Annotated in this window: 44 protein-coding genes (1 of these 44 running past the window's edge); 19 read left to right on the top strand and 25 right to left on the bottom strand. The window is 70.0% G+C overall.

Annotated elements, in window-relative coordinates:
* Positions 1-191, top strand: the 3' portion of a protein-coding gene (locus ACFWMR_RS09060; protein ID WP_378378018.1) for a Gfo/Idh/MocA family protein. Its footprint begins 1207 nt before the window's first position; the window shows 191 of its 1398 coding nt (coding positions 1208-1398); its start codon lies off the left edge, out of view; it ends in the stop codon at positions 189-191.
* Positions 192-227: 36 nt separating this feature from the next.
* Here ACFWMR_RS09060 and ACFWMR_RS09055 read toward each other — a convergent pair whose 3' ends face one another.
* Entirely contained in the window at positions 228-1022 is a 795-nt protein-coding gene (locus ACFWMR_RS09055; RefSeq protein ID WP_378378017.1) for an adenylate/guanylate cyclase domain-containing protein, read from the bottom strand.
* Positions 1023-1249: 227 nt separating this feature from the next.
* Here ACFWMR_RS09055 and ACFWMR_RS09050 point away from each other — a divergent pair, with 227 nt between their 5' ends.
* Both ACFWMR_RS09050 and ACFWMR_RS09045 read left to right on the top strand, forming a co-directional pair.
* Positions 1250-1846: a DUF6801 domain-containing protein gene (locus tag ACFWMR_RS09050; RefSeq protein ID WP_378378016.1), complete on the top strand. Its 597-nt coding sequence runs from the start codon at positions 1250-1252 to the stop codon at positions 1844-1846.
* Between the two features lie 82 nt (positions 1847-1928).
* Positions 1929-2744: a hydrolase gene (locus ACFWMR_RS09045; protein ID WP_378378015.1), complete on the top strand. Its 816-nt coding sequence runs from the start codon at positions 1929-1931 to the stop codon at positions 2742-2744.
* On the opposite strand, the gene ACFWMR_RS09040 is transcribed toward ACFWMR_RS09045, so the two are convergent.
* From ACFWMR_RS09040 to ACFWMR_RS09010, 7 genes are read right to left on the bottom strand one after another with little or no spacing between them, the layout of a single operon-like run.
* Entirely contained in the window at positions 2737-4050 is a 1314-nt protein-coding gene (locus ACFWMR_RS09040; RefSeq protein ID WP_378378014.1) for an MFS transporter, read from the bottom strand. The two genes, ACFWMR_RS09045 and ACFWMR_RS09040, sit on opposite strands and share 8 nt — an antisense overlap.
* A 20-nt stretch (positions 4051-4070) precedes the next feature.
* Positions 4071-4931: a DUF3592 domain-containing protein gene (locus ACFWMR_RS09035; RefSeq protein ID WP_378279727.1), complete on the bottom strand. Its 861-nt coding sequence runs from the start codon at positions 4929-4931 to the stop codon at positions 4071-4073.
* Between the two features lie 8 nt (positions 4932-4939).
* The gene (locus ACFWMR_RS09030) at positions 4940-5467 is read right to left on the bottom strand and encodes a hypothetical protein (RefSeq protein ID WP_378279725.1); all 528 of its coding nucleotides are present in this window, start codon (positions 5465-5467) and stop codon (positions 4940-4942) included.
* Positions 5468-5525: 58 nt separating this feature from the next.
* On the bottom strand, positions 5526-8558 hold the full coding sequence (locus tag ACFWMR_RS09025; RefSeq protein ID WP_378378013.1) for a hypothetical protein: 3033 nt from the start codon (positions 8556-8558) through the stop codon (positions 5526-5528).
* A 1-nt stretch (position 8559) separates the two neighbouring features.
* Positions 8560-9615 (bottom strand): hypothetical protein, encoded by a 1056-nt coding sequence (locus tag ACFWMR_RS09020; RefSeq protein WP_378378012.1) that lies wholly within the window; start codon positions 9613-9615, stop codon positions 8560-8562.
* Positions 9612-10925: a hypothetical protein gene (locus tag ACFWMR_RS09015; RefSeq protein WP_378378011.1), complete on the bottom strand. Its 1314-nt coding sequence runs from the start codon at positions 10923-10925 to the stop codon at positions 9612-9614. The genes ACFWMR_RS09020 and ACFWMR_RS09015 overlap by 4 nt, the downstream gene beginning before the upstream one ends.
* A 28-nt stretch (positions 10926-10953) precedes the next feature.
* The gene (locus tag ACFWMR_RS09010; RefSeq protein ID WP_378378010.1) at positions 10954-11775 is read right to left on the bottom strand and encodes an SMI1/KNR4 family protein; all 822 of its coding nucleotides are present in this window, start codon (positions 11773-11775) and stop codon (positions 10954-10956) included.
* A 134-nt stretch (positions 11776-11909) separates the two neighbouring features.
* Between ACFWMR_RS09010 and ACFWMR_RS09005 the strand changes: the two genes are divergently transcribed.
* The 4 genes from ACFWMR_RS09005 to ACFWMR_RS08990 all read left to right on the top strand — a co-directional run bounded on the left by ACFWMR_RS09005 (position 11910) and on the right by ACFWMR_RS08990 (position 19032).
* Positions 11910-13622 carry an ABC transporter ATP-binding protein gene (locus ACFWMR_RS09005; RefSeq protein WP_378378009.1) on the top strand — a complete coding sequence of 571 codons (1713 nt, stop codon included), beginning with the start codon at positions 11910-11912 and terminating at the stop codon, positions 13620-13622.
* Complete coding sequence (locus ACFWMR_RS09000; protein ID WP_378378008.1) at positions 13619-15367, top strand: ABC transporter ATP-binding protein; 1749 nt, start codon at positions 13619-13621, stop codon at positions 15365-15367. Before ACFWMR_RS09005 ends, ACFWMR_RS09000 begins: the two co-directional genes overlap by 4 nt.
* Before the next feature lie 4 nt (positions 15368-15371).
* Positions 15372-15926 carry a TetR/AcrR family transcriptional regulator gene (locus tag ACFWMR_RS08995; RefSeq protein WP_378378007.1) on the top strand — a complete coding sequence of 185 codons (555 nt, stop codon included), beginning with the start codon at positions 15372-15374 and terminating at the stop codon, positions 15924-15926.
* Between the two features lie 121 nt (positions 15927-16047).
* Positions 16048-19032: a family 16 glycoside hydrolase gene (locus tag ACFWMR_RS08990; RefSeq protein WP_378378006.1), complete on the top strand. Its 2985-nt coding sequence runs from the start codon at positions 16048-16050 to the stop codon at positions 19030-19032.
* A gap of 56 nt (positions 19033-19088) precedes the next feature.
* On the opposite strand, the gene ACFWMR_RS08985 is transcribed toward ACFWMR_RS08990, so the two are convergent.
* The 4 genes from ACFWMR_RS08985 to ACFWMR_RS08970 form a co-directional block, all read right to left on the bottom strand.
* On the bottom strand, positions 19089-20882 hold the full coding sequence (locus ACFWMR_RS08985; RefSeq protein ID WP_378378005.1) for an MSCRAMM family protein: 1794 nt from the start codon (positions 20880-20882) through the stop codon (positions 19089-19091).
* 108 nt (positions 20883-20990) lie between these two features.
* Complete coding sequence (locus tag ACFWMR_RS08980; protein WP_244199639.1) at positions 20991-21428, bottom strand: MarR family winged helix-turn-helix transcriptional regulator; 438 nt, start codon at positions 21426-21428, stop codon at positions 20991-20993.
* A gap of 24 nt (positions 21429-21452) precedes the next feature.
* Positions 21453-22220, bottom strand: a complete 768-nt coding sequence (locus tag ACFWMR_RS08975) for an EI24 domain-containing protein (RefSeq protein ID WP_093933845.1) — start codon at positions 22218-22220, stop codon at positions 21453-21455.
* 23 nt (positions 22221-22243) lie between these two features.
* Positions 22244-23587, bottom strand: coding sequence for an FAD-binding protein (locus tag ACFWMR_RS08970; RefSeq protein ID WP_378378004.1), 1344 nt, complete (start codon positions 23585-23587; stop codon positions 22244-22246).
* Between the two features lie 80 nt (positions 23588-23667).
* Here ACFWMR_RS08970 and ACFWMR_RS08965 point away from each other — a divergent pair, with 80 nt between their 5' ends.
* Positions 23668-24855: an MFS transporter gene (locus ACFWMR_RS08965; protein WP_378378003.1), complete on the top strand. Its 1188-nt coding sequence runs from the start codon at positions 23668-23670 to the stop codon at positions 24853-24855.
* Complete coding sequence (locus tag ACFWMR_RS08960) at positions 24852-25268, top strand: Dabb family protein (protein WP_093933846.1); 417 nt, start codon at positions 24852-24854, stop codon at positions 25266-25268. The genes ACFWMR_RS08965 and ACFWMR_RS08960 overlap by 4 nt, the downstream gene beginning before the upstream one ends.
* A gap of 6 nt (positions 25269-25274) precedes the next feature.
* Here ACFWMR_RS08960 and ACFWMR_RS08955 read toward each other — a convergent pair whose 3' ends face one another.
* The 3 genes from ACFWMR_RS08955 to ACFWMR_RS08945 form a co-directional block, all read right to left on the bottom strand.
* Positions 25275-26135 (bottom strand): endonuclease/exonuclease/phosphatase family protein, encoded by an 861-nt coding sequence (locus tag ACFWMR_RS08955; protein WP_378378002.1) that lies wholly within the window; start codon positions 26133-26135, stop codon positions 25275-25277.
* 81 nt (positions 26136-26216) lie between these two features.
* Positions 26217-27227, bottom strand: a complete 1011-nt coding sequence (locus tag ACFWMR_RS08950) for a hypothetical protein (RefSeq protein WP_378378001.1) — start codon at positions 27225-27227, stop codon at positions 26217-26219.
* 30 nt (positions 27228-27257) lie between these two features.
* The gene (locus ACFWMR_RS08945; protein ID WP_378378000.1) at positions 27258-28106 is read right to left on the bottom strand and encodes a hypothetical protein; all 849 of its coding nucleotides are present in this window, start codon (positions 28104-28106) and stop codon (positions 27258-27260) included.
* 119 nt (positions 28107-28225) lie between these two features.
* Here ACFWMR_RS08945 and ACFWMR_RS08940 point away from each other — a divergent pair, with 119 nt between their 5' ends.
* The 3 genes from ACFWMR_RS08940 (at position 28226) to ACFWMR_RS08930 (ending at position 31311) form a co-directional block, all read left to right on the top strand.
* Positions 28226-28798: a TetR/AcrR family transcriptional regulator gene (locus ACFWMR_RS08940; RefSeq protein ID WP_093933874.1), complete on the top strand. Its 573-nt coding sequence runs from the start codon at positions 28226-28228 to the stop codon at positions 28796-28798.
* A gap of 8 nt (positions 28799-28806) precedes the next feature.
* The gene (locus ACFWMR_RS08935; RefSeq protein ID WP_378377999.1) at positions 28807-29958 is read left to right on the top strand and encodes a GDSL-type esterase/lipase family protein; all 1152 of its coding nucleotides are present in this window, start codon (positions 28807-28809) and stop codon (positions 29956-29958) included.
* 258 nt (positions 29959-30216) lie between these two features.
* Complete coding sequence (locus ACFWMR_RS08930; RefSeq protein ID WP_378377998.1) at positions 30217-31311, top strand: S1 family peptidase; 1095 nt, start codon at positions 30217-30219, stop codon at positions 31309-31311.
* Positions 31312-31334: 23 nt separating this feature from the next.
* Here the strand turns inward: ACFWMR_RS08930 and ACFWMR_RS08925 are convergent, their stop codons facing one another.
* Positions 31335-32237, bottom strand: coding sequence for a LysR family transcriptional regulator (locus ACFWMR_RS08925; protein WP_378377997.1), 903 nt, complete (start codon positions 32235-32237; stop codon positions 31335-31337).
* An 80-nt stretch (positions 32238-32317) separates the two neighbouring features.
* Between ACFWMR_RS08925 and ACFWMR_RS08920 the strand changes: the two genes are divergently transcribed.
* A complete protein-coding gene (locus tag ACFWMR_RS08920) occupies positions 32318-32725 on the top strand; it encodes a hypothetical protein (protein WP_378377996.1) in 408 nt (135 codons plus the stop codon).
* Positions 32722-34290: a multicopper oxidase family protein gene (locus tag ACFWMR_RS08915; protein ID WP_378276262.1), complete on the top strand. Its 1569-nt coding sequence runs from the start codon at positions 32722-32724 to the stop codon at positions 34288-34290. Before ACFWMR_RS08920 ends, ACFWMR_RS08915 begins: the two co-directional genes overlap by 4 nt.
* A gap of 139 nt (positions 34291-34429) precedes the next feature.
* Here ACFWMR_RS08915 and ACFWMR_RS08910 read toward each other — a convergent pair whose 3' ends face one another.
* From ACFWMR_RS08910 to ACFWMR_RS08900, 3 genes are read right to left on the bottom strand one after another with little or no spacing between them, the layout of a single operon-like run.
* A complete protein-coding gene (locus ACFWMR_RS08910) occupies positions 34430-35173 on the bottom strand; it encodes a fumarylacetoacetate hydrolase family protein (protein WP_378377995.1) in 744 nt (247 codons plus the stop codon).
* Position 35174: 1 nt separating this feature from the next.
* Positions 35175-38090, bottom strand: coding sequence for an FAD-binding and (Fe-S)-binding domain-containing protein (locus tag ACFWMR_RS08905; RefSeq protein ID WP_378377994.1), 2916 nt, complete (start codon positions 38088-38090; stop codon positions 35175-35177).
* A gap of 10 nt (positions 38091-38100) precedes the next feature.
* Entirely contained in the window at positions 38101-39267 is a 1167-nt protein-coding gene (locus ACFWMR_RS08900) for a pyridoxal-phosphate-dependent aminotransferase family protein (protein ID WP_378377993.1), read from the bottom strand.
* 157 nt (positions 39268-39424) lie between these two features.
* On the opposite strand from ACFWMR_RS08900, the gene ACFWMR_RS08895 reads away from it, so the two are divergent.
* Entirely contained in the window at positions 39425-40765 is a 1341-nt protein-coding gene (locus ACFWMR_RS08895) for an SLC13 family permease (protein ID WP_378377992.1), read from the top strand.
* Between the two features lie 51 nt (positions 40766-40816).
* On the opposite strand, the gene ACFWMR_RS08890 is transcribed toward ACFWMR_RS08895, so the two are convergent.
* Positions 40817-41563, bottom strand: coding sequence for a GntR family transcriptional regulator (locus tag ACFWMR_RS08890; RefSeq protein WP_378377991.1), 747 nt, complete (start codon positions 41561-41563; stop codon positions 40817-40819).
* 113 nt (positions 41564-41676) lie between these two features.
* Between ACFWMR_RS08890 and ACFWMR_RS08885 the strand changes: the two genes are divergently transcribed.
* Genes ACFWMR_RS08885 through ACFWMR_RS08875 form a run of 3 tightly spaced genes read left to right on the top strand, consistent with a single transcriptional unit; the run spans position 41677 to position 43623 of the window.
* A complete protein-coding gene (locus ACFWMR_RS08885) occupies positions 41677-42030 on the top strand; it encodes a RidA family protein (protein WP_093933855.1) in 354 nt (117 codons plus the stop codon).
* Positions 42023-42667, top strand: a complete 645-nt coding sequence (locus tag ACFWMR_RS08880) for a helix-turn-helix transcriptional regulator (RefSeq protein ID WP_378276268.1) — start codon at positions 42023-42025, stop codon at positions 42665-42667. Before ACFWMR_RS08885 ends, ACFWMR_RS08880 begins: the two co-directional genes overlap by 8 nt.
* Positions 42664-43623 carry a pyridoxal-phosphate dependent enzyme gene (locus ACFWMR_RS08875; protein ID WP_378276269.1) on the top strand — a complete coding sequence of 320 codons (960 nt, stop codon included), beginning with the start codon at positions 42664-42666 and terminating at the stop codon, positions 43621-43623. The genes ACFWMR_RS08880 and ACFWMR_RS08875 overlap by 4 nt, the downstream gene beginning before the upstream one ends.
* A gap of 90 nt (positions 43624-43713) precedes the next feature.
* Here ACFWMR_RS08875 and ACFWMR_RS08870 read toward each other — a convergent pair whose 3' ends face one another.
* From ACFWMR_RS08870 to ACFWMR_RS08850, 5 genes are all read right to left on the bottom strand, one after another.
* On the bottom strand, positions 43714-44691 hold the full coding sequence (locus ACFWMR_RS08870; RefSeq protein WP_378377990.1) for an alpha/beta hydrolase: 978 nt from the start codon (positions 44689-44691) through the stop codon (positions 43714-43716).
* 13 nt (positions 44692-44704) lie between these two features.
* Complete coding sequence (locus ACFWMR_RS08865) at positions 44705-46288, bottom strand: acyl-CoA carboxylase subunit beta (RefSeq protein ID WP_093933859.1); 1584 nt, start codon at positions 46286-46288, stop codon at positions 44705-44707.
* Positions 46285-52683, bottom strand: coding sequence for an SDR family NAD(P)-dependent oxidoreductase (locus ACFWMR_RS08860; RefSeq protein ID WP_378377989.1), 6399 nt, complete (start codon positions 52681-52683; stop codon positions 46285-46287). The genes ACFWMR_RS08865 and ACFWMR_RS08860 overlap by 4 nt, the downstream gene beginning before the upstream one ends.
* Positions 52680-54440, bottom strand: coding sequence for a fatty acyl-AMP ligase (locus tag ACFWMR_RS08855; protein ID WP_378377988.1), 1761 nt, complete (start codon positions 54438-54440; stop codon positions 52680-52682). Before ACFWMR_RS08855 ends, ACFWMR_RS08860 begins: the two co-directional genes overlap by 4 nt.
* 170 nt (positions 54441-54610) lie before the next feature.
* Positions 54611-56017 (bottom strand): MFS transporter, encoded by a 1407-nt coding sequence (locus ACFWMR_RS08850; protein ID WP_378377987.1) that lies wholly within the window; start codon positions 56015-56017, stop codon positions 54611-54613.
* Positions 56018-56210: 193 nt separating this feature from the next.
* Here ACFWMR_RS08850 and ACFWMR_RS08845 point away from each other — a divergent pair, with 193 nt between their 5' ends.
* Complete coding sequence (locus tag ACFWMR_RS08845; RefSeq protein WP_167406085.1) at positions 56211-57431, top strand: helix-turn-helix domain-containing protein; 1221 nt, start codon at positions 56211-56213, stop codon at positions 57429-57431.
* Positions 57432-57671: the final 240 nt, after the last annotated feature.

Genomic DNA, 57671 nt, shown 5'->3' with positions numbered 1-57671 from the left:
AGCAGATGCGCGCCGGGCTGGTGCCGGACATCGACGTCTACGACTCCGCGGCCTGGTGCTCCCCCGTGCCGTTGAGCGTGGTCTCGCTGGCCCGCGGCGGGAAGCCGGTGTCGATGCCGGACTTCACGCGCGGCGGCTGGTCGAAGCCCCGGGCCGGTCTCGACTCACAGCCTTCGGAGATGCCCGGCTAGGCCACGGCGACGGCCGGCCGGTCCGAAGAGGACCGGTCAGCCGTCGGCCGTGTAGCGGGGAACGACCCGGAACACCCGGAGGTCCCTCGGCGTCCCCTTGGCCCGGAAGTTCCGGCGCGGGCGCACGGTGAAGGCGTCCCGGTCGAGTTGTTCGACGACGCTGGCGCTGGCCAGCACCTCGTCGCCGTCCGCTGCGGCCATGATCCTGGCCGCGATGTTCACGTCGACGCCGAGATAGTCGTTGCCGACCCGCTGCGGATTCCCTCGATGAAGGCCCGCGCGCAGATGCGGAAGGTAGCCCTCGGCCTTGATCACGCTCACGGCGGAACAGGTCTCGTAGGCGGCGTTCACCGCCTCGTCCGGGTCGGCGAACACGGCCATCACGCCGTCGCCGAGTCCTTTGACGATGCTGCCGCGGTGCCCGGTGACCACCGACTCGGTCACCTTCGAGACCGAACGCAGCAGCTCCAGGACGCGTTCGTCACCGGCGCGCAGCGCCCAGGTCGAGAAGCCGACGAGGTCGGTGAACAGCACCGTGATGCCGTCCGCGGACATCGGCCGGGTGCCGGACCGGCGGACGGCCTGCCAGGCCTGGACCGCGGCCAGCCCCAGCTCACGGGTGGCGCTGGGCCTGTCGGCTCCGGCCTCGGTGAGCAGCCGCGCGAGCCTGTCGGACGAACGGCCCGTCGCGGGCGCCAGCGGGTCGTTCTCCCCCGGGACGAGCCCCCGGAGGAACCGCGCGCCGCGCACCAGCTCGCCACGCTGGTCCGTCGCGCGCAGGAACCGGCGGGTCCGGAGGTGCCACGGCTCGGGTCGGTCGGTCACGGTCAAGACCCTAGTCGTTCGCCACCCGGGCCGGGCACCTGTCACCCCGGTGACAAGAAAGCGGCAGGCATTTCCCCTTTCCGCCTTCGCGTGACAATTCACGAAAGCTCTATTCCACCTACGCGTGACAAGATCGACGCGTAAAGAAAAAGCGATGGTTCTTTCCCTTTCCTCGTTGGTGACTTTCCACCTAGATTCGGCGTCGAGCCCATTCAACGACGAAAGGACCTGACATGACGGAAACCCTGGTGCGAAAGGGTGTTCGCCGGTTCTGCGCCGCCGGGATCGCGGCCGCGGTCGCCGGAACCGTGATGCTCACCGCGGCCGGAACCGCGGCCGCCGTCGAAAAGAACCTCACGTACAAGGGCGGCTTCCCCATCATCGGCGACCAGCAGGTGGCGGTGGTCGTGAAGGCGGAGATCCCGGCGACCGCCCAGGCCGGAACGCCGATTTCGGTGCCGTTCACCCTCGACGTCGATTCCGGCCAGGCGGCCGGCGACGGGCTCCGGCTGGTCGGCGCGAAGAAGCTCTCCGGCACGATCAGCTCGAAGGTGAACGTCGCGCTCGGCGACCAGAAGGTGGCCATCCCCATCGAGCTGCCGATCCCGGACACCGAGGTGCCCGCCGAAGGGTCGCTGAAGTTCACCGCGTCGGGCAAGGTCGACTTCACCATCCCGGCCGGGACCCCCGCCGGTGAGGCGACCAGCAGCGTGGACGCCGCGGCGACCTCGCACATCGTCACCGACAGTTCGCTCGGCGAGTTCGACGTGCAGCTCACGCTCGACCCGCCCGACCAGGACGCCGTCCTCGGCAAGACGACCGTCAGCTGAACCCCCGTCTTCCCCCGGCTCGGCGAGCCGGGGGAAGACGCGTCTTGACCTCCAGCGCACTGGAGGTAACAAGCTGTCGATCATGTGGATCTGCGACAGGTGCGGTATCGAACATCCGGCGAGCCCGGAACCTCCCCGATGCGTCCTCGACCGGGGTGAGGTCGGCATCGAGGAAGCCGGTGACCTCGGCGCGCACACCGGACGCTGGTGGACGCACGAGGAACTGATCTCCGCGCCGCACAAGACACTGCACCGCGATCACGGCCGCGGCCTGCACAGCGTCAAACGGGAGCCGCATTTCGCGATCGGGCACTGGTCGTTCGTCGCGGTGACCCCGGCCGGGGCCCTGTTGTGGGATCCGCCGTCCTGGTCGGACACCGAAGTGCTCGACGTCGTGCGCGGTCTCGGCGACGTCACCGCGATCGCCACCAGCCATCCGCACATGTTCGGCGCGCAGCTGAGCTGGAGCCGCGCGCTGGGCGGGGTCCCGGTGCTGGTCAACGAACGCAATCGCGAATGGCTGCCCGCACCCGATCCGGCGTTCGAGTTCTGGGACGAGCACGCCGAACCCTTGCCGGGACTCGAACTCGTGCGGCTCGGCGGGCATATGCGCGGCAGCGCCGTGGCCAGGACGCCGGACGGCAGCATCCTGGCGGGCGACACGATCACCGGCGGGCTCGCGCCGGACTGGGTGTCGTTCCAGCGCAACTTCCCCAAGCACATCCCGATGTCCGCGGCCGTGGTCCGCCGCATCGTCGACCGGCTGGACGACTTCCCCTACGACCGGCTCTACACCCTCGGCGGCGACACCATCGACAAGGACGCCCGCGCGGTGGTGCGCCGAAGCGCCGAGACCCACATCCGGTGGGTCAGCGGCGACTTCGACCATCTCACTTGACGGCGTTCTTCTCCTTGCGGCGGAAGAACAACGCGATGACGCCGGCCATCGCCATGAAGAACGCGACGGACCACATGCCGGGACGGAAGCTGCCGGTCAGTCCTTGCAGCCAGCCCACGAGATAGGGGCCGACGAAACCCGAAAGGTTGCCGAACGAGTTGATCAGGCCGATGCCGGCGGCGGCGCCGACGCCGGTGAGGAACGCGTTGGGCAGCTGCCAGAACACCGGGACGGCGGTGAAGACGCCGACCGCGCAGAGGGTCACCGCGGCCATCACCAGGAACGGCGATCCCATGTACAGCGCGGCCGCGATCGAGACCGCGCCGACGAACGCGGCGATGGCGACGTGCCCGGCGCGTTCGCCGGTGCGGTCCGAATGCCGGGCCCACAGCACCATGGCGACGGCGGCGATCGCATACGGAACCGCCGTGATCAGCCCGATCTCGACGATGCTGTAAGTGGTCTGGAACTGCTGCTGGAAGCCCTTGATCACCTGCGGGAGGAAGAACGCGAGGACGTAGAGGCCGAAGATGATTCCGAAGTAGACGGCGCTCAGCGCGAGTACGCGCGGGTCGGTCAGCGCCGATCGCGTGCTCACCTCGTGGGCGACCGTGGCGGTGTCTTCCGAGTCCAGGGTCGACTGCAACGCCGTGCGCTGCCCCGGCGACAGCCACTTCGCGTCCTTCGGCTTGTTCGGCAGCAGGAAGAACACCGCGACACCGAGCAGGATCGAAGGCACGCCTTCGGCGAAGAACATGAAGCGCCAGCCCGCGTCGAAACCGAGGACGCCCTCGCCGTTCTGGATGAGCAGAGCGGAGATCGGGCTGCCGAGGACCGAGGAGAGCGGCACCGCGAGGAAGAACAGCGCGACGATCTTGGCCCGCACCTTCCGCGGGAACCAGTAGGTCAGGTACAGGATGATGCCGGGGAAGAACCCGGCCTCGGCGATCCCGAGCAGCACCCGGACGATGTAGAAGCTGACCTCGCCCTGGATGAACGCGGTGGCCGAGGCGACGATGCCCCAGGTGACCATGATCCGCGCGATCCAGATCCGGGCGCCGACCTTGTGCAGAATGACGTTGCTGGGCACCTCGAAGAAGAAGTACCCGACGAAGAACAGGCCGGCGCCGAGCCCGTAGGCGGCCGAACTGATGCCGAGATCGGCGTTCATGGTGAGCGCCGCGAACCCGACGTTGACCCGGTCGAGATAGTTGAGCAGATAAAGCAGCCCGAGGAACGGGACCAGCCGGATCATCGCTTTACGGACCGCTTGCGCGGTGGACACCTCTGCCGTCTGTTCGTCCATCCGCGGGAGTGTAGAGGGGGTCAGAACAGTGGTGGCAGGAAGGCACCGAGGTTGCCACCGGCGGCCCGATCAGCGGGATCGGGATCCACTTGGACCACGTCGGGGTCGCGCGGGTCGTAGGTGACCTTCACCGTCGAACCGCGGGCCGGGGCCTGCAGCGGCGCGGTGATCATCGTCGCGACGACCGTCCGCTCCCCTGTTTCCGTGGGGAACCGGACCTGCACGGTGAACCGCGGATTCCCCATCACCCAGACGTTCGTGAACTCGACGCCGACGACCTGCCCCATCACCTGGACGCCGGTCTGGGCCAGCGCCTGCGCGCGGTCGTCCGCCTCCGCCTTGCTGACGAACGCCCGCCCCAGCACCATGATCATGACCAGCGCGGTCACCCCGGCCACCGCGGGCACGAGATACGGCTCGTAGTAGACGATCCAGTCGACGTCGGTCCACGGTTCCGCCGCGCCGTCACCGAACGGCAGCCGCTTCCCCACCGATTCGGGCGGTGTCCACGACGGAATCGCGACGCCGCTGCCCAGCGCGATGCCGAGCGACGCGGCCAGGCTGCTCGCCCGGAAGCCGACGCCCATCCCGCGCAGCGACATCCCACCGCTCCACAGCATCGCGAACCCGAGCGACGAAGCGATCGTGATCGCGACGCTGAAGAGCAGGACGAGGGAAACCGCCGGGCCCGCGTCGGCCCCCCACGCGTCGACGCGGTTCAGCGACATCAACCGGAAGCCGTCCAGCAGCCCGAGCGCGCCCGACCAGCCGGTGACCGCCCAGGCGAGCGTCGTCGGCACGCCGAGCAGCCACATGCGCAGGCCGGGGCGGCGGGCCTGCCGGGGGTTCTCCGGCAGGCCGAACTCGAAGGACCCGAACATGACCGCCCCTAACCGATCGGCCCGAACACGGCGACCTTCGCCGGGTCGGCGGGGTCGACGCGGGCCTCGTGGCGGGTGCCGGGCGCGTACTGCTGGATCGTCGCCAGCGGCGTGATCAGCGAGGTCACCGTCCGGTAGGTGGTGCCGTCGGCGCGGGTGACCTCGAGCGTCGCGGTGTACTGCGCCTGTCCGGCGATCTTCCGGCCGGTCGGCTCCAGCCCGCGGATCACCAGGGTCGCGGGCTCGCAGGTGTCGTAGAGCCGGCGCAGCTCGGTTCCGTAGGCCTGGAGTTCCTGCTGCTGGCGCAGCTGCTCGTCCATCGGCAGCGCCATGAACTCCGCCATGTCCGGATCGGCGTTGAGGCCCCGGAAGGCCTGCGCGGCCAGCTGCGGCGTCGGCAGCTGCGGGGTGATGTCGTGCCCCTGCGCGGCGGCGGCCTGCCGGAACTGCTCGGCGTGCCGCTGGAAGTCCTGCTGCCCGCGCGCCATGCCCTGCTGCGTCGCGTCGTTGATCTTGTCGCGGATCTTCTTGAACATCGGGTGCCGCCTTTCGCCGTGTCGTTCTCGCTGGACACAGCTTCAGCGGGCCGCTCTGCTACCGAACCCAGGTTTTCGCGTCGTCGGTCGCGTCGAGGCAGGTCAGGGGCGCCCAGAACACCGGCGAGTTCGCCAGTTCCGGCTTCTCGCGCCAGCGGGCGAGCCGGGAACGCTGCCACGCGCACAGCTCGCCGACCGGATCCTCACCGGCGAGCGCGGTGTCGACGGCGATGACCAGTTCGGACATCGGATCCGAACCGGGCACGGCGGCCGACGTCGGCAGCGCCCAGACCGTGGCGGCGACCAGCCCCGCTCCGGCCGCGACGGCGGCGAGCAGTACACCGAACGGTTCGGCCAGGCCGAAATCGCCCGCGCTGGCGCAGCCGATCAGCGCCACCCGCGCGGGCATGGCGTCCACTTCGGACAGTGCGAGGTCGGCGGCGGTGAACGGCCGGTGCGGTCCGATCGGCTGGGCCGTGCCGGGGAGGTCGGCCGAACAGGACAGGTGCAGCGCGGTCTGCGCGCCGTACTCGTCGCGCACGCGGCTGACGTGTCCCACGAACACCAGCCGGGAGCAGGGCCGCGACAGGAGTTCGGCGAGCAGGGCCCGGTCGGTGTCGGTGCGGCGGACCAGGTCGAGCCCCCGGGCGACGGCGGGCAGGACCGGGCCGTCGGCGAGCCTCGCGTCCAGATGACGGATCAGCGGCGACGTCGCGTCCTGCTTGCCGAGGACGGAACCCAGCTCCCCGAAGGCGCTCTGTCCGGGGATTCGCGGGTCGAGCAGGTAGACCGGCGGGCCGTCCGCGCCGGGCGGACGACGCGGGATCGCGGCCGGGGCGAGCAGAGAGACGTCGGCGACGTCGAGGACGCGCTCGTCGCCGTCGAAACAGGTGCCGATCTCGTCGAGTTCGAGTACGTGATCGGCCCGCCGGTCGGGCAGCGCCAGCAGTCCCCACGGGACACCGGCGAGGCTGGGCGACGGCTGGATCCGCAGGAGCGGGCGGTTCCCGTCGGCGGCGGCACGACGGAGCGCCTCGACCAGGTCGGCGGGCAGGAGATTGAGGGCGAGGACGCGGGCCAGGCGTTGCTCACCGGCGAAGCCGCCGAACGCGTCTTCGCCCAGCGAGCGCCGGACGGCGTCGGCCACGCTCTCGCCCTCGTGCGGTGTCGGGGAGGCGGCGTCCAGGAACTGACGGGCGGTCCCGACCAGCGCGAAGTCGATCGGATGCGTGTGGACGGTGTCGAGGTCCCCGGTGGTCCGCCAGCTGAGGAACGTGTGCCCGGCGTCGGCGAAACGCAGGATGAAGGTCTCCCTCCCCGACCGGGCGGCGGGCCACGTCTCGACGGTTCCGGCGGCGAGCCGCGGCAGGCGATACCGCTCGGTGGCGAGGCGGTGCCAGCGGTCCAGCTCCATCGGCGAGGACGGAGACCAGCGCAGGGCGGGCGGCGGGGCGAGCCGAAGCGGAAGCGACGAGGTGACGGAACCCAAGGCCGCCAATGGAAGCCGATCGTCCTCAGTGGACGGGATGACTTCGAGGGAGGGCAGTGTCCCGGTCAGGCCGAGCGACGGCCCCTCGACTCCCGTGTACGCGCCGACGGCGCAGGTGCGCTCGATCAGTTCCGCCGCCAGCCTCGGCTCCTGAAGCTGCGCGAGCAGCGCCAATGCCATCCCCATCGTCGGAGCCGCGATGTCCCGCGCCCACGCCGTGCGCGCCTCCGGCGAGACGAACTCGAACCGGTACTCCGCCGCCGCGAGCGTCAGCGGGAGCATCAGGTCCAGCACCGCCCGAGGATCGTTCCCGCGAGCGAAACCGATGGAAGCCGCGACGAAATCCGTGTGCAGGAGGTCCGACCAGTCCCCCGACTCCCGCGCCGATTCCCGCGCGCGGGTCGCGAAGTCCTCAGCCGTCGCCCAGTCGCCTTCCGCCGCGGCGCAGCGGGCCAGTGCGGTGTCGACGAGGCGCAGACCCGGAACGTCGTCATTGGACGTCCGGATCGTTTTCGCGTGCTCGAACTGTTCCCTGGCCTGCGCGACGTCGCCCGTGTACAGCAGCAACGTGCCCAGCGCGAAGCTCGCTTCCGCGACGTCGCCGGTCAGACCCGCCGCCGCGAGTTCGTCGCGGGCGGCGACGATCGCGGCGACCGCGCCGGGGAAGTCACCCGCCAGGGCGCGGGCCTTCGCCAGGCCGATACCCGTCTTCGCGGCCAGTGGGCCGCCCTCGTGCTGCGCGCTCAGCCTCAGCAGATCGGCCCGCGCGTCCGCGTCCTCGCCGCCCGCGTGGCGGATCCGGGCACGTTCGGCCCTGGCCATGGCCTGCTGCTGGACGGCCCGCTCGCGGACCTCGTCGATCTCCGCGAGGGCCTCCAGCCCGGCCAGGATCTCCTCGAGCGCGACCCGCGCACCCGCCAGATCCCCGGCGGCGATCTGGACGCGCACGTCGAGGATCCGCAGTTCCATCTCGTCGCAACCGTGGACGTCGAGCAATTCGGGCGGATACTGGTCCGGCCCCGCGTCCTTGCGGAACGCCGCCCGGCTGCGCTGCCCCGCGATCAGCTCGCGCGCCTTGGCGACGTCCCCTTCTTCGGTGGCCAGGGAGATGAGCACGCGATCGGCGACCTCCCGGGAGCCTTCGATCATCCGCACCTCGGCGTACTGACCGAAGTGGACGATGGCGGCCGTGCTCACCTTGAAGACGTGGAGCACGGCCTCCGCGCATTGCCGCGCGTTGCGCAGGTCGCCCGCGGAATAGCAGACCGTGGCCAGATCGCTGACCGCGGCGAGTTCGAGATCGGTCCGGTCGAGCCGCTGCGCGATCTCGCGCATCCGGGCGTACTTCCGGTGCGCGCCGGCGACGTTCCGCACCGCGGCGAGCTGTTTGGCCTGGTCCTGGACCTTGGCGGCTTCGACGAGCAGCTTGCGGTACTTGCTCTCGGAGAGCGAGCACGCCGGCACTTCGCCGTACGCGGCCGGGTCGAGGCCGAAATGCTTCGCGACACAGCGGCAGTTGTAGCCATGCGACGTCGCGGCACTCAATTCGGGCGGGAGCGGGCGGTCCGGCGGGTTTTGGGGCGGCGGCATGCCGACGAGCACGTCAGAACTCCTCGTCGTCCGCGGCGGCCGCCGCCCGTTCGGCGAGCGTCCTGGCCTCCGGCGGCCGTGCCCGTACGAGCGCGACCACCTGAGCCCGGTCTTCGGCGGTGGTCCCGGCGACACCTTCGCCCGCGACGCCCACGACGAGCGTGATCCGTCCACTGTGGACGTCGGCGGCGAGCCTGGTCGCGGCGTCGTCCAGGTCGGCCGTACCGGTGAATCGCCCCGCACCCAAGGACAACGGCACTTCCGCGAACGGCTCACCGTCGCGGGCCGCGACCGCGGTGATGGCCGCGTCGGCGAACGCGCCCGCTACCTCGACTTCGAGCCGGGTGGCTGCCGCGGCCGCGACGATCCGCCAGGTCACCGTGTCTTCGGCGGCGTCCAGGATCCCCGGTGGCACCCGTGCCCAGTCGACGCTCGCCCGTCCGCTCGCCAGTACGCCTTCACCGGTCATGACCGGATCGGTGCCCGCCGCCAGTGCGTACGCGCGCTGACCCGGCGCCGCGTTTTCCAACCGTGCCGACACTTCCGCCGCGGCTTCGGCTCGCACGACGTCGTCCTGGTCGTCGAACCAGGCCGCGAGGCGTGCGCACAGTCCGCGGACTTCGCCCGCGACCGGCGGCGCGGCGGCGAGAAGGGCACCGTCCGCGATCGCCGTGTCGAACAACTCGGCCGGGGAAGCTTCGAAACCGTCGAGGAGACCTTCGGCCAGGTCCTCCACGTCGGCTGTCGCGACCGCCGTTTCGAGGTCCAGCAACGCCGGGTCGAGTGAGGGCACCCCGAGCGACGGGCTCGCGGGCCACCAGCGACGCAGCCAGAGCAGCAAAGCGAGCCTGCCCAATTCCGGGCCGGCGGGCAGATCGGCTTGGCCTTGGCGGAGCACGGCGAGGCTGGTCTCCGCACCCACGAGCCGGGTCAGCCACGGTTCCGCGGCCCCGCCGTCGCTGAGTTCGAGCCGCATCGACGTGGCCCGGCTGACGAGCAGATCGGCGAGTGTGAACCGGATCAGGCCGCCGTCCGCCGCGACCACGGGCGTGTGCACCGGATGCGTCACGACACGGCCTCCAGACGCGGCAGCCGGGCCACGAGCGCGCGGCGCACCTTCGTCCGCAGATCCAGCGAGGTGGAGCGGACCACACCGGTGACCAGGTCGCGGACGTCGGCGGCGTCGGCGGGCAGGTCGCCTCGGACGTCGAAGCCGTGCAGCCGGACCCACAACCTGCTGAGGAACTGCTTGGCGAACTCGCGAAGATCGCGCAGGAGTTCGGCGTCGGGCCTCGGGGTGAGCGGCGTGGCGGCGGCCAGCGCGCGACGGGCGTGCAGGACGTAGCCCTCCCGCGCGACCTGGGCGTTGAGTTGTCGCGCGAATTCGGGCACGCCCGCGGGAGCGGCGCCGTCGAGTGGCCGCAGCGCGGGCGCGAGGACGACACCGAGCGCGAAGCACGCGGCCAGGGCGGGCACGCTCAGCCCGAATCCGGCGGCCGCGCGGGCCAGCTCGTCGTCGACGAGGTCGGCGACCGGAGCTCGTTCGTCCGGGGGAAGACGGCGCAGGGTCGCGCGCACCCGCCGTTCGACGCTGCGTTCGAGGAGTTCGGCGCCGGACTCGTCGCGCCGGTTCAGCGGCGGGACGGCGGTGCGATCGCCGCGCTGGAGACCGAGATCCGGCGCGGGCAGCCCGGAGATCTCCTGGACGGTCTTGTTCAAGGCGCGGGCGCCGTCCGGTTGCCGCAGCGCGAGCCCGAAAGCGTGTCCGGCGGCCGAACCGGCGAGTGCGCGCCAGGCCGGGTCGGAAAGTTCGTCCACAAAGGACTTCAGCAGCGCGATGTCCTGATCCGGGGCGGTCTCGGCGTGCCAGCGGCGCTCCAGTTCCCGGGTGAGGTCCGCCGAGATCCGGGGATCCGCGAGGTACCCGGCGAGCTGATCGACGCCCGCCGTCCCGCCCTCGCCGTGCAGATCGCGCAACGCCGCCGACGCCGTCTCGGCCGCCTCCGGCCCGGGTGGGCCGAAGCCTGTCGCCAGCTCGTACGCCAGCGGGAAGCAGACGTCCTGGACGTTGCCCGCCGTGATGCGCAAGGCCCGGCGCTGTCGCTTGAGATGGGTGAACCACGCGGCCGTCGCGCGCAGCCTGTCCGCGTCGGCCAGGAGCAGTTCCGTCACTTCCGCCGCCGCGATCGCGTCCAGCACGGGGCGACCGAGCCGCGGACGCGCCGCCGTGCGGATCACCAGCGGGTCGATGATCTTCTTGATCGTCCGGGTCAGCGGTCCGCCGTCGGCCGACGACAAGACCTCGACGCCGTCGATGCGCTCCCAAGCCCGAGTGAGGACGGCCGAACGCAGGCGGGGCTCGCTCGATCCCGTCGTCACTCGCCCTCCCCTCGCGCTGATCACGACTCTATCCGAGCCAGGCGGGTTTGCCTTCGATCGTCATGACTCTGAGCACCTGACACCCCATCGCCTCCGCGGCGCCGAGGACCACCGCACGCGCCTCGCCGTCGTCTTCCGGCGGGAACGCGACCCGGATCTGGTGTCCGTAGCAGTCTTCGTAGGTCAGCAACCAGTCTCGGTCGCCAGCCTTGAAGTGGTACTGGCGGTTGCCTTCACCCTCGTCGTGAAATCCGCGGTCCGCGGTGGGACTCAGGGTGTCGCGAAGGATTCCGAGGCGTTGCTCGTAGGGCAGCTCGCCCGCGGAAAGCTTGACGTACACATGGGACCTGGCGCGGCGAGAATCGAACCACGGCTCCGGCGGCGGCGGACCGAGCAACTGAACGTCGAGCCGCCCGCCGAAGTAGGCGCAGAGGAAGGCCACCGCGCCCAGGGGGTAGCGGCCTGAACCGGCCCGGGGGTTCCAGACCACGGTCGTCCAGTCTTCGGGTTCGCCTTCGGTGAGCCAGCACAGTGAGTCCCCGTTGCCGGTCCGGGCCCACTCCAGCACACCACTGGGCTCGGGCCACAGCGCGAAGGGCACCATTTCCGGGCAGTCGTCACGGAACGCCCCTGCCGTTCCGAGGAGATCGCGCGCGCTCACGACCAGCTCGCCGGGACTCAGCAGCGAGAGGTCGTCGAAGTTTCCCGCTCCATAGCGCGCGGCGAGCGCTTTGAATTCGGGCGGCAGTACGAGCCCGAGCTCTTTCTCGGCCGACTGCCAATCCCCGCCGGGATCGACCGGCTCCCCCGGCGGCGGTATCAGCTGGATCAGGTCTTCAAGGGTGCCCACGCAACGAGCTTATGGCGTGCAGGCGACCCACCTTCCCCGCATGACAAGTGACCCACGTCACTGGCATTGCTATTGACTGACCGTCGGTCAGTCGCCCTAAGGTAACCCTAACTCGACTATTGAAGGGGGTGCCGGTGGGACGCATCATGACGCTGGCGACCGGAGTCCGCCGCTATCTCGTGGCCGGCGTTCTCCTGCGCGTCGCGGTGACCTGTACCTATCTCGGCCAAGGACTGCTGCTCGCCCGGGTACTGGAGCAGATGCTGACCGGACACGGGATCGGCGAGCAGATCGGCCCGCTGGCCGGAGTCGCGGCGACCGCTCTGCTCCGTTTCGGGCTGACGTGGCTGGCGGAGATCGTCGGACAGCTCACCGCGGCCGCGACCAAACAGGAACTGAGGACCCGGGCGTTCGCGAAGCTGGCCGAACTCGGCCCAGGGCACACGTCCGGTGAACGCACCGGCGAGCTGAAAGGCGCGCTCGTCGAGGGCATCGAATCACTGGAGGCCTACTACGCCCGCTACGTGCCCTCGCTCGTCGCGGTCGCGGTGACACCACTGATCGTGCTGGCGATCCTGGTGGGATACGACCCGTGGTCCGCGGTGATCGTGGCGGCGTTCGTCGTCGCCGCGCTGCTCCTGCCCAAACTGTGGTCCCGGATGCTGAAGCGCCGCGGCGACGAGCTGATGACCGCGTATCTCGGGATGGGCGCGACCGTACTGGACACCTTGCAGGGGCTCGTCACGCTCAAGGCGTTCGGCGCGGCGGGACGGCGTCGCGAGGAACTCGCGCTCGTTTCGGACAAGCTGATCACCGGATGGAACCGGGTGATGGCGGTCGCGCTGGTCGCGCAGATGATCTACACCCTGGCGATCGTCGGCGGGGTCGCGGTGACGGTCGCTGTCGCGTCGGTCCGGGCGGCGGGCGGATCACTGGACGTCGGGGCGCTGTTCGTCGTCCTGGTGCTCTCCGGCGAAGCGCTGCGGGCGGTCGGCGTGCTGGCCACGTCGTTCCACGCCAGCTACGACGCCGCGAGCGCGGCCGACGTGCTGCACAAGCTGTTCGACCGGCGGCCACCCGCTCCGGAACGTCCGGGGGTCGTTCCGGCCGAAGGCCTGACCGCGTCGATCGGCTTCGAAGACGTGACCTTCGCCTACACGGCGGACGAGACCGTCCTCAGTGGACTCACCCTGCGCCTCTCGCCGGGAGAGACGGTCGCGGTCGTCGGCCCTTCGGGTGCCGGGAAATCCACCCTGGTCGCGTTGCTGCAACGGTTCGCGGATCCCGGTGCCGGGCGAGTGACGCTGGGCGGACACGATCTGCGCGACCTGCCACTCGACCAGATCCGGTCGATGATCGGGCTCGTCGCGCAGGACACCCATCTGTTCGGTGGCACCATCCGGGACAACATCGCCCTCGCGCGGCCGGGCGCCTCCGACGAGCAGATCACCGCCGCCGCCCGAGTCGCCGACATCCACGATTTCGTCACCGGGCTGCCGGACGGATACGCCACCGAGGTCGGGGAACGCGGGCTGCTGCTCTCCGGCGGGCAGCGGCAACGGGTCGCGATCGCCCGGGCGGTCCTGCTGGACGCCCCGATCCTGGTGCTGGACGAGGCCACCGCCAGCGTCGACGCCGCCACCGAGGCGTCGATCCAGGCGGCACTCGCCCGGCTGACCAAGGACCGCACGACGCTGGTGATCGCGCATCGGCTTTCCACCGTGCGCGACGCGGACCGCATCGTCGTGCTCGACTCGGGGGTGGTCCGCGAAACGGGAACCCACGACGAACTCCTCGCCCGGTCCGGGCGGTACGCCGATCTTCTTTCCGCACAAGGAGCCTCATGAACACCACCGTCGTCCAGGCCCCGCTTCGCACGACGCTGAACCGGGCACGGCAAGGGAAAGCCGCCTTGGTCCTCGCCCTGATCGGCGGCGTCGCCCAGCACGCCGGCGCCGTCGTCGCCGCGGCCGCCGGGGCCTGGCTGATCGCGACCGCCGTGACCGGCGCCGATCCCGGCGACCTTTCCCCCGGCCTGATCGTGCTCGGCGTCGCCGTGGTCGTCGCGGGTGCCGGGACTTGGGCGGCCGCGCAGTTCGGGCACGCCTTCGCCTTCCGTTACCAGGCCGGTTTGCGGCTGGCGCTCTACGACGGACTGGAACGCAGCGCTCCCCGGGAGTTGCAGGGAAGGCGCACCGGCGAGGTCGCGGCAGTCGCGATGGGTGACATCGAACAGCTCGAACTGTTCTTCGCGCATCTGCTCCCCGGTGTCCTCAACGCGGTGACCATCGGCGTGGCGAGTGTCGCCGCGCTGGCCGTGATCGACGTCCGGCTCGCGGCCGCGGCGGGAATCGGCATGCTGCTCACCAGCCTGGTGCCGATCATCGTGGCGCGCCGGACCGAACGCGACGGGCAGCGGCTTCGCGAGGAGATCGGCGGACTCAACGGTGACGTCGTCGACGGCGTGCAGGGAATCCGCGAGTTGCTGGCCTTCCGGCGGATCGACGCGTGGCAGGCGAAACTCACCGAACGCACGTCGGCGATCCGGCGCCACCAGCTCGCGCACGGACGCGCGGTGGGCTTCCAGAACGGTGTGACCGATCTGCTTTCCTCGGCCACCACGATCACCGTGCTGATCACGGCGGTCGTCCTGAGCGCGTCGGGCGGGATCTCGCTCGCGACCGCCACCGTCGCGGTCGGGCTCGTCATCGCCGCGGTCCGCCCGGTCACCGAAGTGGTCGAGATGGCGGGACAGCTTTCGCCCTTGCGCGCCAGTGCCCGCCGGGTGGTGGAGCTGATCGACCAGCCCGCCCAGGTTCCCGACTCCGCGACCGGCACACCGCGGGTGGACTCCCCCTCCGTGCGCTTCGACCACGTGTCGTTCTCCTACGAACCCGGTCGTCCCGTTCTCGACGACGTCTCCTTCGACGTTCCCGCCGGCTCGACGGTCGCGATCGTCGGGCATTCCGGCGCCGGCAAGTCGACCTGCGTCAATCTGCTGCTGCGGTTCTGGGACGTCGAACGAGGCGCCGTCACCCTCGGCGGCCATGATCTGCGGGATTTCCCGCTGGCGGGACTGCGGGAGCAGATCACCGTCATCCCCCAGGACGTCTACTTGTTCGACGCCACCATCGCCGACAATCTCCGGCTCGGACGCCCCGGCGCGACCCTCGACGAACTCGAAGCCGCCGCACGCGCCGCCAACGCTCACGGCTTCATCGAAGCGCTGCCCGAGGGATACGACACGAAGGCGGGTGAGCGCGGGCTGCGGCTTTCCGGCGGCCAGCGTCAGCGCCTCGCCATCGCCCGCGCGCTGGTCTCCCCGGCATCGGTGCTGGTCATGGACGAGGCCGCGTCGAACCTCGACACCGAGAACGAACGGGACATCCAGGCGGCGCTGCGGAATCTGCGGCGCGGGCACACCACGATCATCATCGCGCACCGGCTGTCCACGATCCGCGACGCCGACCGCATCGTCGTCCTCGACGCGGGCACCGTCGCCGAAACCGGCACCCACGAGGAGCTCTTGGCCCGAAGCGGTCGCTACGCCCGGCTCATCGCGGCTCAGCGTGACGGCGTCGTCCTAAGCTGAGGGCATGAAGAGCACGGCACCCAGGACCAAACCCTCGGACGAGCGCCGGACGGATCTGCTCGACGCGACCGAGGAACTGGTCCAGAAACAGGGAGCCGAACGGTTCACCGTCGAAGACGTCACCACGGGGGCGGGCGTCGCGAAGGGCACCTTCTATCTCCACTTCACGAGCAAGGGAGATCTGCTGGACGCGCTGCGAGACCGCTACGTACGGCGGTTCGCCGACGTCCAGCTCGCCGCCGCACGTTCGGAAGGCGGGGTCGCCGGAGTGCGGGCGTGGATGCGGGCGGGTGTCACGGAGTACCTCCGGGACATCCGCCTCCACGACGTCCTCTTCCACCCCACGGCGCGGGGCGAGCGGGACACGCCGAACACGGTCGTCGACACGTTCTCCGAGTTCCTCGCGGCGCTGGATTCGCCTCCCCCGGACCCGGAAGCGACGGCATTGATCTTGTACTCGGCGATGCACGGGGTGACCGAGTACATCGTGCACGCGCCCGAAATGAGTGATCGGTTGCTGGCGGGGCTGGACCGGCTCGTGGTTTCGGTACTGGGCTGACGCGCGACCGTTCGGGGTAACTTTCGTCCGAGTTGTACATACTTTCGTTGACTTCATACGAAAGTCCTCTTAGGTTCAGCGGCGTCACAGAGGTGCTCCGCCGCCGACCCGAGGGGCAACGATGCTTCCGTCTGTCCGCAAGCGCTTCAACCGGTCCATAATCGTCTCGTTGGCGCTGGTCACGGGCCTGTCAGGGCTGGTGACGGCTCCGGCCGCAGCGGCCGTCCCACCCCAGCAACCCGGTGTCACGCTCCGCACGTACGACCTGCAGCGCGAGATCACCAAGCTCTGCGCGATCAAGACCGGCCAGACCCCCAACGTCGACAAGCTCATGCCGACGATCAATTGGACGAGCACCGCCGACTTCGGGCTCGAAGAGCGGTTCGTCTCCGAGGTCATCGGGAACATCAACATCGCCACAGCGGGCCAGTACGAATTCCGGCTCACCAGTGACGACGGCTCCCGGCTCAGCGTCGACGGCCAGACGGTGATCAACCACGACGGCCTGCACGGAGCGACACCGGCGACCGGCTCGGTCCAGCTGAGCACCGGCTACCACGCGCTGCGGATCGACCATTTCGACAACACCAACGACCAGCAGGTCACCCTCGAATGGCGGCCACCGGGCGCGGGCGACTTCGCGCTCGTGCCGAATTCGGTGCTCAGCACCGACGCCGACGTCGTCCGGGTGACTTCGCCGGGACGCAAGGAGTGCGAGGGCGCCGCCGACTCGCCCGGTGACGGCCTGCCGCTGAACGCCGTGCACCCCGGCTTCACGCTGACGAACCTGCGTCCCGACGGGTTCCAGCCGCAGGTCACCGGGATGGACTGGCTGCCCGACGGGCGGCTCGCCATCGCCACCTGGGGCGGCTCCGACAAGGTCCTCGGCGAGGTCCACCTGCTGAGCAACGTCAGCGGGAACACCGACCCGAGCAAGGTCCGGACCAAGCGCGTCGCCAGCGGGCTGAAGGAACCGATGGGCGTCAAGTACGTCGACGGCAAGCTGTACGTGTCGGAGAAGACGCGGCTCGTCGAACTGAACGACACCAACGGCGACGGCGTGACCGACGACTACCGCACCGTCGCCACCTGGCCGTTCGGCGGCAACTTCCACGAGTTCGCGTTCGGCCTGCTGTACAAGGACGGTTTCTTCTACGCCAACCTTTCCGTGGCCATCAACTACGGCGGCGCCACGACCGATCCGCAGCCCGCCGCGAACCGCGGGACCACGATCAAGGTCGAGAAGGCCACCGGGAAGGTGTCCTACATCGCCGGTGGGCTGCGCACGCCGCACGGCATCGGCTGGGGACCGGAAGGCGACGTCTTCGTCACGGACAACCAGGGCGGCTGGCTGCCGGCGAACAAGCTCGTGCGGGTCAAGCAGGACCGCTTCTTCAACCACTACACCAATCCCCCGGGACCGTTCGACGCGAAGCCGGTCACCGCGCCGGTGTTGTGGTTGCCGCACAACGAGATCGCGAACTCGCCGAGCAATATGGTCATGCTCTCGCAGGGCCCCTTCGCCGGGCAGATGGTGTACGGCGACGTGACCTACGGCGGGCTCCAGCGAGCCTTCCTGGAGAAGGTCAACGGCGAGTACCAGGGCGCCGTCTTCCGGCTCACCCAAGGACTCGAATCGGGTGTCAGCCGGATCAGCCTCGGACCCGACGGCGCGATCTACACCGGCGGGATCGACGGCGGGGGCAACTGGGGCCAGCCCGGCAAGCTCGCTTACGGCCTCCAGAAGGTGACGCCCAACGGCACCAACGCTTTCGACATCCGCGCGATGCGGGCCGTCGCCGGCGGCTTCGAACTCGAATACACCCAGCCGCTGTCGGCCGCGACCGCGCAGAACCTCGCGGCGAAATACCAGGCACAGCAGTGGCGCTACCAGCCCACTCCCGCATACGGCGGCCCGAAGATCGACGAGCAGACCCTGTCCGTGACCTCCGCGAGCCTGTCGCCCGACCGCAAGAAGGTCACGCTGCAGGTGGCGGGGCTGAAGGCGGGGCACGTCGTGCACGTCCGGTCCCCGCGGCCGTTCGCCTCGGAGTCCGGTGCGGCGCTGTGGAGCACGGAGGCCTGGTACACGCTGAACTCCTTGGTCGGCGGGCCGCCGGCGAGCACGACCTACGAGGCCGAGCGGGCCGCGGTGAGCGGTGGCGCCGCGACGAACACGAACCACAAGGGCTACACCGGCACCGGATTCGTCGACGGCTACTGGAACCAGGGCGCCGCGACGAGTTTCACCGTGAACGCGCCCAAGACCGGTGCCTACAACGCCGCGCTGCGGTACTCGAACGGCCCGGATCCCGCTCCCGGGACCAAATCCGTGACCGTCTACGTCAACGGCGCCAAGGTGAAACAGGTCAGGCTCGCCAGTACGGGCAACTGGGACACGTGGAACACGCAGCCCGACACGCTCAACCTCAAAGCCGGGTCGAACACGATCTCCTACCGGTACGACACCGGCGACGGGGGCAACGTCAACCTCGACAACCTCACGGTCACCGAGTCCCAGCGCGTCCAGCTGTTCAAGGGAACCGACCTGAACGCCTGGGAGAAACGCGCGGGCGGGGCCGCGACCTGGCCGGTGTCCGGTGGCGCGATGGAGTCGAACGGCGGCGACATCCGCACGAAGCAGCAGTTCGGCGATTTCCGGCTGCACGCCGAGTGGAACGAGCCGAACTATCCGCCGGAGGTCACCGGGCAGCAGAGGGGGAACAGCGGGATCTACCTCCAGGAACGCTACGAACTGCAGGTGCTGGAATCGTTCGGGGACACCACTCTCGCCAACAACGAGGCGGGCGCGATCTACTCGAAGCGGGCGCCTGACCGGAACATGGCGACAGCGCCCGGCACCTGGCAGACCTACGACGTCACCTTCCGCGCCGCGCGGTTCGACGGCGCCGGGAACAAGACCGACAACGCCCGCGTGACCGTGGTCTGGAACGGTGTCGTGGTCCACAACGACGTGGAGATCGACGGCGGTACCGGCGACAGCAACCCGGAGAACGCCGGGCCCGGCGCGATCCGGCTCCAGGATCACGGGGATCCCGGCGAGAACCCGCGGTTCCGCAACATCTGGATCGAACCGATCGGCTAGGTGGCGTGGTCCGTGAAGGCCTCAAGGAGGCCTTCACGGACTTCCGTCGCGGGGGGTCAGCGGCGGCACGGACCGCGGTCCACGCCGCCCGGCGTCTGGCCCGCGGTGACCGGAACCGGGGTGGCGGAAGCGAAATCGGCCGCGTCGCGGTGCCAGCACTCGGCGTCGGTGTAGTACTTGATCTTGACGTTCTGGGTGGTGAGGCCGTTGACGACGTACTGCCCGTTCGAGTCCGAATTCGTCGAGTCGAGGATGTCGCCGGTCCGGGCGTTGTAGGCGTAGACGTAGCCGAAGGCCGGTTTCCCGTCCTTGCCGAGGATCCGCCCGCTGACCGCGCCGTTCGGCACGAGCGCGGCGTTCTCGGTCACCGTGGCGTTCGGCCGCACCCGCACCGGGCGGGCGGCGAACCGGTCGGCGGCGTCCCCGGACCACTGCCACGCGTAGTCGCCCCGGGAGGACGCGAACTCGAGGGGCCAGTCGTACGGGCCGAGGCCCTTGATCGTGTAGGTCCCGCCGTTCCGGCTGCAGTTCACGTCGAAGCGGAAGCCGATGCGGGGATCGACAGCGTACGGGTACACGCAGACGCCGTTGACCGGGGCGCCCGTGGCCCGGTCGGTGACCGTGCCGGTGATCGTCCCCGCCGGGTCCATCTTGATGTCCGCCGTCGAGACGACCTTGCCGAGTTCGGCGGTGACGACGCGGGCGCGCCCGATGTCGCCGGTGCCGCCGTTCTGGCCCGCCCACTGCATGCCGTAGCGCTCGTCCAGCGGCTTGACCAGCAGCTTGTACGCGCCGGGCTCGATCGGCCCGATCACCAGCCGGCCCTTCTCGTCACTGCAGTAATACCGGTAGTCGGCGTCGAGGACCCCGACGATCGGAAGGGCGTAGGTGTCGACGCAGATGTCCTCCAGCGGAGCCTTCGTCTTCGCGTCCCGCACGGTGGTCACGATCGAAGCGGCGGGTTTCATCGACGCCCGGAAGTCGGTCGTCTGCCCCGGAGTCAGCTCGACCCGCTGCGAGTTGACCGGATAGTACGAACCGTCCGGCCCCCAGACACTCAGCGTGTAGTAGCCGAACGGCGGCAAGTCCTCGTAGACCATGACGCCGTCGGCGCCCGCGCACTTCCGCGACTGCGGCGGGTGCCCCTGTTCGAACTGTGAGCACGCACCCGCGACGGGCGCGCCGGTCTTCTCGTCCGTCGCGATCACTCGAAGCTTCCCGAACGGTGCGATCGCCTCGTCGACGACGGCCACCTGGTCGTCGGTGACGGCGAACGTGTCCGCCTCCGGGAAGCTCGCCTTCTGCCGGATCCATTGCGTGCGGTCGCCGAACGTGATCACCATCGTGTAGGTGTCGGCGGTGACGCCGCTGAACGAGTACGTACCGTCCGCCCCGGCGAGGACCGTCGACCACCACCGCTGGTTCTGATCGGTGAGGCTCACCGACGCACCGGCGGCGGGCTTGCCCTGATCGGTGATCAGCCCGCGGACCGTGGAGTTTCCTTGCCGCAGCGCGAAGTCCAGGCCGTGCGGCAGGTCCACCACCTCGGCGGCCAGCGCGCTTCCCTTGTTGTACGACCAAAGCTCGGCGTATCCGGCCGCGGTCGCGCGGGCCTTGTACTTGCCGGGGACGACGTCCGCGATCTCGTAGCGGCCGTCCGGGCCCGCGCACCCCGAGCCGGTTTCCTTCAGGTCCAGGTCGAACAGCGTGACGCACGCTCCGGCCACCGGCTCTCCGGTCCCCGCGGCCTTGACCACACCGGACACGACCCCCTCGTCGGCCGCCGCCGGACCGGCCGTGAGCAACGCGGCGATCGGTATGACGGCGGCCAGCACCCATGATCTCTTCATCGGAAGCTCCCCTCAGTGTCGCGTCAACGATGACGGCGGGGATCCACCGGTGTCTGCGTCACCTGACACACACCGGCGACCGAGGGGTCCGCGACGCCATGACTCCCGCTAGCGGCCGCCGAGGTTGTACGCGACGACGGCGCGCAACATCTGCCGGAACCGGTCCTGGTCCTTGTGCGCCAACGGGGCCAGCACCTCGGCTTCGGCGGACAGGATCGCGGCCTTGGTCGTTTCCAGCAGCTTCCGCCCGGCCTCGGTCCCCTGGATCAGTTTGTTGCGCCTGTCGTCCGGATCCACCACGCGTTCCACCAGCCCGGCGGCCACCAGGTCGTCGACCAGGTACACCATCACGGTGCGGTCGACGTCCAATTGCCTGCCCAGCTGCGCCTGGTTCCGCGCGCTCCCGTGCACCGCGCCGCACAGCGCCTGGTAGCCACGCATGCCGTGCGGGATCCCGGAAACCGCGTTCGCCAGTGCGGTTCCGTGTGCCCGGCACACCTGCGCGAGGAGCCAGCCGAGGTTGTCATCCAGCCCTTGCGGGAGCACGTCGATCGACCTCCTTCGCGAAGCTCAGGCGACCCGGAGCGGCTGATCCGCCGCGTCCATCGCGAGGACTTCACGCGCGACGAGCACCCCGCCGACGAACGCCACCGGCATCACGATCAACGCGGCGAACGGGATCAAGCACAGCAGCGAGGCGGGAAGACCGAGCCCCAGTGCGAGCGCGCGGCGCCGGCGCAGCAGCGGGCGCCGCTGCTTCAGGCCCATCCCACGGCGGTAGAACGGCACGGCGATCAGTTCCAGCGCCAGGAACCACGCCGTGACCAGGGCCAGCAGAACCGGGACGACGGTCTGCCCCACCACCGGGATGAAGCCCGCGAACATGAGCGGGATCGTGAACAGCAGCGAACGCAGCACCAGCGCCAGCCCGTCCTTCAGGCCCATCACCAGCAAACGCCACCACGACAGCTCGACGGCGCCGGGCACTCCGCCCAGGTCGTCTTCGACCTTCTCCGCGATGTGCTCGTAAAATGGCCCGCCGACGGCGATCGTGAGCGCGGTGAAACCGATCAGGCAGATCGCCAGTACCGCGCCGAACACCCCGATCCCGACGGCCACCCGGATCAGCACCTGCCATCGCGGCGACCACTCGTCGGCGAAAGGAGTGAGCACCAGCGAGAGATCGTCGATCCAGAACGCCAGGGCGACGACCCCGCCGAGCAGCAGCAGCGTGGTCAGCACCGCGGGCAGGGCCCCGATCAGCAACAGCTTCGGCGACCGCAGCAGGATGCCCAGGCCTTGCCAGAACATCCCGAACCCCTTGAAGAAATCCCGCATCGGACATTTCTACCAGTGCGGCCTCAGCCTGCCATGAGCCGCTGTCCCGGGTTGAGCAGGTTCCCCGGCGCGTACCGGGCTTTCGCGTCGGCGAGCTTCGGCCACTCAGGACCGAAATGCTCGCGCCAGTCCTCGGTGGTCATCGGCAGCGTGTTCGACGGGTAGACCTTTCCGCCCAGGCCCCGCGCCCTCCGGTGAAGGTCCACATTGAGCTCGATCAAGCGCGCGTTGTGCAGCGGGTCGTCCGGAGAGCCGGTGCGAAGCGGGGAGAAGAGCCAGGAGAACTCACCCGGCGGCACGCGGAGCAGAGGCGTCTTCAGCCGGTCGTTCCGCACCGGGTAGAGCAGGATCAGCCCAGTCGCGCCCAACTCGGCTTCGCCGGTGGCGGCGAGTGTTTCGGCGACGACCTCCTCGACGGCGCCGTCGGTGAGGAAGACGTTCAGCCAGACATGCGGACGGAACCAGTCTCCTTCCGCCCGCAGCGCCGCCTCTCCGTCGGCCATCCGGTTCAGGAAGTCGAAGTACGTCGTGTCCTCGTCTTCGGACTCGCCGAACTCGAGTGAATCCAGCAGCGCGGCTTCGTCCGGGCCGTCGGCCGGGGTGTAGTAGGCGACCGCCTCCAGCATGTACCGCCAGCCACCGTCCACGGGGATCAGCTGGCCTTCCACGTAGTCGAAACGACCGTCTCCGACGACGGCGCGCTGATCCGCCAGGAACGCCGGAAGTGAGTCGTAGTAAAGCTTCCAGCGCCTGGCCCTCGCCGGAGCCGGGATCAGCCGCAGGGTCGCGCGGGTGATCACACCGCATTGGCCGAGGCCGCCGAGAACGGCGTCGAACAGTTCCCGGTCGGTGTCCCGGGAGCAGGTGAGCACCTCGCCCGTGCCGGTGACGACCTCCAGTTCCGCCACGCAGTCGGTCTGGGTGCCGTGGTGATGGGTCGCGCCGCCGATCCCGCCGACCACCAGCGTGCCGGCGACGGTCAGGTCGAGGTAGTCGGTGAGCACCGGCGGGGTCAGCCCGTAGGGCAAGGTCGTTTCCAGGACTTCGCGCCAGCAAGCACCTGCGTCCACCGACACCAGATCACCGGTGACCACCCGGCGCGGTGGCAGCGCGGTCATGTCCAGCACGATCCCGCCCTCGACCTGTCCCTGGCCGTACGGTGAATGACCCGCTCCACGAGCCGCGACCGGCAGGCCGCGCGCCGCGGCGAACCTGAGCACCACGGCCACATCGGTCACCGAAGCGGGCCTCACCACCAGGCCCGGCCTGGCGTGGATCAGATTCCCCCAGTCCCGCCCCGCGGCGGACAGGGCCGCTTCTCCGGTGAGGATCTCTCCGGCGATGGCGGGCAGGATCTCGTCGGTCATGATCACACGCTACCGACGCGGGCGGACATAGGCGATTTTCACCGACGCGAACACCGTGGTCCCGCTGCGAGGTTGGTGTCGTGACGAACCGAGCGGACACCACGACCCCGACGCGCCTGGCCCGCGGCACCGTGCTCGCCGCGGCGCCGCTGACCATCATGGCCGCGGCGATCATCGCGCCCAGCCTGCCCGAAATGCGCGAGGTCTTCTCCGGTACGCCCGGTTCCGGCCTTCTGGTGCGGCTGGCGCTGACCGTGACCTCGCTCGCGATCGCGATCAGCGCGCCCCTGTCCGGCATCGTCGCCGACCGCGTCGGACGCCGCCCGTTGCTCCTGGCCGGGCTCGGGCTCTACGCGGTCGCCGGTACGGCCGGGTTCTTCGTGGACGATCTCTACCTGCTGCTGGTCACCCGCGCCGGGCTGGGGATCGCCGTCGGCGGGATCATGACCTCGATCAGCACGCTGATCACCGACTGGTTCTCCGGTCCGGGCCGCGCTTCGTTCCTCGGGCTCCAGCAGGCGTTCGCGAGTCTGGGCGGCGTCGTCTTCCTGCCGCTGGCCGGGCTGCTGGCCACGGTGAGCTGGCAAGCGCCGTTCTGGGTCTACTCGGTCTCGGCGATCGTGGCCGTCTTCGCGATCTTCTCCCTGCGGGAACCGAGACGGGACGAACCGGCGGCCGGCACGCGTGAGCGGACCCGCCTGCCCGGGCGCATCGTCGGCGTGTACGTCCTGGCGCTGGTCGCGACGCTGATCTTCTACATGGCGCCGACGCAGTTGCCGTTCCTGCTCGAAGGTTTCGGCAGCGGCCCCGCCGTCATCGGCGCCGTGGTCGCCGGGAGCACGCTCACCAGCGTCGTCGGTGCGCTGGTCTTTCCCCGCCTGCGCAAGCGACTGAGCGCCACGGCGATCACCACGGCCAGCGTCGCGCTCCTGGGCGTGGGCTGGCTGGTGATCGGCGCGGCGGGCACCGTCGCCCAGATCGTGGCCGGGTTGCTCGTCGGCGGGTTCGGTGTCGGTCTCGTCGTCCCGAATCTCAATCTGCGCCTGGCCGAGTTCGCCCATCCCGCGCAGCGCGGCCGGGTGCTCAGCGGCCTGGTCACCGGGATCTTCCTCGGGCAGTTCCTGTCCCCGCTCGTCGTCCAGCCACTCGTCCAGGGCATCGGCATCGCCGACGCCTTCACCTGGACGGGCATCGCCTTGGGAGCCGGCGCGGCGGTCGCCGCCGTCGGCTTCCGGTCAACCGGAAACAACCGAAAGGAAACACGATGATCTACCACGGCAACCGTTTCACCCTGCGGCCCGAAGCCTCCCCGGAGCAGATCGAGGAAGCCTTGGAGAGCCTCCGCAACCAGGGCCGGGTCATCCCGTCGGTGAAGTCGTTCGTCGTCGGCCGCGATTTCGGCGGCGACTACGAATGGGGCGCCGTCTTCGCGATCGAAGACCTCGACGGCTACTGGGAGTACCTCATGCACCCGGCGCACCGGAACACCGACCGGGTCGGGCTGCCGCTGGTCGACAAGTTCGTCTCCTTCGACATCACCGACGACGCGGACCCCGAGATGGGCACGAAGATCGCCGAACTCCACCAGCGGCGCTACGACAACGACGCCGAACTGACCAAGCTGGTCTCCGATCTCGGCGAGTACTCCGGCAGCGCCGCGCCCGGAAAGCACGGTTCCTGACCGTGGTCAGGACACCGTGAACGAGCTCAGCACGGCGAGGTGGTCGGACGGCCAGCTCGTCCCGCCACCGAACGTGCGCGTGCTCTCGGGTGTGATCGATCCGCCGCGGTAGAAGACGAAGTCGATCCGGTCCTGCGGTTCCGGCCTGCCCTGGTTGTCCTTGACCACCGGGGACCAGGTGTCGCCCGGGTCCGCGACGGGGTCGGGCCGCAGCTTCCGGTACGAGTCGGTGAAACCGCGCGAGGTGAACGCCTTCGTGGTCGGCCAGGCCACCTCGTAGCCGCAGTGCCGTGACTTGGCGGCCGCGGTCCAGTCCTGATGGGACGGGCTGTTCAGATCGCCCGCGACGATGCCGGGGCTGCTGCCCGTCCACTCGGCGATCTGCTCGGCCTGGCGGCGGCGATTCGTCTCGTCGGCGAGGATCGTGCTGACGCTGTCCTTGTCGAAGCACGCGTTGTACGGGCCGTATTTCGTGTAGTCCAGGTGGATCGCGTAGACCCAGACACCGGCGATCTTCGCTGTGATGGCCCGCGCGCCCGTGTCGTTCCAGGACTTCCAATCGGTGTCCTGGATCGGCAGGGCGCTGATCACGTCGATGTCCCAGCCGGGTTCGGTGTGCTGCCAGCCCAGCGCGTCGGCGATGGCTTCGGTGGCGCCACCGCCGGTCTCCGAAAGCGCCACCACGTTCGCACCCGAGGCGCGGATCTGGTTCACCACCGAACCGATCCCGCCGTGCGAGCCCCGCATCCAGATGTTGAAGCTCAGCACGGTCAGGTTCGTTGCCGCGGCGGCCGGGGTGGCGACACCGGCCATCGTGAGCAGGAGGACGGCGAGGACGCCGGCGAGGCGGCGTTTGGCGGAGGTCACGGGATCTCGGTCTACCGGTGGGACGCGGGAAAAGTCCAGCCGTCAGGCGAGTGTTCAACGGCGGGCCAGGCGCCGGACACCTCAGCCGTCGCCGGCGAGCGAGCCGCTGCCCTTGGGACCGGTCACTATGACGCGGCTGCTCACCGCGGTCCCGAACGGCACGATCGTGACCTGCCACGTCTGCGGTGACCCGACGTCGATCGTGCTCGTCGCCCTTTCGACCAGGGGCGGGACACGGTCGACGGGCAGGGCACGGAGGTCGAAGCGCGGCACCTGGGCGCCCGTCGGCGCGAAGACCACGGTCAGCCGTCGCTCCTCGACGACCACGGTGATCACCTGGGAGACGTCCGTGGCCTGCGCCAGCGCGTCGATCGCCCGGCGTAACTCCCCCTCGCCCAGCAGAGACCTGTCGACGTTCACGGTCGCGGATCCCGACGAGGAAGTGGTCACGCTGGACTGCGGCTCTTCAGTGCGCTCAGGCGTTTCCGGTGCGAACAGTTCGGCGCGGAACAGGAAGAGCACGAGCGCCGCGCCGAGCAGCAGCCCGAGGAACGCGAGCGCGCCGAACAGGCAGCCCTCCGGTGGTTCCTGGACCAGGCTGGACTCCGGAGCGGACTCGATCACGGCACCGGCCACGCGGCGCTCCCATTCCGGTGACAGCCGCTCCGCGATCCGCGCCTTCCATGGCCGGTCCGGCGGGTACCGGACGACGAGGATCCCGCCCGGCCGATAGTCCGGGAGGTCGACCAGGTTGACGCCGTGGGTGATCTTCACGCGATGCGTCGCCGCGCCGTCGGGCGCGACGGTGAGGTCGAAATCGACCGGGATGTCCCCCGTCTCGGTGCCGCCCGCCCGGAGGCTTTCGATCTTCGCGAGCGCGACCACCGGGGCCGTCCGCGCCTCGCGAGCGCGTCGCGGTGCCCCGGCGAGGTAGCGCAGGATTCCGTAGACGACCGGGAGTCCCACGCCGGTGATGATCAGCGGGCCGTACTCGATGATGATCCCCACGACGAAGGCGCACAGGGTCGTTCCGACGACGATTCCCGTCAGGAACCCGCGGGCGAGAGCGACCGGTCCTGCCACAGCCGACATGAACGTATCTCCAGACTTTCGGGGTGGGGCTCAGCTCGCGGGCAGCCAGTCACCGAGGGCGGGATGGCGCCGCAGCGCCACGAAGATCTTCTTATCGTCTGAAGGTGAAGCCGGGTCGAACAGCACTTCGGCGGCCGAGATGGTGGTTTCCCGGGTTCGGCGGGTGACCCGGTGCCGGACGCCCGCGAGGTCAAGGAACGACACCGTCACGTTCGCGCCCACGACCCGGGTACCCGACTCGTCTCCCGCCAGGCGCAGCTTCACTTCGACGATTTCGGCGGGTGTCCGGCGCCCGTGTCGCAGCAGCCGGTCCCTGGTCCGGACCATCCCGGCGTACCGGCGCGAAACCTGGACCGCGTACCACGAGACCAGCGCCGTCAGGACGAACAGGAGCGCGGGCACCCACCGGTCGGCGTAGTACATCAGCCACGCCAGGAACCCCCACTTTTCGTCTTCGTGGAAGACCGGGTCGACAGCGGTGCCGACAGCGAGCGGCGGAAGCCACCCTCGCGACGAAACCCAGACGCCGGCCGTACCGGCCGCGAAGACCAGCACGGCCGGGAACACCGGTCCCGACGGCCGTCCTTGGTAGCGCCGCACGGCTGCCCCGGTGAGACTGCCTGCCGCGAGGCAACCGAGAAAGCCGAAGGTCCCCCACACGGGACCGTACGGAGGTTCGGCGTCGCCACGGTCGTCGAAGACGCTGTCGATCGCCATGGTCCGGAGCTGCTCAAGGAGGTCTCCGAAGCCGTGTCCGGCCAGGAAACCGCAGGCCAGGCTGACGACCGAAGCCAGGATCCCACCCACGAGGAGGCGGCGGTCTCCCCGCAGGCGCTCGACGCGGTCGTGCCGGGCCCGCTCCGGGTCCACTGTGTTCATGACGCTCACCTCCGTCCGGCTCGCGTCCAGCTTCCGGTGCGCCCGGCGCTACCGAACCCACGTTTTGATTCCTAATTGCATTAGGCAAGTACAGAATGGACTATGGTAACGTCGTCGTCATGGCACGAGCGGGACTGAGCACGGAGCGCGTGATCCAGGCGGGCGCGGAGATGGCCGACGAGGTCGGCTTCGAGCAGGTGACACCGACGGAGCTGGCGAAGCGGTGCGGCGTCAAGACCGCGAGCCTGTACTCGCACGTGAAGAACGCCCACGAGCTGAAGACCGGGATCGCCCTGCTGGCCTTGGCGGAGCTCGCCGAACTCGCCGCCGGCGCGGTGGCGGGCCTGGCGGGCAAGGACGCGCTGATCGCCTTGGCGAACGTCCATCGCGACTACGCCCTCGCGCATCCCGGCAGATTCGCCGCCGCGAGGTTCCGGCTCGCGCCCGAGCAGGCCGCCACCAGCGCCGGCGTCCGGCACGCCGAAATGATGCGCGCGATCCTGCGCGGCTACGACCTGGCCGAACCACATCAGACGCACGCGGTCCGGCTGCTGGGCAGTGTCTTCAGCGGCTTTGTCGGACTGGAGGCCGCCGGCGGCTTCAGCCACAGCACCCCCGGCTCACCGGAGAGCTGGTCCGAAATCCTCGACGCGCTCGACGTCCTGCTGCGCGCCTGGCCCCGAAGGAAATGACAGAGGAAATGCTCACGACCCCGATCACCGCCGCCCTCGTCCGGGGCGCCCTGGACCTCGAACACACCGAACGCGGCGTCCTCCCCCACCGGCTTCCCCCGCAGGCCAGGCAGCAGATCCCCGACGGACAGCTGGCCATGACCGAAGCGCAGCCCTCCGGCGTGCGGCTGGTCTTCCGCACCGCGGCGACGGTCGTCGAACTCGACATCATCGCCACCAAGCGGGTCTACCTCGGCGCGCCGCCCAGGCCCGACGGCGTCTACGAACTGCTCGTCGACGGCCGGCTCGCGGGGCGGGCGAGCGTGACCGAAGGCGACACGCTCACCATCGACATGTCCACCGGCTCCGCCGAGTCCAGGCCCGGCCCCGTGCGCACCCTGCGCTTCACCGGCCTGCCAGGCGAGGACAAGGACGTCGAGATTTGGCTGCCGCACGACGAAGCCACGCGGCTGGTCGCCTTGCGCACCGACGCGACAGTCCACAGTGCACAGTCGAGCGGCCGCCGTACTTGGCTTCACCACGGCAGTTCCATCAGTCACGGTTCCAATGCGGCGACCCCGACCGGGACCTGGCCCGCCACGGCCGCGGCCCTCGCCGGAGTCGACCTGATCAACCTGGGCTTCGGCGGCAGCGCGTTGCTCGACCCGTTCACCGCCCGCGCGATGCGGGACACCGCCGCCGACCTGATCAGCGTCAAGATCGGCATCAACCTCGTCAACTCGGACGGGATGCGGCTGCGCGTGTTCGGCCCGGCCGTGCACGGTTTCCTGGACACCATCCGGGACGGGCATCCCACCACGCCGTTGCTGGTCGTCTCGCCGATCCTCTGCCCCATCCACGAGCACACCCCCGGCCCCTGCGCGTTCGACCCGGACGGCCTGCGCGAAGGGAAAGTGCTGTTCACGGCCACCGGCGATCCCACGGAGGTCAAGGCGGGGAAGCTCACGCTCACGACGATCCGCGGCGAGCTCGCCCGCATCGTCAAGGAGCGGAGCGCGACCGACCCGAACCTGAGCTACCTCGACGGCCTCGACCTGTACGGCGAAGCGGATCATGCCGAGCTGCCGCTGCCCGACCGCCTCCACCCGGACGCGGCCACGCACCGGCTCATGGGTGAGCGCTTCGCGAGGCTCGCCTTCGGAGGTACGTGGGCTTCGTGAGTGGCTAGGCCAGGCGTATGAACCCGACCGTGCCGAACTCCGTTTGCAGTGCGCGAATACATCGGTAGGCCGAACGGCGGGATACCTATCTTTCTTCCTGTCCAACGAAAGTCGGTATCCGCCGTCGGCGGCGCGGACCACCATGATCGGCACCGGATCATCGGTGCCGGGCCACCTTGGCCGTGCCCGGCGACCCCACTGTGTCCAGTGCGGCCACCCCTCGCGCTGGATCCTCCCTCGCGAAAGTGAGTCACCGGTATGCGCCCAAACCCCTTAGCCCGTACCGCCACCACCCTGGTGGCCGCGGCCGCGGTCATCGGCTTCCTGGCCCCGTCGACGGCCACCGCCATGACGATCGAGGGCTACTCGCCCACCGTGCAGCAAGAGGCCGTGACGTCCCTCGCGTCGGACGCCGGGATCAGCCAGGCCGCCGCCGTCGAGTTCCTCCGGACGCAGACGGCCAGCGTCGAAACGCTCCAGAAGGTCACCTCGTCTCTCGGCGACCGTGCCGCCGACGGCTACCTCGACGACGCCGCCAAGCCGGTCGTGAACGTGCTCGACCAGGCCGCGGCGGACCAGGTCACCGCGAGCGGCGCGCAGGCCCGCGTGGTCAAGTACTCCAGCGCGGCGCTGGCGGGCGCGCAGAACGCCTTGCAGGCGTTGCCGACGGTCGCGCACACGTCGATCGGCGTCGACCCGAAGGCCAATCAGATCGTGCTGACGGTGTCCGACGCGGCCAAGGGCTCCGAAGCCCTCGTGAAGGCCGCGAAGGCGCTCGGTGACAAGGTCCGGGTGGAGCGGACCACCGGCGAGATGCACACCGCGATCTACAACGGTGAGGCCATCACCGGCGGCGGCACGCGCTGCTCGGTCGGGTTCAACACCAACAAGGGCGGCCAGAACTACATCCTCGACGCCGGCCACTGCACCCGCGCGGTGTCGCAGTGGAACGTCGGACCGTCGCAGGGCGCGAGCTTCCCGAACAACGACTACGGCCTGATCCGCAACACCAGCGGTAGCGGCCCCGGCGCGGTCACCCTGTGGAACGGCTCCACCCAGCGGATCGCCTCCGCCGGCTCCGCCACCGTCGGACAGCGGATCAGCAAGAGCGGCAGCACCACGCGCCTCACCTCGGGCTCGGTGCAGCGGCTGAACGTCACGGTGAACTACTCCGAAGGCTCGGTGTACCAGCTGATCCAGACCAGCGCGCTGGTCAACCCCGGTGACTCGGGCGGCTGCCTGTTCGCCGGCAGCGTCGGCCTGGGCATCACCTCGGGCAAGGGCAGCGGGACCTCGTACTTCCAGCCAATCGGCGAGGCCATGAGCGCCTACGGCGTCGCGCTCAACCAGTAGTTCCTCCCCGAGCCGGGTTCCGGTCACTCCGACCGGGACCCGGCTTCGGCCTGCGCGTGGAAGTGCTCGACAGCGTGGTCGCGAAAGCGCTGGGCGGCGACGGAAAGATAGGTGTCCTCGCGCCAAGCGACGCTGAGTACGCGCCGGCACTCGGGGTCGTCGACCTCCAGCCAGGCCACCGTCGTGCTCGTGTCCGCCCGAAGCCCCAGAGAAGGCACGAACGCGACGCCGAGACCCGCGTCGATGAGCTGGAAGAGCACCGCGGCTTCGTCGCCCTCGCAGACGATGTGCAGGTCGAGACCCGCCTTCGTGAAGAGGCGCTCGACAAGCGCTCGCTGCCAGTAACCGGGCCGGGTGGTGAGGAACGGCTCGCCCGCGAGATCCGCGAGTGCGACGCGGCCGCGTCCGGCGAGCCGGTGACCGGCCGGAACACAGAGCATCACCCGTTCGTCGAGCAGCACACGACTCCGGATGTCGTCGCCGGACAAGGGTTGCGACGTGACGCACAGGTCGACGTCGCCGGATCGCAGCTTCTCCGACATCCCCTCCGCCGAAGACTGGGACAGCCGCAGGTCCACCAGCGGATGAGCCGGAACGAAGGTGCGAAGCGGTTCAGTGAGAGCGAGCAGGCTTTCCGCCGCGACAGTGACGATGCCGCGCTCCAGCCCGGCGGCGTCGTCGAGTTCCTGACGGGCGTCGTCGAGTTCGGCCAGCGCGCGGTCCACGCGGCGGAGGAACGCGGCGCCGAACCTGTTGAGCCGGATCCGGCGGCCGTGCCGGTCGAACAGGGGTACGCCGAGATCGTGCTCCAGCCTGGCCAAGGTCCGGCTGAGCGAGGGCTGCGCGACCCGCAGTTTCTCGGCGGCGCGGCCGACGTGTTCGAGCCGGGCGACCGTCTGGAAGTACCGCAGGGCCAGGAGATCCACCACTGATACCTCACTTGTTATGAACAGATAACCGAACTTGTCTTGGACAGCATAAGACGTCGGCTCTTACGTTCGATCACGTGAGTGAAACCCTGACCAGCCCGAGCCGGAAGGCGAACGGGACGCTGGTGGTGAACCGGGTGCTCGTGAGCATCCACGCCGTCGCGATCATCGGCCAGCCGGTGTTCGCCGGCGGTTACCTCGGCGGCGCCTACGACATGCTGTCGCTGCATCACGTGGGTGCCGACGCCGTGTCGTTCGTGGCGTACGCGCAGCTCTTCGCGGCGCTGGCCCTCTGGCTGGTGCGCGGGCCGCGCTGGCTGTTCTGGGTCAGCCTGCTGCTCGCGGCGGGTGAGACCGCGCAGTACTTCGCCGGGCTGGCGGGCGCGCTCGATCTGCACATCCCCCTCGGCGTCGCCCTGGTCACCGGCATGGTGCTGACGACCGTCGCCGTCTGGCGGCCACAGACCTGGCGGGCGAGCCGATGAGCCGCAAGCTGCCTCGCAGGACGTTCTTCGGGCTCGCCGGCGGGGCCGGGGTCCTCGTCGCCGCCGGAATCGCGGCACCCCGGCTGATCGCGCAGGGTTCCCCCGGGACCGGCGAACTGCTGCGCAGCGGACTCCCGTTGCCGCCGCCGTTCCAAGTGCCACTGCCGATCCCGCCGGTCCTGCGTCCACAAAGGACGGCCGACGCCGATCACTACACGATCACCCAGCGCGCGTCGACGGCGGAGATCCTGCCCGGTGTCCGAACGCCGATCTGGGGCTACGACGGGATCTTCCCCGGCCCGACGATCGAGTCCCGGCGGGACCGGACGGTGGTGGCGCACCACCGCAACGAACTCCCGGTGCCGACCGTGGTCCACCTGCACGGCGGGCACACGCCCGCCGAATCCGACGGCTACCCGACCGACCTCGTCCTGCCGAAGTCCGGCTGGGACGCCGGGCACACCGGCCATGGCATGGTCGACGCCCGCGCCCGGATCTCCGACGGCGAGCGCGACTACGTCTTCCCGTTGCGGCAACGGGCCGCGACGCTGTGGTACCACGACCACCGCATGGACTTCACCGGCCCGGCCGTGTACCGGGGGCTGGCGGGTTTCCACCTGATCCGCGACGGCGAGGAAGACGCCCTCGGGCTCCCGTCCGGCGAGCGTGAACTGCCGCTGATGATCGCCGACCGCTCCTTCGACGAGCATGGCGCCTTCGCCTATCCCTCGCTCGACCGGACGCTGCGGACCACTCCGGGCGTGGAAAGTGCTTACGTGGAGGGCGTTTTCGGTGACGTCATCCTCGTCAACGGCGCGCCGTGGCCCGTCCACGAAGTCGCGGCGGTGCGGCATCGGCTGCGCTTCCTGAACGGCTCCAATGCCCGCCGTTACGACCTGGCGCTCGATCCGCCGCCGCCCGGCGGGGGCGGTTTCGTCCAGATCGGCGCGGACCAAGGCCTCCTCGACGCACCGCGCGCACACGACCATCTCCCCATCGCCCCCGCGGAACGGTACGACGTCGTCGTCGACTTCGGCCGGTACCCGGTCGGCACCGAGGTCACCCTCGTGAACCGGCTCGGCACCGGCTCGACCGCCCAGGTCATGCGGTTCGTCGTCGCCCGACGCGCACCGGACGAAAGCCGGGTTCCCGCGAAGCTCGCGGAAATCCCGCCGCTCCCCCGGGAACAGGCCACGACCACGCGTGACTTCTCGTTCCGCGCGGGCACCGTCCACGGTCGCGCGGGCTGGGTGATCGGCGGGGAACCGTTCTCGCCGGATCTGATGTCGGCCAGCCCGCGCCTCGGCGACACGGAGATCTGGCGGTTCGTCGCCGACATCCACCACCCCGTGCATCTGCATCTGGTGGGGTTCCGGATCCTCTCGCGCGGCGGGCACGAACCCGGCCCGTTCGACGGTGGCGTCAAGGACACCGTGGACCTCGCCCCCGGCGAGTCGGTCGAGGTCATCGCCCGCTTCGACGGCTACCGCGGCCGCTACGTCTTCCACTGCCACAACGCCGAACACGAGGACATGGCGATGATGGCGAACTTCGAGGTGCTCTGAAACCGCGAGTGTGGCGATCTCGCGTGATCAGAGACGGAACTCGCGTGATCAGAGACGGATCTCGCGTGCTTGAAGGCGGAACTCGCGAGATCCGTCTCCAGACACGCGAGATCCGCCTTCAAGCACGTGTGTTCCGCCTTCAAGCACGCCGGACCGGGTTGGTCAGTTCGCCGACGCCCTCGATCGCCACCGTCACCTCGTCCCCTGGCTCCATCGGGCCGACCCCGGCCGGGCTGCCGGTGAGCACGACGTCGCCGGGGCGCAGGGTGAACCAGCGGGTCACCCAAGCGAGGATCTCGGGCACGCCGAAGATCATCTCCCTGGTGGTGGACCGTTGGGCGATCCGGTCGTTGATCCGGGTGGTCACCGCGAGATCTCCGTTCTCGACGCCGGTGGTGATCCAGGGTCCGAGCGGCAGGAACGTGTCGGCGCTCTTGGCCCGCGCCCACTGGCCGTCGGCCCGCCAGTCGTGCGCGGTGACGTCGTTGGCGCAGGTGTAGCCGAGGATGTGCGCCGCCGCGTCCTCGACGGTCAGGTTCCGCGCGGTCCTGCCGATGACGACGGCCAGTTCTCCCTCGTACTCCAGGCGTTCCACCTCGGACGGACGCAGGATCGGCTGCCCGGGACCGGTGACGGCGTTGGGAGCCTTGAGGAACAGGGCCGGCCGCTCCGGCCACGGGCGGCCCTTTTCCTTCAATTGACAGGGATAATTGCTGCCGACGCAGACGATCGTGCGCGGATCGCACGGCGCGAGCAGCCGGACACCGGACAGCGGGCCGACGACCTCACCGGGACCGGTGACAGGGTCGTAAGTGAGCACGAGGTCGTCGTCGACACATCCCGTCCGGGCGGTTCCCTCGACGTCGAAGCGGATCAGGCGCATGTCAGCCACCCAGCGCTTCGCGGACGAGTTCGAGCGGGTGCCACGCGGTCCGGCCCGCGCCGTGGAAGATCTGCTGGCGACACGAAACTCCGGTCGCGGCGACAAGTGTCTCAGCCGGTTCCTGTTCCAGGGCGGGGAAAAGCCGGTCGCGGCCGACGGCCATCGAGGTCTCGTAGTGTTCGGCCTCGAACCCGAACGAGCCCGCCATCCCACAGCAGCCGGAGTCGATCTCGGCCACCTCCAATCCTGGGATGCGGCGCAGGAGCGCCATCGTGGCGGCAGTCCCGACCTCGGCCTTCTGATGGCAGTGGCCGTGGAAGACCACCCGCCGCCCGCTGAGCCACGATCGCTCCGGCAACGCGAGCCTGCCGTCGTCGATGGCCTCGACGAGCAGTTCCTCGACCTGACGCACCCGTTCCTTGATCTGCTGTGCTTCGGGGAGTTCCGGGAGCAGCGCCAGGGTCTCGTCCCGCAAGGTGAACACACACGACGGCTCGCATCCCACGATCGGCGAACCCGGCTCGGTGTCGCGGGCCAGTGACGTCACCAGTCCGGTCGCCTTCTTCTTGGCGTCGTCGAGCAGGCCTTTGGACAGGCTCGATCGCCCACAGCAGCCGCCGGAAGCGAGTTCCACCGCCCAGCCCGCGCGTTCGAGAAGCTCAATGGCCGCCTTGCCGATCTGCGGTTCGGTGAAGGTGGTGAAGGAATCCGCCAGCCAGTTCACCGTTCCCGCCGTCCCGGGCGCGGTCGCCCGGCGGCGGTTCCAGCGCACGAGGTTGTCCCGCACGAACCTCGGCAGCGGCCGTTCCGCCTTGATGCCCACAGCTCGTTCCATCAGCTTGCGGAGCGGCCCGATCCGGCCGGGCACATTGGACAGCGGCGCGGTGGCCGAGCCCAGCCGGTTGAGGAACCTGATCGAGCCGAAGATCCGGGACCGCAGCGGCGTGCCGTGCAGTTCGTGGTGCTGGTGCAGGGTTTCGGCCTTGAGGGAGGCCATGTCGACGCTCATCGGGCATTCGCTCTTGCAGGCCTTGCACATCAGGCACAGGTCGAGGATCTCGTTGAGCCGTTCCCCGCCGAGCGCGGCCTTCGGATCGGGCTCGGAGAGCGCCTTGACCAGCGCGTTGGCGCGGCCCCGCGTGGAGTGCTCCTCCTGCAGGGTGACCTGGTACGACGGGCACATCACGCCGCCGGTGGTCTTGCGGCACAGCCCGATGTTCATGCAGCGGTCGGCGGCGTCGCGCATCCCGCCTCCGCCGATGACCTCGAACGACAGCGTCGTCCGCAGCGGCGGCGCGGGCGGCAGGGCGTCGCGGTCACGCAGGTTCTCGGTCATCGGAGGCGCGTCGACGATCTTGCCGGGGTTCATCGTGCCCGCCGGGTCGAACAGCTTCTTGACCTGGCGCATGGCTTCGTAGAGTTCGTCACCGAAGATCTCCCGGTTGAACTCCGAGCGCGCCAGGCCGTCCCCGTGTTCGGACGAGTTCACGCCGCCGAATTCCGCCACGAGGTCCTTGATCTTCTCCGCCACCACGCGCATCGTGTCGACCTGCGCGGGATCGGTGAGGTCGACGAACGGCCGGATGTGCAGGCAGCCGACCGAACAATGGCCGTAGAACCCGGCTTCGAGGCTGTGCTCGTCGAGGATCTCCTTGAACCGCGCGGTGTACTCCGCGAGGTGCTCGGGCGCGACGGCGGTGTCCTCGATGAACGCCAGCGGCCGTTTGGTGCCCTCGCCGGCGGCCATCAGCAGCCCGAGGCTGGACTTGCGCACCTTGAGCAACGCCGCCTGTTCGGCGGCCGTGACCAGCTTGAGCGTGTGATAGCCGTGCCCGTTGCGCTCCCACAGCGCGGCGATCTCGTCGAGTTTGGCCGCCAAGACGGTTTCGTCGTCGCCGGAGAAGGACACGAACAGCAATGCCGCCGGGTCGCCGACGAGGTGGTTGCCGAGGTCGGCGTACTCGATCTTCCGCCGTGACAGGTCGAGGATGGTCTTGTCCATCATCTCGACCTGATGCGGCTCGCAGCCGAGCGCGTCGAGCGTGGCCGAGATGGCGCCGTGCGTCGTCTCGAAATGCCCGACCGCGTAGACGGTCTTCTTCGGTTTGGGCACCAGATCGACTTCGATCCGCGTGGCCAGTACGAGCGTCCCTTCTGCTCCGACGACGAACTTGGCCAGGTCGAAGGGATTGCCGTCGCCGTATCCGGCGAGGCGGTCGAGCCGGTAACCGCAGGCGCGGCGCCAGAACACCGGCATCCCCTTGGCGATGGCGTCCTCGTGCGCCGTGACGAGGACGGGAAGTTCGCGGTAGATGCGGCCTTCGAGGGTGTCCGCCTCGGCGCGGCGCACGCGTTCGGTCTCACTCACCGGCTCGAATCGCGCGGTGGAGCCGTCGGCGAGGACGACGTCCAGCGCGCGGACGTGGTCGATGGTCATCCCGAAGGTGAGCGACCCGGAACCCGCCGAGTTGTTGCCCGCCATCCCGCCGATGGTGGCGCGGTTGCTGGTGGAGGTGTCGGGCCCGAACATCAGCCCGTGCGCGGCCGCCGCCTTGTTCAGCTGGTCCTGGACGACGCCGGGTTCGACGACGGCGGTGCGCGCGACGGGGTCGAGGTCGATGATCCGGTTCATGTGCCGGGACAGGTCGAGCACCAGGCCGGGGCCGACGGTCTGCCCGGCCAGGCTGGTGCCCGCCCCGCGCGGGACGACGGGCACGCCGAACTCCGCCGCGGTGGCGACGGCCGCGGCGACCTCCTCCTGATCGAGCGGGAACACGACACCGCGCGGCATGATCGAGTACATGCTCGCGTCGCGGGAGAACAGGTGGCGCGTGTAGTCGTCGAAGGCGACTTCGCCCTTGATCCGCGCGTGCAGCGCGTCTTCGAGCGGGCTGGTGCGGGTGAGTTCGGCGGTCATCGGCGGGCCCTCAGTCGTTCTGCAGCAGTTCGAGGGCGTCCTGCAGACCGCGCGGATCGGCGGGGGCACCGGCGAGCGACAGTCCCATTTGGACTCCCGCGAGGGTCCCGGCGAGCGTGAGATCGTTGAACGCGCCGAGATGCCCGATGCGGAAGATCTTCCCGGCGAGTTTCCCCAGTCCGGCGCCCAAGGACATGTCGAACCGGTCGAGGATGATCGCGCGGACCTTGTCGGCGTCGATCCCTTCGGGCATCAGGACCGCGGTCAGCGCGCCGGAATGCTCGCGCTCGTCCTGGCAGAGCACCTCCAGCCCCCAGCCGCGCACGGCGGCTCGCGTGGCGGCGGCGTGCCGGGCGTGGCGCGCGAAGACGTTCTCGAGACCCTCCTCGTAGAGCAGGCGCAGGGCTTCCCGCAGGCCGTACAGGAGGTTGGTGTTCGGGGTGTAGGGGAAGAAGCCGCGTTCGTTCGCCGCGAGCATCGGGCCCCAGTCCCAGAAGACCTTCGGCAAGGCCGCTGTCTTCGCGGCGTCGAGAGCCTTGTCGCTGATCGCGTTGAAACTCATGCCCGGCGGGAGCATCAGGCCTTTCTGTGAGCCCGCGACGGTGACGTCGACACCCCATTCGTCGTGCCGGTAGTCGATCGAGCCCAGCGACGAGATGGTGTCGACCAGCAGCAGCGCGGGATGTCCGGCGGAGTCGATCGCGGCGCGGATCTCCGGCACCCGGCTGGTGACGCCGGTGGAGGTCTCGTTGTGGACCACGCAGACGGCCTTGATCCGGTGCGCGGTGTCCGCGGCGAGCTTCGCGGCGACCACCTCGGGGTCGGCACCGTGCCGCCAGTCCCCCGGCACGAAGTCGACGTGCAGTCCGAGGCCCCGCGCCATCTCCTGCCACAGCGTGGCGAAGTGGCCGGTCTCGAAGGCCAGCACGGTGTCGCCGGGGGCGAGGGTGTTGGTCAGCGCCGCCTCCCACGCGCCGGTTCCGGTGGCGGGGTAGAAGACCACCGGGTTCGTGGTGCCGAAGACGGGCTTGATATCCCGCAGCAGCCCGGTCGCCAGCTCCTGGAACTCGGGTCCTCGGTGGTCGATGGTGGCCGCCGACATCGCCCGGAGCACCACGTCCGGGACGTTCGTCGGGCCCGGGATCTGCAGGAAGTGACGTCCGGCCGCGTATGTCATGTGCGCCTCCACGCTCGGCTTCGAGATGTTCCACAGAGCGAAACCTTGGTCTCGCTGCTTGAAAGGTATACCGTGTACCGAACTCCGTCGAGGGGGTACCCGGAACAAGTTCGACCCGATTCCCTGAATGTGTCAGCGCCGACCGCAGAGGATTCCGATGTCCATACAACTCGTCACAGTCGTGGCGCTCGCCCTGGTGTTCCTGATCGCGACCGTGCTTCCGGTCCACATGGGAGCGCTGGCGTTCGTCGCCGCATTCGTGATCGGCACGGCGTTCGCCGGGGAGAGCACCGACGACATCGTCTCGGGCTTCCCCGGCGATCTCTTCGTCATCCTGGTCGGGGTGACGCTGCTGTTCGCGATAGCCAAAGGCAACGGCACCGTCGACCGGCTCGTGCATCTGGTGGTGCGTGCCGTCGGCGGACGGATCGCTCTGATCCCCTGGGTGATGTTCGTGGTCACCGCGGCGCTGACCGCGGTCGGCGCGGTGGTGCCGGCGGCGGTGGCGATCATCGCCCCGATCGGCATGGGTTTCGCCCGCCGCTACTCGATCAACCCGCTGCTCATGGGCCTGCTGATCATCAACGGCGCCAGCGCGGGCGGCTTCTCCCCCATCAGCATCTTCGGCAGCATCGTCAACGGCGTCGTCGCGCGCGACAACCTGCCGAGCAGTCCGGGGCTGTTGTTCGCGTCTTCCTTCGCCTTCAACCTGGTGCTGAGTCTCGTGGTGTTCTTCCTCTTCGGCGGCCGCGAACTGATCCGCCGGTCTTCGACCGCCGGCACCCGGGTCGCCGCCGCGGCGACCGTGAGCGTTTCTTCGGCGGGCACGACGATCACCGTCGACCCGGACGAATCCACACCTTCCGGCGGCGGTACCGACGAGCCCGAGGAACGCCACCCGCTCACTCGCGACCACGTGTTCACCTTGATCGGGCTGGCGGCGCTCGCGGTGGGCGCGCTCGTGTTCAAACTGGACGTCGGTTTCACCGCGCTGACCGTGGCGACGGTGCTGTCCCTGGTCTCACCGGGGTCGGCCAAGGCCGCCGTCGGCGAAGTCGCGTGGCCGACGGTGCTGTTGATCTGCGGGATCGTCACCTTCGTCTCGCTGATGGAGCGGGTCGGCACGATCGACTGGCTGGGCAAGCTGGTGACACAGATCGGTTCGCCACTGCTGGCCGCGATCCTGATCTGCGCGATCGGCGCGGTGGTTTCGGCGTTCGCGTCGACGACCGGGATCCTCGGCGCGCTCATCCCCCTGGCCGTGCCGTTCCTGCTGGCGGGCGAGGTCGGTGCGGTCAGCATGATCATCGCGCTGGCGATCTCGTCGTCGGTGGTCGACTCGTCGCCGTTCTCCACCAGCGGCGCCCTGGTGGTGGCGAACGCGCCGGCGGGCCAGAACGACAGGGTGTTCCGGGGCCTGATGATCTGGGGCTTCAGCATGTGCGTGATCGCGCCCGTCACGACCTGGCTGCTGTTCATCCTGCCCGGCTGGGGCTGAGCGGGGTCCACATCGGACGGTCCGCGAAAGCCGTCCGATGTGGACTCTTCGCTAGCGGGAGCGGCGCTCGGCCAGCCAGCGCTCGGAGTCGGGAGTGCCGCCGTCGAGCCGGTCCACCACCTCGTCGAGGAAACTGCCGTGACCGTGGTCAGCGAGTGCCTTCAGCACCGCGTCGGGATCGCCGCCCTCGATGATCGTGAGCAGTTCGCGGTGCCGCTCGACGTTCTGCATCAGCGATTCGCCGTCACGACGGGCGCTGCGGTTGAGCGCCATGCACAACTGCATCTGCAGGGAAAGCGCGCGATAGGCCTCGGTGACCCGTTCGTGCCCGGCCAGCGCGACGATCGACTGGTGGAAGTCGTACTTGCGCTGCGTGAAGACGCCTTCGTCTCCGTCGAGGCCCGCTTGTTCGAAGGCGGCCAAGGCGTTCCGGCAGTCCTGCAGCCGCTCCGGTGAGCGGACCGGGACGCCGATCCGGACGGCGAAGGCTTCCAGCTCTTCGCGCAGGGTGATGATCTCGTAGACGTCGTGGCGGGTCAGGGGGCGGACGATGACACCGCGCCGCGGATGGGGCACGACGAGCCCCTCGAACGCCAGCACCTGCAACGCTTCGCGCAGCGGCGGGCGGGACACCCCGAGCCGCTCGGTGAGCTTGGCCTCGACCAAACGCGTGCCGGGCGGGAGTTCGCCGGAAAGTATCATCGCGCGCAGCGCCTGGGTGGCCAGATCGGCCATGCTCGGCGGCGCGACGATCCGGCCGTGCTCGTCCTGCACGGCGGCCGTGGAACTCGTGGTCATCCGAACCCCCTTATCTTCTGTATACGGTATATCAATCACTTTCCGTCGGCATGAGCGGTACGTCACCTCCTATTCGATTGGACTTTCCGTCCAGCGCTTATACAGTCAGTCTCGTGACCAACGAGCATCCGTATCCTCCGGCCTTCCGCAGCGGCGACCTGGTTTCCGTGTCCGGACGGCTCGGCGTGACCGAGACCGGGGAACTGGTCCCCGGCGGCTTCGACGCCGAATGCCCGCGCGCCTTCGCCAACCTCGACAGCGCGCTGCTTTCGGTGGGCGCCGGCCGGGCCGACGTGGTGAAGGTCGTCGTGTACCTGACCGACATCGCCGATCGCGACGGCCTCAACCGTGTGTACGAAGAGTTCTTCGCCGAGCCCCGGCCCGCTCGCACCTGCGTCGGAGTCGCGTCGCTCCCCTACGGCGGCGCCGTCGAAGTCGAGGCCCTCGCCCGGGTACGCGATGTCTGAGCAGGACGCGATCCTCGACGCGCTCGCCCCGGTGGCCGACGGCATCGCGGCGACGCTCGGCTCGTTCTGCGAGGTCGTGGTGCACGACTTCCGGCGCCCCGAGCAGTCGGTGGTGGCGATCGCCGGCTCGGTCACCGACCGCAGCGTCGGCGGGTCGATGAGCGAGATCGGCATGGGTCTGCTCGCCCGGGGCGACGACGCCGAAGACCAGCTGAACTACGTCACCAGGACGGCGTCCGGGAAGCTGGTGAAGTCCTCGACCATGCTGCTGCGCGACAGCGGCGGCTCGGTGTTCGGCGCCCTGTGCGTGAACCTCGACGTCACCGCGCTCGGCCAGCTCAAGACCCTCGTCGGCGAACTCGCCGACGTCGGCACCACCACCGAGACACCGACGACGACCTTCGGCGACGACGTGGACGCCGTCGTGGACGCGATCGTCGACGAACACCAGCTCCGGCTGAACAAACCCTGGACCGCGCTCAGCCGCGAAGAACGACTCGACCTGTTCCGCAGCCTGCACGCGCGCGGCGTCTTCGCCGTACGCCGGGCCGTGCCCCAGGTCGCGGCCCGGATCGGGATCTCCCGGGCCTCCGCTTACAACTATCTCGCCGAAATCCGTGATCAAGGAGCATCATGACCGCCCCCGTGACCATCGACGACATCCGCGACGCCGCCGCCCGCCTGGCCGGTGTCGCGCACCGGACCCCGGTCGTGCGTTCCCGTACCCTCGACGACCTCGTCGGCGCCGAGGTCTTCATCAAGTGCGAGAACCTCCAGCGCGTCGGGGCTTTCAAGTTCCGTGGCGCGTACAACGCCGCCTCCCGGCTCACGCCGGAGCAGCTGGCGAAGGGCATCGCCGCCTACTCCTCGGGCAACCACGCGCAGGCCGTCGCGCTGGCCGCGCGGGAACTCGGGAGCAGCGCGGTCATCCTGATCCCGGAGGACACCCCGCAGTCCAAAAAGGACGCCACCGCGGGGTACGGCGCCGAGATCGTCACCTACGACCGGTACACCGGTGACCGCGTCGCGATCGGCGAGGCGCTGGCGGCCGACCGGGGTCTCGCGCTCATCCCGCCGTACGAGCACCCGCACGTGATCGCCGGACAGGGCACCGCGGCGCTGGAACTGCTGGAGGACACCGACTCCCTGGACACTCTCGTCGTCCCGGTCGGCGGCGGTGGCCTGATCGCGGGTAGCTCGACCGCCGCGAAGGCCGTACGGCCCGGCATCCGGGTCGTCGGTGTCGAACCCGCCGAAGGTGACGACACCAAGCGCTCGCTGGAAGCGGGCGAACGCGTGTCGATCCCGGTCCCGCGGACGATCGCCGACGGCCAGGCGGCCTCGATCCCCGGCGAGCTGACGTTCTCGATCAACCAGCGGCTCGTCGACGACATCGCGCTGGTCACCGACGACCAGGTCCGGGACGCGATGCGGTTCGCGTTCGAGCGGCTGAAGCTCGTCATGGAGCCCAGCGGGGCGACCGGTCTCGCGGCGCTGCTCAGCAAGCAGATCCCCGTTTCGGGCCGGGTCGGGGTGATCATCAGCGGCGGGAACGTCAGCCCGGAACGCTTCGCCGAACTGATCGCCCCCTGACCTGACGCATTTCGTCCTCTGAACGCGGTAGTCCGTGAAGGACTCCTTGAGGGACTCTGGGTCCCTCAAGGAGTCCTTCACGGACTTGGGTCAGAGGCCGAGGCCGCCCGCCAGCACCGGCCACGAGTTCCGCAGCGCCCGTTGCCAGTAGGGCCAGCTGTGCGTGCCGTCGCCGTAGTAGTCGACGGTCACCGGAATCCCCTTGGCCTTCAACCGATCCGTGAAACTCACCGACGAAGCCAGCGCCTCGGGCTCGAAGAAGTCGGACTGGCCCGGCGGGTCGAGCGGGCCGGTCTTCCCGTTCCCGCAGGAGATGTAGAGCGTCGTGCCGCGCAGGTCGTCGACGTGGTCGAACGGGTTGTTGGCCGACCAGATCGGCCGCATCCCCCAACTGTCGCCCCAGAGTTCCAGGTAGTTGAAGATCCCCGCGCGGGCCAGGATCCCCTGGATGAACAGCGGGGCTCCCTGGTTGAGCGTGTTCGGCACGCCGCTGTAGGACGCCGCCGCGGTGAACATCCCCTTGTGCTTGTACGAATACGCGAGCGCGCCGTAGCCGCCGATCGACAGTCCGGCGATCGCGCGGCGCGTGCCGGCCCGGTAGCCGCGTTCGACGATCTGCCGGACCTCCAGGGTGTGGAAGGTGTCCCAGTCCGGAGTGCTCTTGAGGCCGAAGTTCCACCACTTGGTGTACATCCCGGCGGGGCCGCCGGTCGGCATGACGACGAGGGCGTCCTTGTCCGCGGTGAACGCCTTCACGTCGGTGAACTGGTCCCACGAGCGGTAGTCCACCGGTTCGCAGCAGCCGTGCAGCAGGTACAACGTGGGCCAGGTCCGCGCGGGTTGCGCGGCCCAGCCGGTCGGGACCAGCAGGCGGACCATGCCGGTGGTGCCGAGCGCGGGCGAGCTGATCTTGAGGTCGACGGTACGCGCGTCGAGCCAGGTCTCCTCGACGACTTTCGCGCCGTTGTCGGCGGTGACCTGTACGGGCGCGGCGACCGCGGGGATCGAGCTTCCGAGCAGGGCGACCATCGACAACATCAGCGGACCCCACCACCGCCTTCGGTTCATCACTTCTCCTCGCTCACAAAGGGATGTTTCCGTGCTTCTTGGCCGGGAGGGTCTGCCGTTTGGTCCGCAGCGCCCACAGGGCCCTCGCCACGTGCAGGCGCGTCTGCGACGGTGCGATGACCTGGTCGACGTAGCCGCGTTCCGCCGCCAGGTAAGGGTTCGAGTGCCGTTCGCGGTACGCCTCGGTGAGACGTCTCCGTTCGGCCGACCGCTGTTCCGGCGGCAGCCCGGCCAGTTCGCGCCGGTGCAGCACCCGCACCGCGCCCTCCGCGCCCATGACCGCGATCTCCGCGGTGGGCCACGCCAGGTTGACGTCGGCGCCGAGATGCTTCGACCCCATCACCGCGTACCCGCCGCCGTAGGCCTTGCGGATCACCACGGTCACCTTCGGCACGGTCGCCTCGGCGTAGGCGTAGATCAGTTTCGCCCCGCGCCGGATGATCCCGTGCCGTTCCTGGGCTTCCCCGGGCAGATAGCCGGGAACGTCGGCGAGGGTGAGGATCGGGATCCCGAAGGCGTCGCAGAACCGCACGAACCGCGCGGCCTTCTCCGAGGCGTCGATGTCGATCACACCGGCCTGATGCCGCGGCTGGTTGGCCACGACGCCGACCGTCCTGCCCCGCACCCGGCCGAACGCGCAGATCATGTTCGGCGCGAAGGCGCCGTGCACCTCGGTGAACTCGCCGTCGTCGACGAGGCGGACGATCACCTCGGTCATGTCGTAGGCCTGGTTCAGCGAATCGGGCACCAGGCGGTCGAGTTCGAGATCGGCGGCGGTGAGGTCGGGAGCGGTGTCGTCGGCGTACTCCGGGACGACGTCGAGGTTGTTGGACGGCAGGTAGCCGAGCAGCGTCCGCACCCAGTCGATCGCGTCATCCTCGTCGGTGGCCCGGTAGTGCGCGTTCCCGGAGATCTCGGTGTTCACCGCGGCCCCGCCGAGCTGCTGGGCGGTGACCCGCTCGCCGCTGACGGCGTGCACGACGTCCGGCCCGGTGACGAACATGTGCGCGGTCTCGTCGACCATCACCGTGAAGTCCGTGATCGCCGGTGAATAGACCGCGCCGCCCGCGCAAGGGCCCATGATCAGCGAGATCTGCGGGATGACACCGGACGCCAGCGCGTTGCGCCGCCCGAGTTCGGCGTAGTAGGCCAGCGAGACGACGCCTTCCTGGATCCGGGCGCCGCCGGAGTCGTTGATCCCCACCACCGGGCAGCCCAGCGTCATCGCCAGATCCATCACCTTGAGGACCTTCTCGCCGAAGACCTCGCCCATGCTGCCGCCGAACACGGTGAAGTCCTGGGAGAACACGCAGATCTGCCTGCCGTCGACCGTGCCGTGCCCGGTCACCACGCCGTCGCCGTAGGGCCGGTGGGCGTCCATCCCGAACTCCGTGCACCGGTGCCGCGCGAACTGGTCGAGCTCGACGAAGGAGCCCGGGTCCAGCAACAGTTCGACGCGTTCGCGCGCGGTCAGCTTGCCCTTGGCGTGCTGCCGGTCGACGGCTCGTTTCTCGGCGATCCGGACGGCTTCGTCCTGGCGGGCGGCGAGGTCGGCGATGCGGAACGCCGTCGTCGGGGTGAACGGGACGTCGGTCATGGCCGCGCCGCTCTCGGTGCCGCGAGCCGCGCCGCCAGCGCCCCGGCGACCACTTCGACGTGCGGCGGGTCGATCATCGACAGGTGATCACCGGGGACGCGCACGACCTCCAGATCGGCGCAGAAAGCGTCCCAGCCGAGGGCGTCGTCGGTCCGGAGATAGCGCGGGTCGAGCGTGGTCGTCAGCGGATGTGGTTCCTGCGCCCGCAGCAACAGCACCGGCCCGGCGTAGGGTTCCGGGGCGTAGCGTTCGGCCACCCGCGCGTCCACATAGGACTCGTACTGGTGCCGCAGCACCCCTTGGCCCATCCCGGGCACTCGCGCGGCCAGCTCGCCGATCACCAGCCGGATCTGTTCGTCGTCACCGAGCCGGAGGAGGTCCTCGCGCGGGATCTCCAGGGGAACGCCGTAAGTCCGCTCGACGTGTTCGGCGAATCGGGCGAAGCGGTCCAGCAGGATCTCCTGCGCCGGAATCCCGGGCGCGGGCAACGGCAGGATGCTGTCGATCATGACCACGAGGTCGACCCGCTCCCCCGCCGCCGTCAGCCGCCGGGCCGTCTCGTAGGCGAGGCAGCCGCCGAACGACCAGCCGCCCAGCCGGTACGGCCCGTGTGGCTGGATTTCCCGGATCAGCTCCAGGTAGCACTCGGCCTTGCCCTCGACGGTGTTCTCTTCGTCGATCCGTTCGAGCCCGTAAACAGACCTGCCCTCGGGCAGCAGGCGGACGAGTCCGTCGTAGACGCTCGTCGGGCCACCCGCCGGATGGAACAGGAACAGCGGATCCGCGCCGCCCTCGCGCAACGGCCGGACCGGGCAGCCCCCGCGACCCTCGATCCGGTCGCGCAGCAGGTCGGCCACCGCGGCGATGGTCGGTGTGGCGAAGAGCCGATCGGGGACGGCTCCGAGCTCCCCGGCGAACACGGCGCGCAGCCGATCGGCTGCTTCGGCGTCGCCACCCACCGCGAAGAAGTCGTCGTGGACACCGGGCTCGGCGCCGCCCAGTTCCGCCTGCCAATGCCGGGCGACCCAGCGTTCGGCCGGGTCCCGGGGCCCGACCGCCGCACCCGGGCCGGCCGGCCGCGCGCCTGTCTCGCCGAATCCTGCCTGGTCGGCGAGATGGTCGGCGAGTTCGGCGAGGCTGGCTCCGCGCAGAAGCAGCGGAATCGGCAACGGCAGGCCGAAATCGCGTTCCACGACGCCTTTGGCGCGCATGGCGGTGAGCGAGTCCAGGCCGAGCCGGGTGAGTGACGTGTGCCTGTCGATCCCGTCCGCGGCGAGGCCGAGCATCCCGGCGACGAGCCCGGCCAGGTAGTCGGCCAGCATCTCGCGGGCGGCTTCCGGCAGGACCGCCCGCAGCGCCTCCAGTCCGTCCCATGTGGACGGTCCGGTGTCCGGTTCTTCCTTCGGCACCAAGATCTCGAAGAACGGCCGTGCGGCCAGTCCCGGGAACAGGGCCAGCACGGTTCCGGCGTCGACGCGGGCGATCCCGGTCGCCGCCCGGTCACGCGCCAGCACGGCATCCATCGCCGCCAGGGCCTCCTCCGTACCGAGCGGTTCGAGCACCGGGTTGCGGTTGCCGACAGCCGCTCCGGCCTCGCCCCAGGCTCCCCAGCCGATGGTCGCCGCGGGCAGGCCGGCGGCCCGGCGCCACGCGACGAGCGCGTCCACCCAGGCGTTCGCGGTGGCGTAGGCGGTCTGCCCCGGCGATCCGAACATCGCGGCCGCCGACGAGTACGTCAGCCACCAGTCGAGGTCGTGTCCGGCCGTCGCCTCGTGCAGCCGCCACGCTCCGAGCGCTTTCGCCCGCCAGACGGCTTCGACCGCGCTGATCTCGACGGAGACGGCCGCGCCGTCGGACAGGACACCGGCCGCGTGCAGCACGCCACGCAACGGCATCCCGCCGTCCGTGGCGGCCGCGACCAGTTCCTCGGCCGTTCCCGGATCGGCGATGTCGCCCGCGATCACCCGGACGTCGGCGCCCAGCTCACGCAGATCCGCCAGCATCGGTTCGACCTCGGAGCTCGCGCCACGACGACCGGAGAGGACGAGCCTGGTCGCGCCGCGTTTCGCGAGCCAGTCCGCCGCGACCAGACCGAGTCCGCCCAGGCCGCCGGTGATGACGTACGCGCCTTCGCGCACCACGGGTTTGTCGCCGGGGCCGCCGAGTTCCGGGCGGTCCAGGACCCGCGTGTACCGGACGCCTTCGCGCCACGCGATCTCGTCGTCCGGCGCCTCCGCGCGGATCTCGGCGACCAGCCTGCCCGCCCACAGCCGGGCGGGGACCTGCTCGGCGTCGAAGTCGACCTGACTCGCCCGCAGCTCGGGGTGTTCGAAGGCGAGCACCCGGACCAAGCCGCGCAGCCACGCCTGGCCGGGATCACCGCACTCGCCGGCTTCGATCGCCGAGGCGCCGGCGCTGACCAGCCACAACCGCGGCGGGGTCGGCGCTCCGGCCAGCTCGGCGACCACCCCGGAGAGCGCGGCGACCGTCCGCGGGGCCACCAGCGGATCCGACGGCGGGACACAGACGAGCACCCCCGCCACTTCCCGGGACCCCACGAGCTCCGCCAACGCGGCGCGATCTCCGAGCGGCGCGGTCGCCATCTCGTCCCCGGACTCGGTGAGCAGATCACGCAACGCCGTCAGCCAAGGCACGCCCTCGTGCAGGACGGCCCAGTGGCGTGCGCCCGGTTTCCCCGCCGGGAGGTCGGTCTGCCGCCAGACCGTTTCGAACAGCAGGTCCGTCATCGGCACCGGCAGGGCCGATCGCTGGAACCGGCGGCAGTAGACCTCGCGGAACTCGACCAGGACGACGTCGTCGGCGTCGACCAGCTGGACGCCGCCGACCAGGCCGTCACCGGCCGGGTCGAGGGAGTCGAGCACGGCGTCCACCCGGACGCCCCGGCCCGGGTCGCCCGCGAGGACGACCTCGCCCAAGGTCAGCGGCAGGAAGACTCCCTCGGCTTCGCGCAGCGCGTCCCCGGCGGCCGCGGCCAGCGCGTGCAGGCAAGCGTCCGCGATCACCGGGTGCAGGACATAGGCCGGATGGTCGACGGGCAAGGTGATCGACGCCGACGCCCGGCCAGGCTCCGCGAAGACACCGCTCAGCCCGCGGAAAGCGGGACCGTAGCTCTGTCCCATCCCGGCCAGCGTCCGGTAGAGATCGAGAGGCCGGGCGTCCTCGGTGACAGCGCCGAACGGCACCACCGACGTCTCCCCGTCGCGGACGCGGGCCGTGGCGTGCCGGATCCAGCCGCCGCCCGCGGATCGCGCGTAGACGTCCACTTCGGACGGTCCGGAACCGGTGCTCAGGCTGGTCGTCACCTCGGTGTGCGCGGCGAGCGGCAGCACCCGGTGCAGTTCGAGCCCGCCGACGCGCAGTTGCCCACCGGGCCGCAGGACCGCCTTGGCCGCCGCGAGCGCCAGTTCGAGGAACCCGGCGGCCGGGAACAACGCGACCCCCATCGCCGCGTGATCGGCGAGCCAGGGCAGCACCTCCGTCCCGACGTCCGCGTTCCACAGGTGCCCGCCACCGGTCGGCTGTTCGATGTGGACGCCCAGCAACGGGTGCGTGCCACCGGATCCGGGCCGGGCGGCCGGGCGCCGCGGCCAGAACCGTTCATGCCGCCAGCGCGGGCCGGGCAGCTCGACCGGGACCGGACGAGGACCCCGGGCGTCGAGCACGCCCGGCACGCCGAGGGTGTACAGCCGGGCGAGTGTGGTCAGGAAGGCCGTCCGTTCGTCGATCTTGCGGCTCGCCGAGGGCAGCGCGAGCGCCCCGGTGCTCTGCTCGATCGCGGCGAGCGCCACCGGATGCGGGGAGATCTCGACGAACACGCCGTACCCGTCGGCGGTCGCCGCCGCCAGCGCCTGGCTGAACCGGACCGGACGGCGCAGGTTCGCCGCCCAGTACTCGACATCGAACGTCGGCGACCACAGTGGATCGTCGAGAACGCTGCTGTAGCAAGGAATCTCGGCCGGTCGCGGCGCGAGTCCGTCGAGCTCGGCACGGAACCGGTCGAGGACGGCGTCGACGGCCTCCGAATGCCCGGCACCCCCGACCGGCAGGCGTCTCGCCAGTCTGCCGAGGCTTTCGACGTGCGAGACCAGGGCCTCGACCTGTTCGGCGTCGCCGCTGACGGTGCACTGGACCGGCGAGGCGTAGACCGCGACGGTGATGCCGGGGAACTCCGCTTCCAGCTCGGCCAGTTCGGCCGGGGAAAGCTCGACCACCGCCATCGCGCCGACGCCGCTCGCGTCGACCTCGGAGAGCAACCGGGCCCGCGTGGTCATCACGCGCAGGCCGTCGGCGACGTCCAGCGCCCCCGCGATCACGGCGGCCGCGACTTCGCCCATCGAATGCCCGAGCACCGCGTCCGGGACGACGCCGTGCGCGCGCCAGAGTCCCGCGAGGGCGAGCTGCATGCCGAACAGCGCGAGTTGCGTCGCGCCGAGATCCGGCAGGTCACGCTCGCCGGCGAGCACCGAGCGCAGGGAGAACCCGGCTTTCTCGCGGAACACCGGTTCGAGTGCCTCCACCTCGGCGCGGAACGCGGGCTCGGTCCGCAGCAGGAGACGGCCCATGCCGGGCCACTGCGAGCCGTAGCCGGAGAAGACGAACACGAGGTCGGGCACGGGCCCGGCTTCGGCGGCGGTCATTTCGCGCAGCGCGGCGGCGAGCCGGTCACGGTCCTGGGCGACGACCGCCCCGCGGATGGGCAGGTGGTCCCGCCCTCGCGCCAGCGTCGCGGCGACGACGTCCAGCGGTACCTCACGGTGGTCTTCGAGCCAGGCCGCCAGGTCGGCGGCCCTTGTCCGGAGCACCTCGGGCGACCGTGCCGACAGCGCGAACACCCGCGGGCCTTCGGTTTCCTTCCCACGGGTGGGGAACGACGCGGCGGGCCACTCTTCGAGGACGACGTGGGCGTTGGTGCCGCCGAAGCCGAACGCGGAGACCCCGGCGCGGGCGACACCGGAGTAGCGGGGCCAGTCCGCCCCGGTGCCGACCACACGGAGACCGAGTCCGGTGAAGTCGATGTGCGGACTGGGTTCCCGGTAGTGCGGGGTCGGCGGCAGCCGCCGGTGGACCATCGCGAGGACGACCTTGATCAGCCCGGCGATCCCCGCCGCGCCTTCGAGATGGCCCAGGTTCCCCTTGACCGAGCCGATCAGGAGCGGGCGGGCGGCTTCACGTCCGGTTCCGAGTACCTCGCCGAGCGAGCCGGCCTCGATGGGGTCCCCCAGCGCGGTGCCGGTCCCGTGCGCCTCCACGTAGTCCACAGAGGACGGTTCGACCCCCGCCGCCGCGTACGCCTCCCGCAACAGGGCGGCCTGCGCACGGGGACTGGGCGCGACGAGACCGTTGGACCGGCCGTCGGAGTTCACCGCGCTGCCGCGGATCACCGCGAGCACCCGGTCCCCCGCGCGACGGGCGGCCTTCAGCGGTTTGAGCACGACGACACCACAGCCCTCGCCTCGGGCGATGCCGTCGGCGGCGGCGTCGAACGGTTTGCAGTGACCGTCCGGGGCCAGCACTCCGGCCCGCCGGAAGGTGGCGGTGACGGCGGGGGTGAGCAGCAGGTTCACCCCCGCGACGAGCGCCGTCCCGCATTCACCGCGGCGCAGGCTCTGCACCGCCTGGTGCACCGCCACCAGCGACGACGAACAGGCCGTGTCGAGGGTGAGACTGGGCCCGCGCAGGTCGAACAGGTACGAGAGCCGGTTGGCGGCGATGCTCGTCGCGGCGCCGGTGGCGGACCAGACGTCGACGGCGGCGGGATCGGTCATGGTCAGGTGGCCGTACTCGCCCGCCGAGAGCCCGACGAAGACCCCGGTGCGGCTTCCTCGCAGCGTCGACGGCGGGATCCCGGCGTGTTCCAGTGCCGCCCAGGTGACTTCGAGCAGCATCCGCTGCTGGGGATCCATCGCTTCGGCCTCGCCCGGGACGATGCCGAAGAAGTCGGCGTCGAACCCGGCGATGTCGTCGAGGAAACCACCGCGGCCGAAGTCTTCCTCCCAGCGCCCTTCGGGAATGTCGCGGATGCCGTCGCGGCCGACGTCCAGGAAGCGCCAGTACTGCTCCGGCGACTCGGTACCGCCGGGCAGGCGGCAGCCGATGCCGACGATCGCGATCGGTTCCTCTTCCCGGGCCTCACCGGTAGCGGCCACCGGTGGCTCCACTGTGGACAGATAGTCGGCGAGGGCGGCGATCGTCGGATGTTCCCAGACCAGGGTCGGCGCCAGCGGACGGCCGAGGTACCGGCCGAGGTCCGCGGCCAGCTCCATCGACTCGCGCGACGAAAGCCCGCTTTCGTGCAATGGCCGGTCCGGGTCCGCGGGCAGCCCCGTGCGGTCCGCCACCCACGCGATGAGCCAGACCCGGATCCCCGCGGTCATCCGAGCCGCCGCGCGGTCAGCACACCGTCCACATAGGATTTCCGGCACAGGGCACGGCTGATCTTCCCGCTGGAGGTGCGCGGCACTTCGCCCGGCGCGAGGAAGACGACGTCGTACGGGCGCAGGCCGTGCGCGGTCGAAACCGTCCTGCGGATCTCCGCGGCCGCCACGGCGACGTCGGCCTCGGTCCCCTTGGCCTGTTCCACCACCACGACCGCCGCTTCGCCGTCTTCGCGCTCGATCGCGAAGGCCGCGGCGGAATGCGGGCGGACCGCGGGGTGGGTCTCGACGGTCTGCTCGACGTCCTGCGGATAGTGGTTGCGGCCGTCGACGATGACGAGATCCTTCAGCCTGCCGGTCATGAACAGCTCGCCGTCGTGGCGCACGCCGAGGTCTCCGGTCGCCAGCCAGCCCGCGCCGGAGTCCGGATCGATCGGCGGCAGGCCGAAGACGGCGACGGACTCGCTGGGCAATCCCCAGTAGCCCACGCCGACGTTCGGGCCGTTGACCTGGATCTCCCCTACCCGGCCCGGTTCGACCAGCGCGCCGGTGACCGGGTCGGCGATGCGAACCCGTTGCCCGGCGGGGAAACCGCAGGAGACGAGCGTGGTGGACGCGGCGCCGGGAGCGGCGGGGGCCGCCAGTCCGGCGGCGAGCCGGTCGCGGTCGAAGGTGACCTGCCGGGGCGCCTTGCCCGCCTCGGTGACGGAGACGAGCACCGTGGCCTCGGCCAGCCCGTAGGAGGAGCGATGGACCTCGGGACGCAGCCCGCAGTCCGCGAAGGCGCCGTGGAACTTCGCGATGGTCGCGGGCAGGACCGGCTCGCTGCCGTTGATCAGCGAGACGACCCGGCTCAGTTCGAGGTAGCTCTTCTCTGCTTCGGTCACGCGGGAAGCGCTGTACGCGTAGGCGAAATTGGGTGCCGCGCTGATCGCGCCGGGACTGGCCGAGAGGGCGCGCAGCCAGCGGGACGGGCGTTCGAGGAACGCGAGCGGATCCATCAGGACCGAGGCCACACCGGCGGCCATCGGCGCGCCGATGCCGAGGATCAGGCCCATGTCGTGGAAGAGTGGCAGCCAGCTGACGGTGGACGTCGTCCCGGTCTCGATCGCGTAGGCGTCGCAGGCCTGGCGGGCGTTGGTGAGCGCGTTGCGATGGGTCAGCATCACGCCGGCCGGGGTCCGCGTGGAACCGGACGTGTACTGGAGGTACGCCAGTGCGTCAGGTTCCGGTCGCGGCCAGGAACGTTCACCGGCCGCGACCGAAGCAGAGGTGTCGACGGCGAGCACGGCGGGCCGCTCGATCGCCGTCGAGGCGAGGAAATCGGCGACGGCGTCGATTCCGTCGGTGGTCGTGAGCACGACCCGCGGCGCGCAATCGGCGAGTACCGCGGTCAGCCTGCCCGCGTGTCCGGGGAGGTCCGGGGCGAACAGCGGGACCGCGACCAGCCCGGCCCGGATCGCGCCGAGGAACGCGACGACGTAGTCGGCCGACTGGCGCGCCAGGATCGCCGCCCGCTCCCCCGGGGCGGCGAAGGTGACCAGGCGGGTGGCGAGGGCCTCGACGCGGTCGTCGAGTTCGCGCCAGGACAGGGTGACCGCCCGGCCGTCCGCACCGGCGCGGTGGTCGAGGTAGGTCACCGCGACCTCGTCGCCGAGCCGCCGCGCCCAGTACTCCAACAGGGTCGCGAAAGACTCCCCGGCGGGTGCGCCGTCCTGGCCGCGGGCGGCGACGACCGTTTCCGAAATGGTTTCCATGGCCCCTCGTTTGACGACGTGAGCAGGAGCGGGTGAATGCGGAACGGCGCCGTTGCCGAAAGCGGATTCCATTCCGGAGACCGTTCTTTTCTCTGCCCGGAACTGTATGGATCATCCGCGAAGAGTGTCAATGAAAGGGCCGTGAAACGCTGACGGCGGTGCGGCCGTGCTCACCGGGAAGAGAGAAACAGGGCACCCCGCTTGTCACTTCGGGACGGACTTTGCCCCGCCCGCGGGTTCAGCAACCGGAGCGCGAGGAGCGCGCCGAGGATCTCCAGTCCCGCCGCGGTCAGCAAGCCCGCCGTGTAACCGTCGGCCAGCGCGGACACGGCACCTTCGTCGAGCCGCGCCGTACGCACCACCGCCAGTACGGCCCCGATCAGCGCGACGCCCAGCGCGCTCGACAGCTCCCTGGACGCGGTGAGCAGCCCGGAGGCGGTGCCCGCGTGCCGTTCCGCCACGATTTCCAGCGCGTACGAGGTCAGCGGTGTGGTCAAGGCCGATCCGGCCCCGATCAGCACCAGCCCGGGAATCCTCGGGAGGACCTCCGGGACGTGGTTGACCGCGGCGACCGCCAGCAGGCCCACCGCCACCGTGCCCAGCCCCGTCGCGACGGTCCGATGTGGACCGAACCGCGGCACGGCCCAGGGCACCAGCGGGGTCGCGGCGACGACCGCGATCGCCACCACGACCAGCGGCGACCCGGCGAGGACCGGCCCGAGCCCGAGGGATTCCTGATGCAGCAACGGGGTGAAGAAGAAGACTCCCGAGACTCCCAGCCCCCACAGCAACTGCACGACGAGCGCGCCGGAGAAGACCCGCTGACCGGTCAGTTCGCCGGGTACCAGCCGGTCTCGCGCGCGTCTTTCCCTGAGCACGAACCAGATCGCGAAGCCTATTCCCGCGACCCCGGACATCGCGGGCACCAAGACGTCACCCTCGCCCAGTTCCACGACGGCGGCGGTGACCAGGACCATCCCGGTGGTCGCCACCAGCATCGAGAGCACGGCGGGCCGGCCCGCGGCCGGATCGCGACCCGCGACGGCGACCTTGCGCAACAGAGCCAGCATCGCCGCCACGAACGGGAGATTGACGAAGAAGATCCAGCCCCAGCCCAGGTACTCGCTGAGCACGCCGCCGAGTGTCGGGCCGAGCGCCAGCGCGACCGCGAGGCAGGCTGTCCAGACCGTCGCGCCGACCGCGCGTCTTCGCTCGTCGAGGTTGGTGCGGAGCAGGCTGAGCAGGGCCGGGACCAGGAACGCGGCGGCGGCGCCCTGCAGTACTCGCGCGGAGATGACGAGCCACGCCGTCGTGGCCAGCCCTCCGACGGCCGCTCCGGCGCCGAACGCGAGCAGCCCTGCCCGCAGGGTCGCGGCCTGTCCCCAGCGGTCCACGAGCGTGCCCGCGACCGGCAGGAGCCCGGCGAACGGGAGCATGTACCCGATGCTCACCCATTGCAGCGTGGGCAGATCGAGTGCGAGGTCACGGGCGATGGACGGCGCGCCCGCCGCGACGATCGTGTTGTCGAGCGTGGTGACGAAAGCCCCGAGCGCGATCATGACCAGCGTCGGCCGCATTTTCACTCCTCGCGAGTGGTAATGACGATTCGAACCGTCTTTACCACTCGCGAAACCCGCACTCTCACTCACGTGACAATTTCCGCCGCGCCCGTTGATACTCGTGACAGGAACTCCTTCCGGCGGTTGCCGAATTCCTCACTCGTGTGAGTACATGGCGTGCTCGTACGTCGTCGTGCGGCAAGGAGTAGCCATGACCCGAACGGCCGCACAGCGGCTCTGGTGTTCGCTGCCCGACGAGGTGGCGCGGCGCTTCCGGCCGCATGCCGACCCGCTCGCGCGGCGCATCCTGGAGGAGATCCAGCAGGCGGTCCCCGAGTACGGGAAGCCGCTAGAGGGCGAGTTCGGCCGGGTCATCGTGCGCGCGATCGAACAAGCGGTGGTCAGCTGCATCGACAGCATCGGCGACCTCGGCGCGCCCCCGGACGACTGGGTGCGGCTGTTCGTCGAGGTCGGCAAGCGGGTGCACCGCGACGGCGGAAGCCTGAACACGCTGCAAGCCGCCTACCGCGCGGGCGGCCGCGCGGCGCTGCGTTATGTGGCGAAGTTCGGGCAGGCGCACCGCCTTCCCCCGGCGGTCCTCTGCATCGGCGCGGAGGCGATCTTCGCCTACGTGGACGAGATCTCGTCGCATTCGGTGGAGGGCTACACGCTCGCGCAGGCGACCGCGACCGGCACACTGGAGAGGAGGCGAAGACGGCTGCTCGAACTGCTGCTCGCCACTCCCCCGTCGTCCCCCGCCACTCTCGCGACGATGGCGGAAGCCGCGAAGTGGGAGATGCCGGACAGGGTCTGCGTCGTGGCGCTCGACCCGCGCGCCGAACAACACCGGATCCCCGCGCCGCGCGTCGCCGACGACGTCCTGCTCGATCTGGAAGGCAACGAACCCTGTTTGCTCACCCCGGATCCGGGCCGCGATCTGCGCGATCTCGACGGCAGGCTCCCCGGCTGGCGCGCCGCCGTCGGCCCCCGGGTCCATCCGGCCGACGCCGCGAAGTCGCTGCGGTGGGCTCGGCGCACCCTCGATCTGGTGAGCCGCGGCGTGATCGAAGACCGCGCGGTGATCCGCACTTCGGACCATCTGGCCACCCATTGGCTCCTGCTCGACCGCTTCCTGCTCGACGAGGTTTCGGACAAGGTGCTCGCGCCGTTCTCCGGGTTGACGGTGAAACAGCAGATTCGGCTGGCGGAGACGTTGCTGGCCTGGCTGGAGCACAACGGGAGCACGCCGGACATCGCGCAGGCGCTCGCGATCCACCCGCAGACGGTGCGCTACCGGGTCAGCCAGCTGAGCGACCTGTTCGGGGACAGCCTGGCGGATCCCGCGCGACGCCTCGAACTCCAGATGGCCTTGCGGGCACATCAGTTACTGGGCACCCGGCCGCCGGAAGAGTCCACTTCGGACGATCAGTGAGCGGGGCAGGGTCGGTCGTGAGTGGCGATTCGTCCTGTTGGAAGGCAAGGCAAATATGTCGTGATCGAGTCTCCTGCCGAGCATGGCCTTCGCGGCGCGGACCGACCTGGCCGGGTGAGCCGGTCGCGACCTTGACCGTCCACAAGGGACACTTGTTCCAAGTGTAACGCCCGTTTTGGTCACTTTGCGTGGCTTTGCGAGGGGTCGTGAGTGGCAAAGAGGGTTCTAACCCTCCTTGCC

Origin of the sequence: Amycolatopsis thailandensis, assembly GCF_042723255.1 — a bacterium.
Classification (GTDB): domain Bacteria; phylum Actinomycetota; class Actinomycetes; order Mycobacteriales; family Pseudonocardiaceae; genus Amycolatopsis; species Amycolatopsis thailandensis.
This window is presented reverse-complemented; position numbering and strand designations above follow the sequence as displayed.

Bases quoted from the DNA above. Each gene is read 5' to 3' on its own strand.
- ACFWMR_RS08975 (WP_093933845.1), bottom strand. From the start codon at position 22,220: ATGCGGGATTTCTTCAAGGGGTTCGGGATGTTCTGGCAAGGCCTGGGC.
- ACFWMR_RS08865 (WP_093933859.1), bottom strand. From the start codon at position 46,288: ATGACCGACGTCCCGTTCACCCCGACGACGGCGTTCCGCATCGCCGAC.
- ACFWMR_RS08940 (WP_093933874.1), top strand. From the start codon at position 28,226: ATGGCACGAGCGGGACTGAGCACGGAGCGCGTGATCCAGGCGGGCGCG.
- ACFWMR_RS08895 (WP_378377992.1), top strand. From the start codon at position 39,425: ATGTCCATACAACTCGTCACAGTCGTGGCGCTCGCCCTGGTGTTCCTG.
- ACFWMR_RS08850 (WP_378377987.1), bottom strand. From the start codon at position 56,017: ATGCGGCCGACGCTGGTCATGATCGCGCTCGGGGCTTTCGTCACCACG.
- ACFWMR_RS09050 (WP_378378016.1), top strand. From the start codon at position 1,250: ATGACGGAAACCCTGGTGCGAAAGGGTGTTCGCCGGTTCTGCGCCGCC.
- ACFWMR_RS08855 (WP_378377988.1), bottom strand. From the start codon at position 54,440: ATGGAAACCATTTCGGAAACGGTCGTCGCCGCCCGCGGCCAGGACGGC.
- ACFWMR_RS08875 (WP_378276269.1), top strand. From the start codon at position 42,664: ATGACCGCCCCCGTGACCATCGACGACATCCGCGACGCCGCCGCCCGC.
- ACFWMR_RS08900 (WP_378377993.1), bottom strand. From the start codon at position 39,267: ATGACATACGCGGCCGGACGTCACTTCCTGCAGATCCCGGGCCCGACG.
- ACFWMR_RS09030 (WP_378279725.1), bottom strand. From the start codon at position 5,467: ATGTTCAAGAAGATCCGCGACAAGATCAACGACGCGACGCAGCAGGGC.
- ACFWMR_RS08960 (WP_093933846.1), top strand. From the start codon at position 24,852: ATGATCTACCACGGCAACCGTTTCACCCTGCGGCCCGAAGCCTCCCCG.
- ACFWMR_RS08910 (WP_378377995.1), bottom strand. From the start codon at position 35,173: ATGCGCCTGATCCGCTTCGACGTCGAGGGAACCGCCCGGACGGGATGT.
- ACFWMR_RS08845 (WP_167406085.1), top strand. From the start codon at position 56,211: ATGACCCGAACGGCCGCACAGCGGCTCTGGTGTTCGCTGCCCGACGAG.
- ACFWMR_RS08970 (WP_378378004.1), bottom strand. From the start codon at position 23,587: ATGACCGACGAGATCCTGCCCGCCATCGCCGGAGAGATCCTCACCGGA.
- ACFWMR_RS08860 (WP_378377989.1), bottom strand. From the start codon at position 52,683: ATGACCGCGGGGATCCGGGTCTGGCTCATCGCGTGGGTGGCGGACCGC.
- ACFWMR_RS09045 (WP_378378015.1), top strand. From the start codon at position 1,929: ATGTGGATCTGCGACAGGTGCGGTATCGAACATCCGGCGAGCCCGGAA.
- ACFWMR_RS09000 (WP_378378008.1), top strand. From the start codon at position 13,619: ATGAACACCACCGTCGTCCAGGCCCCGCTTCGCACGACGCTGAACCGG.
- ACFWMR_RS08915 (WP_378276262.1), top strand. From the start codon at position 32,722: ATGAGCCGCAAGCTGCCTCGCAGGACGTTCTTCGGGCTCGCCGGCGGG.
- ACFWMR_RS08950 (WP_378378001.1), bottom strand. From the start codon at position 27,227: ATGTCGGCTGTGGCAGGACCGGTCGCTCTCGCCCGCGGGTTCCTGACG.
- ACFWMR_RS08985 (WP_378378005.1), bottom strand. From the start codon at position 20,882: ATGAAGAGATCATGGGTGCTGGCCGCCGTCATACCGATCGCCGCGTTG.
- ACFWMR_RS09040 (WP_378378014.1), bottom strand. From the start codon at position 4,050: ATGGACGAACAGACGGCAGAGGTGTCCACCGCGCAAGCGGTCCGTAAA.
- ACFWMR_RS09035 (WP_378279727.1), bottom strand. From the start codon at position 4,931: ATGTTCGGGTCCTTCGAGTTCGGCCTGCCGGAGAACCCCCGGCAGGCC.
- ACFWMR_RS08880 (WP_378276268.1), top strand. From the start codon at position 42,023: ATGTCTGAGCAGGACGCGATCCTCGACGCGCTCGCCCCGGTGGCCGAC.
- ACFWMR_RS08935 (WP_378377999.1), top strand. From the start codon at position 28,807: ATGCTCACGACCCCGATCACCGCCGCCCTCGTCCGGGGCGCCCTGGAC.
- ACFWMR_RS08930 (WP_378377998.1), top strand. From the start codon at position 30,217: ATGCGCCCAAACCCCTTAGCCCGTACCGCCACCACCCTGGTGGCCGCG.
- ACFWMR_RS08905 (WP_378377994.1), bottom strand. From the start codon at position 38,090: ATGACCGCCGAACTCACCCGCACCAGCCCGCTCGAAGACGCGCTGCAC.
- ACFWMR_RS08890 (WP_378377991.1), bottom strand. From the start codon at position 41,563: ATGACCACGAGTTCCACGGCCGCCGTGCAGGACGAGCACGGCCGGATC.
- ACFWMR_RS08990 (WP_378378006.1), top strand. From the start codon at position 16,048: ATGCTTCCGTCTGTCCGCAAGCGCTTCAACCGGTCCATAATCGTCTCG.
- ACFWMR_RS08995 (WP_378378007.1), top strand. From the start codon at position 15,372: ATGAAGAGCACGGCACCCAGGACCAAACCCTCGGACGAGCGCCGGACG.
- ACFWMR_RS08870 (WP_378377990.1), bottom strand. From the start codon at position 44,691: ATGAACCGAAGGCGGTGGTGGGGTCCGCTGATGTTGTCGATGGTCGCC.
- ACFWMR_RS08945 (WP_378378000.1), bottom strand. From the start codon at position 28,106: ATGAACACAGTGGACCCGGAGCGGGCCCGGCACGACCGCGTCGAGCGC.